51 protein-coding genes and 1 pseudogene (1 of these 52 only partly in view) are annotated in these 55,620 nt (G+C 73.4%); 28 read left to right on the top strand and 24 right to left on the bottom strand.

What is annotated here, in order from left to right; translation table 11 throughout:
* Positions 1–834: the 5' portion of a glutamate--cysteine ligase gene (locus ACIQUR_RS33525; RefSeq protein WP_403672840.1), read on the bottom strand. Its footprint begins 321 nt before the window's first position; only the first 834 of its 1,155 coding nucleotides appear in the window; its start codon is at positions 832–834; its stop codon lies off the left edge, out of view.
* Positions 835–1,034: 200 nt separating this feature from the next.
* Between ACIQUR_RS33525 and ACIQUR_RS33520 the strand changes: the two genes are divergently transcribed.
* The 3 genes from ACIQUR_RS33520 to ACIQUR_RS33510 all read left to right on the top strand — a co-directional run bounded on the left by ACIQUR_RS33520 (position 1,035) and on the right by ACIQUR_RS33510 (position 3,209).
* The gene (locus ACIQUR_RS33520) at positions 1,035–2,312 is read left to right on the top strand and encodes an MFS transporter (RefSeq protein ID WP_403672837.1); all 1,278 of its coding nucleotides are present in this window, start codon (positions 1,035–1,037) and stop codon (positions 2,310–2,312) included.
* Between the two features lie 118 nt (positions 2,313–2,430).
* Positions 2,431–2,775 carry a hypothetical protein gene (locus tag ACIQUR_RS33515; protein ID WP_403672888.1) on the top strand — a complete coding sequence of 115 codons (345 nt, stop codon included), beginning with the start codon at positions 2,431–2,433 and terminating at the stop codon, positions 2,773–2,775.
* The gene (locus tag ACIQUR_RS33510; protein ID WP_403672885.1) at positions 2,691–3,209 is read left to right on the top strand and encodes an esterase-like activity of phytase family protein; all 519 of its coding nucleotides are present in this window, start codon (positions 2,691–2,693) and stop codon (positions 3,207–3,209) included. Before ACIQUR_RS33515 ends, ACIQUR_RS33510 begins: the two co-directional genes overlap by 85 nt.
* On the opposite strand, the gene ACIQUR_RS33505 is transcribed toward ACIQUR_RS33510, so the two are convergent.
* From ACIQUR_RS33505 to ACIQUR_RS33495, 3 genes and pseudogenes are all read right to left on the bottom strand, one after another.
* Entirely contained in the window at positions 3,206–4,579 is a 1,374-nt protein-coding gene (locus ACIQUR_RS33505; protein WP_403672882.1) for a carboxyl transferase domain-containing protein, read from the bottom strand. The genes ACIQUR_RS33510 and ACIQUR_RS33505 overlap by 4 nt on opposite strands.
* Positions 4,565–6,016 (bottom strand): annotated as a pseudogene (locus ACIQUR_RS33500) (acyl-CoA synthetase); the annotation flags it as partial. The pseudogene ACIQUR_RS33500 and the gene ACIQUR_RS33505, both read right to left, overlap by 15 nt.
* Positions 6,017–6,033: 17 nt before the next feature.
* Positions 6,034–6,855, bottom strand: a complete 822-nt coding sequence (locus ACIQUR_RS33495; protein WP_403672835.1) for a LysE family transporter — start codon at positions 6,853–6,855, stop codon at positions 6,034–6,036.
* A 70-nt stretch (positions 6,856–6,925) separates the two neighbouring features.
* On the opposite strand from ACIQUR_RS33495, the gene ACIQUR_RS33490 reads away from it, so the two are divergent.
* The gene (locus ACIQUR_RS33490; RefSeq protein ID WP_403672832.1) at positions 6,926–7,369 is read left to right on the top strand and encodes an Lrp/AsnC family transcriptional regulator; all 444 of its coding nucleotides are present in this window, start codon (positions 6,926–6,928) and stop codon (positions 7,367–7,369) included.
* A 100-nt stretch (positions 7,370–7,469) separates the two neighbouring features.
* Positions 7,470–9,206 (top strand): FG-GAP repeat domain-containing protein, encoded by a 1,737-nt coding sequence (locus ACIQUR_RS33485; RefSeq protein WP_403672829.1) that lies wholly within the window; start codon positions 7,470–7,472, stop codon positions 9,204–9,206.
* A gap of 43 nt (positions 9,207–9,249) precedes the next feature.
* Here ACIQUR_RS33485 and ACIQUR_RS33480 read toward each other — a convergent pair whose 3' ends face one another.
* Together ACIQUR_RS33480 and ACIQUR_RS33475 are read right to left on the bottom strand one after the other, a co-directional pair.
* Complete coding sequence (locus ACIQUR_RS33480) at positions 9,250–10,866, bottom strand: GAF domain-containing protein (RefSeq protein WP_403672826.1); 1,617 nt, start codon at positions 10,864–10,866, stop codon at positions 9,250–9,252.
* Positions 10,863–11,900, bottom strand: coding sequence for a rod shape-determining protein (locus tag ACIQUR_RS33475; protein WP_399951493.1), 1,038 nt, complete (start codon positions 11,898–11,900; stop codon positions 10,863–10,865). The genes ACIQUR_RS33480 and ACIQUR_RS33475 overlap by 4 nt, the downstream gene beginning before the upstream one ends.
* A gap of 193 nt (positions 11,901–12,093) precedes the next feature.
* Between ACIQUR_RS33475 and ACIQUR_RS33470 the strand changes: the two genes are divergently transcribed.
* Positions 12,094–12,780: an esterase/lipase family protein gene (locus ACIQUR_RS33470; protein ID WP_403672823.1), complete on the top strand. Its 687-nt coding sequence runs from the start codon at positions 12,094–12,096 to the stop codon at positions 12,778–12,780.
* A 95-nt stretch (positions 12,781–12,875) separates the two neighbouring features.
* Here the strand turns inward: ACIQUR_RS33470 and ACIQUR_RS33465 are convergent, their stop codons facing one another.
* Positions 12,876–13,451 carry a hypothetical protein gene (locus tag ACIQUR_RS33465; protein ID WP_403672820.1) on the bottom strand — a complete coding sequence of 192 codons (576 nt, stop codon included), beginning with the start codon at positions 13,449–13,451 and terminating at the stop codon, positions 12,876–12,878.
* 101 nt (positions 13,452–13,552) lie between these two features.
* On the opposite strand from ACIQUR_RS33465, the gene ACIQUR_RS33460 reads away from it, so the two are divergent.
* Positions 13,553–14,524 (top strand): hypothetical protein, encoded by a 972-nt coding sequence (locus ACIQUR_RS33460; protein WP_403672818.1) that lies wholly within the window; start codon positions 13,553–13,555, stop codon positions 14,522–14,524.
* A 255-nt stretch (positions 14,525–14,779) separates the two neighbouring features.
* On the opposite strand, the gene ACIQUR_RS33455 is transcribed toward ACIQUR_RS33460, so the two are convergent.
* A complete protein-coding gene (locus ACIQUR_RS33455; RefSeq protein WP_403672815.1) occupies positions 14,780–15,199 on the bottom strand; it encodes a MarR family winged helix-turn-helix transcriptional regulator in 420 nt (139 codons plus the stop codon).
* 91 nt (positions 15,200–15,290) lie between these two features.
* On the opposite strand from ACIQUR_RS33455, the gene ACIQUR_RS33450 reads away from it, so the two are divergent.
* From ACIQUR_RS33450 to ACIQUR_RS33440, 3 genes are all read left to right on the top strand, one after another.
* The gene (locus ACIQUR_RS33450; protein ID WP_403672812.1) at positions 15,291–16,322 is read left to right on the top strand and encodes an NADP-dependent oxidoreductase; all 1,032 of its coding nucleotides are present in this window, start codon (positions 15,291–15,293) and stop codon (positions 16,320–16,322) included.
* A 65-nt stretch (positions 16,323–16,387) separates the two neighbouring features.
* On the top strand, positions 16,388–16,810 hold the full coding sequence (locus tag ACIQUR_RS33445; protein WP_403672809.1) for an organic hydroperoxide resistance protein: 423 nt from the start codon (positions 16,388–16,390) through the stop codon (positions 16,808–16,810).
* Positions 16,811–16,948: 138 nt separating this feature from the next.
* A complete protein-coding gene (locus tag ACIQUR_RS33440) occupies positions 16,949–17,866 on the top strand; it encodes an EI24 domain-containing protein (RefSeq protein ID WP_403672807.1) in 918 nt (305 codons plus the stop codon).
* 1 nt (position 17,867) lies between these two features.
* Here the strand turns inward: ACIQUR_RS33440 and ACIQUR_RS33435 are convergent, their stop codons facing one another.
* Positions 17,868–18,770: a LysR family transcriptional regulator gene (locus tag ACIQUR_RS33435; protein ID WP_403672803.1), complete on the bottom strand. Its 903-nt coding sequence runs from the start codon at positions 18,768–18,770 to the stop codon at positions 17,868–17,870.
* 58 nt (positions 18,771–18,828) lie between these two features.
* On the opposite strand from ACIQUR_RS33435, the gene ACIQUR_RS33430 reads away from it, so the two are divergent.
* Positions 18,829–19,617, top strand: coding sequence for an NAD(P)-dependent oxidoreductase (locus tag ACIQUR_RS33430; RefSeq protein ID WP_403672800.1), 789 nt, complete (start codon positions 18,829–18,831; stop codon positions 19,615–19,617).
* Positions 19,618–19,768: 151 nt separating this feature from the next.
* Here ACIQUR_RS33430 and ACIQUR_RS33425 read toward each other — a convergent pair whose 3' ends face one another.
* Positions 19,769–20,347: a TetR/AcrR family transcriptional regulator gene (locus ACIQUR_RS33425; RefSeq protein ID WP_403672797.1), complete on the bottom strand. Its 579-nt coding sequence runs from the start codon at positions 20,345–20,347 to the stop codon at positions 19,769–19,771.
* A 141-nt stretch (positions 20,348–20,488) separates the two neighbouring features.
* Here ACIQUR_RS33425 and ACIQUR_RS33420 point away from each other — a divergent pair, with 141 nt between their 5' ends.
* Positions 20,489–22,936, top strand: a complete 2,448-nt coding sequence (locus tag ACIQUR_RS33420; protein ID WP_403672795.1) for a beta-glucosidase — start codon at positions 20,489–20,491, stop codon at positions 22,934–22,936.
* 104 nt (positions 22,937–23,040) lie between these two features.
* Here ACIQUR_RS33420 and ACIQUR_RS33415 read toward each other — a convergent pair whose 3' ends face one another.
* Positions 23,041–23,964, bottom strand: a complete 924-nt coding sequence (locus ACIQUR_RS33415; protein ID WP_403672792.1) for an SGNH/GDSL hydrolase family protein — start codon at positions 23,962–23,964, stop codon at positions 23,041–23,043.
* A 317-nt stretch (positions 23,965–24,281) separates the two neighbouring features.
* Here ACIQUR_RS33415 and ACIQUR_RS33410 point away from each other — a divergent pair, with 317 nt between their 5' ends.
* On the top strand, positions 24,282–24,776 hold the full coding sequence (locus ACIQUR_RS33410) for a DUF3145 domain-containing protein (protein WP_403672789.1): 495 nt from the start codon (positions 24,282–24,284) through the stop codon (positions 24,774–24,776).
* A gap of 91 nt (positions 24,777–24,867) precedes the next feature.
* Here ACIQUR_RS33410 and fabF read toward each other — a convergent pair whose 3' ends face one another.
* From fabF to ACIQUR_RS33385, 5 genes are all read right to left on the bottom strand, one after another.
* Positions 24,868–26,130: a beta-ketoacyl-ACP synthase II gene (gene fabF, locus ACIQUR_RS33405; RefSeq protein ID WP_403672785.1), complete on the bottom strand. Its 1,263-nt coding sequence runs from the start codon at positions 26,128–26,130 to the stop codon at positions 24,868–24,870.
* A gap of 76 nt (positions 26,131–26,206) precedes the next feature.
* On the bottom strand, positions 26,207–26,455 hold the full coding sequence (locus ACIQUR_RS33400) for an acyl carrier protein (RefSeq protein ID WP_399951541.1): 249 nt from the start codon (positions 26,453–26,455) through the stop codon (positions 26,207–26,209).
* A gap of 65 nt (positions 26,456–26,520) precedes the next feature.
* Positions 26,521–27,516 (bottom strand): ketoacyl-ACP synthase III, encoded by a 996-nt coding sequence (locus tag ACIQUR_RS33395; RefSeq protein ID WP_403672782.1) that lies wholly within the window; start codon positions 27,514–27,516, stop codon positions 26,521–26,523.
* A 19-nt stretch (positions 27,517–27,535) separates the two neighbouring features.
* A complete protein-coding gene (locus ACIQUR_RS33390; protein ID WP_403672779.1) occupies positions 27,536–28,453 on the bottom strand; it encodes an ACP S-malonyltransferase in 918 nt (305 codons plus the stop codon).
* An 89-nt stretch (positions 28,454–28,542) separates the two neighbouring features.
* A complete protein-coding gene (locus ACIQUR_RS33385) occupies positions 28,543–29,742 on the bottom strand; it encodes a PucR family transcriptional regulator (protein ID WP_403672776.1) in 1,200 nt (399 codons plus the stop codon).
* A gap of 59 nt (positions 29,743–29,801) precedes the next feature.
* Between ACIQUR_RS33385 and ACIQUR_RS33380 the strand changes: the two genes are divergently transcribed.
* On the top strand, positions 29,802–30,455 hold the full coding sequence (locus ACIQUR_RS33380; protein WP_403672773.1) for a pirin family protein: 654 nt from the start codon (positions 29,802–29,804) through the stop codon (positions 30,453–30,455).
* 27 nt (positions 30,456–30,482) lie between these two features.
* Here ACIQUR_RS33380 and ACIQUR_RS33375 read toward each other — a convergent pair whose 3' ends face one another.
* The gene (locus ACIQUR_RS33375; RefSeq protein ID WP_403672771.1) at positions 30,483–32,741 is read right to left on the bottom strand and encodes an N-acetylmuramoyl-L-alanine amidase; all 2,259 of its coding nucleotides are present in this window, start codon (positions 32,739–32,741) and stop codon (positions 30,483–30,485) included.
* 135 nt (positions 32,742–32,876) lie between these two features.
* On the bottom strand, positions 32,877–33,695 hold the full coding sequence (locus ACIQUR_RS33370) for a serine hydrolase domain-containing protein (protein WP_403672769.1): 819 nt from the start codon (positions 33,693–33,695) through the stop codon (positions 32,877–32,879).
* Positions 33,696–33,747: 52 nt separating this feature from the next.
* Here ACIQUR_RS33370 and ACIQUR_RS33365 point away from each other — a divergent pair, with 52 nt between their 5' ends.
* A complete protein-coding gene (locus ACIQUR_RS33365) occupies positions 33,748–34,125 on the top strand; it encodes a MerR family transcriptional regulator (RefSeq protein ID WP_403672766.1) in 378 nt (125 codons plus the stop codon).
* Positions 34,125–35,144: an aldo/keto reductase gene (locus ACIQUR_RS33360; RefSeq protein WP_403672763.1), complete on the top strand. Its 1,020-nt coding sequence runs from the start codon at positions 34,125–34,127 to the stop codon at positions 35,142–35,144. Before ACIQUR_RS33365 ends, ACIQUR_RS33360 begins: the two co-directional genes overlap by 1 nt.
* 83 nt (positions 35,145–35,227) lie before the next feature.
* On the opposite strand, the gene ACIQUR_RS33355 is transcribed toward ACIQUR_RS33360, so the two are convergent.
* From ACIQUR_RS33355 to ACIQUR_RS33345, 3 genes are all read right to left on the bottom strand, one after another.
* A complete protein-coding gene (locus ACIQUR_RS33355; protein WP_403672761.1) occupies positions 35,228–36,100 on the bottom strand; it encodes a DUF4429 domain-containing protein in 873 nt (290 codons plus the stop codon).
* A gap of 56 nt (positions 36,101–36,156) precedes the next feature.
* On the bottom strand, positions 36,157–37,407 hold the full coding sequence (locus tag ACIQUR_RS33350; RefSeq protein ID WP_403672758.1) for an alpha/beta hydrolase: 1,251 nt from the start codon (positions 37,405–37,407) through the stop codon (positions 36,157–36,159).
* A gap of 76 nt (positions 37,408–37,483) precedes the next feature.
* Entirely contained in the window at positions 37,484–38,167 is a 684-nt protein-coding gene (locus ACIQUR_RS33345; RefSeq protein WP_403672755.1) for a TetR family transcriptional regulator, read from the bottom strand.
* 117 nt (positions 38,168–38,284) lie between these two features.
* Between ACIQUR_RS33345 and ACIQUR_RS33340 the strand changes: the two genes are divergently transcribed.
* Together ACIQUR_RS33340 and ACIQUR_RS33335 are read left to right on the top strand one after the other, a co-directional pair.
* Positions 38,285–39,892, top strand: a complete 1,608-nt coding sequence (locus tag ACIQUR_RS33340; protein ID WP_403672752.1) for an MFS transporter — start codon at positions 38,285–38,287, stop codon at positions 39,890–39,892.
* 219 nt (positions 39,893–40,111) lie between these two features.
* A complete protein-coding gene (locus tag ACIQUR_RS33335) occupies positions 40,112–40,576 on the top strand; it encodes a peptidase inhibitor family I36 protein (RefSeq protein ID WP_403672749.1) in 465 nt (154 codons plus the stop codon).
* On the opposite strand, the gene ACIQUR_RS33330 is transcribed toward ACIQUR_RS33335, so the two are convergent.
* Positions 40,557–41,384 (bottom strand): potassium channel family protein, encoded by an 828-nt coding sequence (locus ACIQUR_RS33330; protein WP_403672747.1) that lies wholly within the window; start codon positions 41,382–41,384, stop codon positions 40,557–40,559. The two genes, ACIQUR_RS33335 and ACIQUR_RS33330, sit on opposite strands and share 20 nt — an antisense overlap.
* An 87-nt stretch (positions 41,385–41,471) precedes the next feature.
* Entirely contained in the window at positions 41,472–44,219 is a 2,748-nt protein-coding gene (gene aceE, locus ACIQUR_RS33325) for a pyruvate dehydrogenase (acetyl-transferring), homodimeric type (RefSeq protein ID WP_403672744.1), read from the bottom strand.
* Between the two features lie 441 nt (positions 44,220–44,660).
* On the opposite strand from aceE, the gene ACIQUR_RS33320 reads away from it, so the two are divergent.
* From ACIQUR_RS33320 to ACIQUR_RS33295, 6 genes are all read left to right on the top strand, one after another.
* The gene (locus ACIQUR_RS33320; RefSeq protein ID WP_399951580.1) at positions 44,661–45,089 is read left to right on the top strand and encodes a DUF3052 domain-containing protein; all 429 of its coding nucleotides are present in this window, start codon (positions 44,661–44,663) and stop codon (positions 45,087–45,089) included.
* A 130-nt stretch (positions 45,090–45,219) separates the two neighbouring features.
* Complete coding sequence (locus ACIQUR_RS33315) at positions 45,220–45,678, top strand: peroxiredoxin (RefSeq protein ID WP_403672740.1); 459 nt, start codon at positions 45,220–45,222, stop codon at positions 45,676–45,678.
* Positions 45,679–45,819: 141 nt separating this feature from the next.
* Positions 45,820–46,395 carry a TerD family protein gene (locus tag ACIQUR_RS33310; RefSeq protein WP_403672737.1) on the top strand — a complete coding sequence of 192 codons (576 nt, stop codon included), beginning with the start codon at positions 45,820–45,822 and terminating at the stop codon, positions 46,393–46,395.
* A 99-nt stretch (positions 46,396–46,494) separates the two neighbouring features.
* Positions 46,495–47,070 carry a TerD family protein gene (locus ACIQUR_RS33305; RefSeq protein WP_399951589.1) on the top strand — a complete coding sequence of 192 codons (576 nt, stop codon included), beginning with the start codon at positions 46,495–46,497 and terminating at the stop codon, positions 47,068–47,070.
* A gap of 23 nt (positions 47,071–47,093) precedes the next feature.
* The gene (locus tag ACIQUR_RS33300) at positions 47,094–48,215 is read left to right on the top strand and encodes a DUF475 domain-containing protein (protein ID WP_403672733.1); all 1,122 of its coding nucleotides are present in this window, start codon (positions 47,094–47,096) and stop codon (positions 48,213–48,215) included.
* Positions 48,216–48,325: 110 nt separating this feature from the next.
* Positions 48,326–49,066, top strand: a complete 741-nt coding sequence (locus ACIQUR_RS33295; protein WP_403672730.1) for a Tellurium resistance — start codon at positions 48,326–48,328, stop codon at positions 49,064–49,066.
* Positions 49,067–49,092: 26 nt separating this feature from the next.
* On the opposite strand, the gene ACIQUR_RS33290 is transcribed toward ACIQUR_RS33295, so the two are convergent.
* Positions 49,093–49,875 (bottom strand): TerD family protein, encoded by a 783-nt coding sequence (locus tag ACIQUR_RS33290; RefSeq protein ID WP_403672728.1) that lies wholly within the window; start codon positions 49,873–49,875, stop codon positions 49,093–49,095.
* Between the two features lie 186 nt (positions 49,876–50,061).
* On the opposite strand from ACIQUR_RS33290, the gene ACIQUR_RS33285 reads away from it, so the two are divergent.
* The 4 genes from ACIQUR_RS33285 to ACIQUR_RS33270 are packed head-to-tail and all read left to right on the top strand — an operon-like array spanning position 50,062 to position 55,385.
* Entirely contained in the window at positions 50,062–51,225 is a 1,164-nt protein-coding gene (locus tag ACIQUR_RS33285) for an HpcH/HpaI aldolase/citrate lyase family protein (RefSeq protein ID WP_403672725.1), read from the top strand.
* A 4-nt stretch (positions 51,226–51,229) separates the two neighbouring features.
* A complete protein-coding gene (locus tag ACIQUR_RS33280; RefSeq protein ID WP_403672722.1) occupies positions 51,230–53,899 on the top strand; it encodes a phosphoribosyltransferase in 2,670 nt (889 codons plus the stop codon).
* Positions 53,896–54,720, top strand: coding sequence for an HAD family hydrolase (locus tag ACIQUR_RS33275; RefSeq protein WP_403672720.1), 825 nt, complete (start codon positions 53,896–53,898; stop codon positions 54,718–54,720). Before ACIQUR_RS33280 ends, ACIQUR_RS33275 begins: the two co-directional genes overlap by 4 nt.
* 5 nt (positions 54,721–54,725) lie before the next feature.
* Positions 54,726–55,385, top strand: coding sequence for an O-methyltransferase (locus ACIQUR_RS33270; protein ID WP_403672717.1), 660 nt, complete (start codon positions 54,726–54,728; stop codon positions 55,383–55,385).
* Positions 55,386–55,620 lie beyond the last annotated feature (235 nt).

Here is a 55,620-nt window from a genome sequence, read left to right as displayed (position 1 = left end):
GAGGGACTTCAGCGCCGCGGCCACCAGGGCCCGCCCCAGCGCGGCCTGCAACACGGCCACGTCCAGCCCGGGGGACATGTCGGGCGCCCGGATCTCGAGCGTCGGCCAGGTCCCGGAGGGCCGCATGTCCCAATAGACCATCTTCGTGTCGAGCGCGGCGCCCGAGGTCAGCAGCAGTTCCACCGAGCGCCGGTAGTGCGCGGTGGAGCTGAAGTGCGGCGGCAGACCGGCCGAGGGCCAGGTGGACCAGGCCATCGCCCGCCAGCTGGCGTGGCCGGTGTCGCGGCCGCCCCAGAACGGCGAGTTGGCGCCCAGCGCGATCAGCGTGGGCAGCCAGGGCCGTACGCGGTTGGCCACGGCCACCGCGGTGTCGGTGTCGAGCGTGCCGACGTGGATGTGCCGGCCGCACCCGACCAGGTTGTCGGTCAGCGCCCCGAACCGCTGGAACTGCGCGCGCTGGCGCGGTTCGTCGTCGTTGAGGTGCGGGGGCGTGCGCACCGTGAGGACGGGCGAGGGGCTGGCCAGCAGCCGGCAGCCGTGCTCCCTGGCCGTCTTGGCCAGGACGCGGCGGAGCGCGGTCAGCTCGTCGCGCAGCTGGTCGGCGGTGTCGGCGACGGGGGTGGCTATCTCCACCTGGTAGCGGGTGCCCTCGGAGTGGATCTGGGGCACTTCGCCGACGTCGGAGAGGACTTCGGGGGCGACGGGCGCCACCCGCCAGGTCTGGGCGTCCACGAGGAGGAACTCCTCCTCGACGCCGAGGGTCAGCGAGGGCGCCGGAACCGTGTCCGGCGCCCAGGACCACGTACGTGATGTGCTCTTGCCAGGTTCGATCACTACGCCTCCCTGGACATACGAGTCGGTTTCATGATGAGCCGACCGGCGGGTGCGGAGCGAACGTCTATTCAGTCAATCGCGGGTGAACGCACGGCGCGTGGCGGGTACTCGCCCCCGTCCCCGCGCCGCTCACGGGGCGCCCGCCGTCCCGAGGGGAGGGCGGGGCGGATGGTTCAAGTGCGAACGATTTACCATCCCGTGTGACCGCTACGACCTCGACACCGCCCAAGCGGCGGATCCTCGCCGACCTGACCCCGCTGCGCAGCTCCGCCGACTACCGGCGGCTCTGGCTCGGCAACACCGTCTCCTGGATGGGCCAGGCCATGACGGCCCTCGCCGTCTCGCTCCAGGTGTACGAGATCACCCGGTCCAGCTTCTCCGTGGGCCTCGTGGGGCTCTTCTCGCTCGTTCCCCTGGTCGCCTTCGGCCTGTACGGGGGCGCCATCGCCGACACCGTCGACCGCCGCAAGCTCGGCCTGTACAGCGCGCTCGGCGCCGCCGTGCTGTCCGTCGCCCTGGCCGGTGCCGCCTTCGCCGGGTACCACCGGGTCTGGTTCCTGTACGCGGTCGTGGGGCTCCAGGCGGTCTGCTTCGCGCTCAACTCGCCCGCCCGATCGGCCATGATCCCCCGGCTGCTGCCGCCGGAGCAGCTGCCGGCCGCCAACGCTCTCCAGTCGCTGACCACCACTTCCGGCATGATGATCGGCCCGATGCTCGGCGGCTTCATCGTCGGCCTGTGGGGCTACCAGGCGGCGTACCTGATCGACGCGGTCGCCTTCTCCGCCGCCCTCTACGCGATGTGGCGGCTGCCCGCGATGCGCCCGGACCGGTCCGAAGGCTCCGAGGGGTCCGACGGCAAGCGGGGCCGGGCCTCCGTCGTCGACGGGCTGCGCTTCCTCGCCACCCGCCCCAACATCCGGATGACCTTCTTCTCCGACATGTGCGCGATGGTCCTGGCCCAGCCCCGTGCGCTGTTCCCGGCCATCGCCGGGCTCTGGTACGGCGGCGACGCCAAGACCGTGGGCCTGCTCGTGGCCGCCCCGGCGGTCGGGGCGCTGCTCGGCGGCCTCTTCTCGGGCTGGCTCGGCCGGATCCGCCGGCACGGCCTGGCCATCCTGCTGTCCGTGGCCGCCTGGGGTGCCGCCGTCGCCGTCTTCGGGCTGACCCGCAACCTCTGGCTCGGCCTGCTCTTCCTCGCCCTCGCCGGCTGCGCGGACACCATCTCGATGGTGTTCCGCACCACCATGCTCCAGGCCGCCACCCCCGACGACCTGCGCGGCCGCCTCCAGGGCGTGTTCATCGTCGTGGTGGCCGGCGGCCCGCGGCTCGGGGACTTCCTCGCCGGGACCGCGGCCGACCTCACCTCGCCGGCCGTGGCCGTCACGGGCGGCGGCCTCGCCTGCGTGGCGGCCCTGGCCCTGCTCGCCGCCGTCTGGCGGGGCTTCGCCCGCTACGACGCCCGGACGCCGGAAGCCTGACCCGGGGCGGGATCCGGAAGCCTTGGTTCGGTGCCGCGGGGGGCCGCCCGCCGGGCGTACGGGGCCTCGCCCCGCCCGCACCCCGCAGCAGGACCGCGCCTGCTCCCCGTACGTCTCCGTGGCCGGGTACTCCGACGCGCTCGACAAGACCACCGTGGACGGACAGCTGGTCGGCGGGATCTCCGGTCTGGCCGTCCGCCACGACGGACTGCTCGCCGCGGTCTCCGACCGCTCCGTCCTCTTCACCCCGGACGCCGCCCGCGGCGACGTCCAGGCCGCCCGCGCGCCCGCGCGGCTCCCGCTGACCGACGGCGCCGGCGGGCCCGTGATCACCGACGAGTTCGCCCCCGCCGTCCGCCGGTACGCGCCCGACGGGGGCTGCTGGGCACCCTGCCCGTCCCGCCGGCGCTCCGGCTGCCGCCCGCGGGCCGCGCCAGGCCCCACCAGACCTTCGAGAGCCTGACGCTGCTGCCCGGCGGCCACACCCTGGTCGCCGGGGTCGAAGGCCCCCTCGACGGAGACGGCACCGACGCCTCCGGCCGTACGCTCCAGCGCGTCCAGACCTGGCAGCGGCGCGGCGGCGGGTTCGTGCCGGCCCGCCAGTACGCGTACGCCGTCGACCCCGGGCACGGGCTGGTCGAGCCGGCGCCCACCCGCGACGGGCGGCTGCTGGTGCTGGAGCGCGGCTTCACCCGGGAGCTCAAGATCACGGCCCGGCTGTACGTGGCCGACCCCCGCGGTGCCACCGACACCCGCGGCACCGCCGTCCTCGCCGAGGGGTTCACCGGGCAGGCCGGGGCGCAGCGGTTGCGGTTGACGCTGGTCAGCGACGACAACGAGCTGCCGCAGCAGATCACCCGCCTGTACCGGCTGGACGTGCGCCTGCCCCGGTCCTAGTCCGCCGGCGTCACGATGCCGCGGGCGACGCCCAGGTCCACCAGGTCCTGGGGGCGCAGGCGCAGCTGGTCGGCGGTGGCCGGGGCCTCCTCTTGCGGGCGCTTCAGGATCGCCGCGGCCAGCTCCGGGGCGATGACGGAGAAGTAGCTGTCCGGCGTCACCCAGGTGTTGCCGGGGGCCGCCAGGGCCAGCGCGCCCCCGGAGCCGCCCTCGCCGATCAGCAGGGTGGTCACCGGGACCCGCGCCCCGGCCACCGCGGCGAAGGTGTCGGCGATGGCCGCGCCCGCTCCGGCGCGTTCCGCCGCGGCGTCGTTGGCGGCGCCCGGGGTGTCGACCAGGGTGAGCACCGGGATCCCGAGCCGGTCCGCCAGGCGGATCACCCGGGCGGCGGTGCGGTAGCCCGCCGCGAGGGTCGCGGTGCCGCACTGGGCGGCGTACGCCACCGTGCGCCCGCCGCGCAGCCCGAACCCGCAGAGCATCCCCGGGTCGGTGCCGCCGGCGCGGTCGCCGGACAGCGGCAGGCGCAGGTCGAAGTACGCGTCGAGGTACGCCTCGGCCCGCGGCCGCCGCGGGTCGCGCGCCCGCAGTACGGCCTCCCACCCGGTCGCGGCGGGCTCGGCGGCGGCGAGCGCTGCCGGCGGCTCCACGGGCCCGCCGGCAGCCCCGCCCGGCACCGCCGCCCCGGCGAGCAGGCGCAGCCACCCGCCCAGCACACCCGGCAGCTCCGCCCGCGGCACCACGGCGTCCACGTGCCCGGCCGCGTACTGCCCGTCGGCGGTGTACGCGGCCGGATCGGCGTCCGCCGGACGCACCCGCGACCCCGCGAAGCCGACCTGGGCACCGGGCAGCGCCAGCACCACGTCCGCGCCGGCCCCCAGCGTGGCCCAGCCGCCGCCGGTGGTCGGGTCGCGCAGCACCGCGATCTGCGGCAGCCCCGCGGCCCGCGTCAGGACCGACTGGCGCGCCACCCGCTGGAGCTGGGTGAGTGCGAGCATCCCCTCCTGCATGCGCGAGCCGCCGGTCGCGATCAGCGACACCAGGGGCAGCCGGTGCTCGCGCGCATGCGCGTACGCGGCCTCCAGCCGGTCGCCGGTCCGCTCGCCCAGGGAACCGCCCAGGAAGCCGAACTCGAAGGAGACCAGCACCGCTTCCCGGCCGCCCACCCGGGCCGTGCCGCAGACCACGGACTCGTCCTCGCCGGTGCGTCCGGCGGCGCGGGCGCGGGAGGCGTCGTACCCCGCCCAGCCGAGCGGGCCGTCGGGCCGGGACGTGCGGGCGGGGGCGGGCAGTTCGGTGAACGAGCCGGGGTCGGTGAGGGCGTCCAGCGTCTCGCGGGCGGTGAGCCGCTCCGCGGCCAGCGCACGCTTCATGATCTTGCCCAGGTCGTTGCGGGGGAGGGACGCGCGGAAGCGGACCGTACGGGGGCGCTTGTGCGGGGCGAGCAGCCCGGCGACGTGCGCGGTCAGTTCGCCGGGGGAGGGCGGGTCCGCCGGGTCGGCCGGGACCACCCAGGCCACGATCCGCTCGCCGAGATCGGCGTCGGGCTCGCCGGTCACGGCCGCCTCGCGCACGCCCGGGTGGTCGAGGAGGGCGTTCTCGATCTCCCCGGCCCCGATCTTGTAACCGCCGCTCTTGATCAGGTCGGTGGCCTTGCGGCCGACGATCCTCAGGTACCCGGCCGCGTCGCGGGTGGCCATGTCGCCGGTGCGGAACCAGCCGTCGGCGGTCAGGGCGCCGGCCGTGGCGTCAGGCCGGTTCAGGTACTCCGTGAAGAGGTTCGGGCCGCGCACCTGGATCTCGCCGATGGTCTCGCCGTCGTACGCGTCGAGCACCGCGCCCGCGTCGTCGGCCAGCCGCAGCTCCACGCCCCGCACCGGGACGCCGACCGTGCCGGGGGCGGAGGCGGTGTCGTCGGCGCGGACGCTGGTGTTCATCAGGGTCTCGGTCATGCCGTACCGCTCGATCACCCGGCGCCCGGTCGCCGCCGCGATCCGCCGGTGGTCGTGCAGGGGCAGCCCGGCGGAGCCGGAGACCAGCAGCCGGGCGTCCGCCAGGGCCTTGGCGAGGGCCTGGTCGGTGCCGACCGCGTCGGCGAGCCGGTGGTACATGGTCGGTACGCCGAAGAGCATCGTGCCGCCCTCGTTCAGGGCGCGCGTGACGCCCTCGGCGGAGAACCGGCCCAGGTGGTGGACGGTGCCGCCGCGGCGCAGCGGGCCCAGGGTGCCGAGGACCAGGCCGTGCACGTGGAAGAGCGGGAGCGCGTGGACCACGGTGTCGGCCGCGGTCCAGTCCCACGCGTCTTCCAGGGCGTCCAGGGTGGCGGCGACGGCCCGGCGGGGGAGCACCGCGCCCTTGGGGGGTCCGGTGGTACCGGAGGTGTAGATCACGAAGGCCGGGGCGTCGTCGCCGACCGCGTCCCGGGCCGGGGTGACGGGGGGACCGTCCGGGGTGCCGCCCTCGGCCGGGATGTCCAGGCGCGGCAGGCCGGCCAGCTCCGGCGGGAGTCGAGCGTCCGTGGCCGCGAGCACGAGGGAGGGTGCACTGTCGTGCAGGACGTGTACGAGTTCCCGCGCGCCGGTCTTCGGGTTCAGCGGTACGACCGGCACCCCGGCCAGCAGCCCCGCGACCACCCCGACCGCGGTCTCCAGGGTCGGGGTGGCCCACAGCGCGACCCGGCCGGCACCGGCCAGGCGGTCGGCCAGCCGGCCTGCGGAGTGCGCCAGTTGACGGTAGGTCAGCGTCCGCCCGTCGAAGCGGAGGGCGATGCGGTCGGAGGGCGCGTCCAGCGCCGGGAGGAGGGCGGTCACGCCGGTACCCTACGGCGTCACGGCAGCGGGAGGGCGATCTTCACGGCGTACACGGCGACCAGCCCGTAGCCGATCCGGAACGTCCAGGCGCGGGCGGTGTCGGAGATCCGGGAGCCGGCGAACGAACCGGCGAGGACGAGGAGTTGCTGCCAGAGGAGGCTGGCGCCGAAGACCGCCGCGACGAACACGGCCCCGGCGGTGCCGCGGGCCAGCTCGTCGCCCTGGGCGGTGGTGAGCGCCGCGAAGTACAGGGCGGTGGTGGGGTTGATGGCGGTCAGCGCGGCGAACCGGAGGAAGGTGCGGGCGGGGCTCGGCCCGGCTGCCGAGGGACCGGGGGCGGGGGCGGAGGCTGCGGCCGGCTGCGCTGCCGCCGCCGGCCCGGAGTCCGGCCCCCTGGCCGCCGCGCCCCCGGGCTCGGAGCCCGGCCCCCCTGCCGCCGCCGGCCCGGAGCCCGGCACGCCTACCGCCGCGCCCGCCGGCCCGGAGTCCGGCACGCCCGCTGCCCCGCCCGCCGGCCCGGAGTCCGTCGCCCCGCCCCCGGCCGTCGCGTTCCGCGATGTCCACAGCCCGTGTGCGGCGATGGTCAGCAGGACGGCCGCCGAGAGCAGGCGTACCCAGGCCTCCACGTCCGACAGCGCGGCCGAGACCAGCGGGCCGAGTGCGGTGGCGAGGGCCGCGTACGCCAGGTCGACCACGGCCACGGCCGCCGCCGCGGCCACCGCACCGCGCCGCCCGCGCATGCTCTCCTGGAGCAGCAGCACGCCCATCGCCCCCACGGGCATCGCCACGCCCAGGCCCGCCGCCGCCCCCGCCACCGCTGTCGTCCACAGTCCGCTCATGGGCCCGAGACTGGACCGCACGGTTCCGGCCGCGGCGGCGATTAACGGCCCGCACCGCGATAATCGCGGTATGGACCGGCTCGACAGGGAGATCCTCGGGATCCTGCAACAGGATGCGCGGATCTCGTACCGCGACCTCGGCGTACGGGTCGGCCTCAGCGCCAACGCCGCCGCCGACCGGGTCCGGCGGATGCGCCGCGACGGCGTGATCCGCGCCTTCACCGTGCTGGTGGACCCGGCGGCCGACACCGGCGGCGGGCTGGTGGTGTTCATCGACGTGACCCTGCGCGAGGACACCACGAACGAGCAGTTCGAGGCCCGGGCCGCCACCCTGCCCGGCATCACCGAGGTGGTCCACGTCACCGGAGCCCACGACTACCTGGTCCGGGCCCGGGCCGCGGACCCCGCCGCGCTCGACGCCCTGCTGCGCCGGCTCAAGCGGGAGGCGGGAGTGGCGCAGTCCAACACCCGGATCGCCCTGCGCGCGGCTTCCCGGCCACCCCAGCTGCCCTGAATGTCAGAGGTGTCGGGTAAGTTCCCGTCCGGCGCCGCAGGGAGACCCCCGGCGCCGGCAACAGCGGCTCGACCGGCCGCCTTCCTGGGGGAACACACACATGCGCATGCGCGTCCTGGCCGCGCTGGGGGGCGCGGTGGCTCTGGTCGCCACCGGCACCCTGACCGGAACCGCCGCCGCCGAGCCCCGCTTCGGCTTCGAGCAGGTGGTCGACCACGTGATCAGGCCCGGCGACCGGGCCTGGATCAACCCGCAGCTCGCGACCGACGGCAGCGGGCAGCCCGAGGGCACCTTCGTCTACGCGGTCAGCGGCAGGCCCCTGACCGACCCGGCCTGGCGGGCCGGCGGGGCACCCGCCGGCATGAGGGTGGACCTGGCCTCCTTCGAGACCTGCACGGCGAAGCCCGGGGTCGCCGGCGTCTTCCTGTGCCCCGCCAAGGGGCTGGGCCACTTCCCCTCACCGCTGGTGGGCGCCGGGGCGAAGGCGGCCGACGGGGCCACCGCGTACTACGGAGTGGTGTACGTGCGCTCCGGCGGCGACCTGGAGCAGGGCGTCAAGGAGGCCCAGACCGCCGGCCTGCTGCCGGAGGACGGCACCCACGCCGCCCGCCGGGTGACCGTGCGGACGCCCGCGGAAGTGGCCCGCAACACGATCACCCTCACCACGCCGCGGCTGAAGGCCGGCGCCGCGGTGACGCACACCGTCGCGCTCAAGGCCGTCCACACCGGCCGCCTCTCGGTGTCCCTGGCCCAGTCGGCCGCGCCCGCCACCGAGCGGCGGATGGCCTACGACGACCACCGCTTCACCATCGACTCGGTCTCGGCCGGGCCGGACACCACGTGCGCGCCGGACTGGCACGACGGCCCCGCCGTCGAGTGCGACGTCCGGAAGCCGGGCGACGTGCACCTCACCTACCGGGTCACGTCCGAGGAGCGGCTCCAGGCCTGGCACCTGGACGTCCGTGCCCGGTACGAGGTCTGGACCTTCGACGACGCCAACCCGGCCCGCACCGCCTCCTTCCAGGTGGACAGCCCCTACCGGGTCCGCGACCGCCACCGGCTCTTCGGCCGCACCCCGGACGGCCGCCTCCAGCAGCACGCCGGCACCGGCCGGGCCGACGGCCTCGTCGAGCGGGCGGACCTGGTCGGGCCCGGCTGGAACGCGTACGACCAGCTGACGAAGACCGCCCCGGTGACCGGCCGTGGCACCGGCGGCCGGATCCTGGGCCGGGACTCCGCGGGCGTGCTGTGGAGCTACGCGCCGACGGACACCTTCGCCGTGCTGGGGCCCCGCACCAGGGTGGGCCCGGGCTGGAAGGCGTACCGGGAGATCGCCGGCGCCGGTGACCTGACCGGCGACCGGCGCGCGGACCTGCTGGCCCGGGACACGGCCGGGGTGCTGTGGCTGTACGCGGGGACCAAGGACGCCAAGGCCCCGTTCGCGGCCCGCACCAAGGTCGGCGGCGGCTGGAACCAGTACGTCAGGCTGGTCGGTGCCGGGGACCTGACCAAGGACGGCAGGGCCGACCTGCTGGCCGTGGACGGCACGGGCGCGCTGTGGCTGTACGCGGGGACCGGCGACGCCAGGGCCCCCTTCGGCGGCCGGGCGCGGATCGCGGACGGCGCGGACTGGGGCCGGTACCGCGCCGTCGCGGCGACGGGCGACCTCACCGACGACGGCCGCCCGGACCTGCTCGCCCAGGAGCAGGACGGGGTGGTGTACCTGTACCGCGGGACGGGGCGCGCGGACGCGCCCTTCGCCGCCCGCGAGCGGGCCGAGCTGTTCCGGTTCGGGGGCGACGACGGGGCGGTACGGGCGTACACGGCCCTGTTCTGAGCCGCCGGGCCCCCGGGCCGCCGGGCCCGGCCGGCTGCAGCGGCTACAGCGACGACTCCCACGTGACGGTCGTGCCCCGGGTGCCTTCCGGGGTGCGGCCGTCGTCCGTCACCGTCAGGCGCACCCCCTCCGGCCGGGCGTCGACCTCGACGTCGACCGCGCCGACCTCCGGGCGCCGGTGCGCCGCGGCCAGCGCCCCGCGCAGCGCCCCGATCAGTTCCGCCGCCACGTCGTCCGGCAGCAGCGCGTCCACCGCCCCGGCGAACGTCACCGACGGCTGGAAGCCGAGCAGCACCCCGGCGCCGCTGGTCTCCCGGAGCACCCGGCCGCGGACGGTGGTCGGCGCGTCGCCCGGCGGCTGCTGGAGCGCGAAGATCGCCGTACGCACCTCCTGGATGGTGGAGTCGAGTTCGTCCACGGCGAGGCTCAGCTGGTCGCCCACCGTGGGCGTGTCCTCCACCCCGGCCGCGGCGGACCGCCGCCGGGTGGCGTCCAGCATCATCTCCGTGGCGAAGAGCCGCTGGACCACCAGGTCGTGCAGGTCCCTGGCGATCCGGTCGCGGTCCTCGTACACGGCGAGCTGCTCGCGGTCGTGCTGTGCGTCGGCCAGGACGAGCGCCAGCGCGGCCTGCGAGGCGAACTGGCTGGCCAGCAGCCGGTCCACCGCGTCGTACGGCTCACCGCCGCGGTGCCGGGGCAGGGCGAGGGTGCCGATCAGCTGGCCGCCGCTCTGCAGCGGCAGCATCATGCTGGGCCCGAAGCGCTTGCGGACGTGCGTGGTCATCCGCGGATCGGTGGCCGAGTCGTCGATGAAGACCGGCTCGCCGCCGAGGAGCTGTTCCAGCACCGGGCTGCCGGGCGCGATGGTCGTGCCGACCAGGTCGCCGGGGTCGTCGTGCGTGGAGGCGGCGACGATCTCCATGCCGCCCTCCGGGGTGGGCTGGAGCACCACCCCGGCCGCCGCGTCCGCGAGCACCCGGGCCCGGTCGGCCACGCACATCAGGGCGTCGGCCGCCGGCCGGCCGGCGAGCAGGGTCGTGGTGACCGCGGCGGCGCCCTCGATCCAGCGCTCCCGGCGGCGCGCGGTCTCGTACAGCCGGGCGTTGCCGATGGCGATGCCGGCCTGCGAGGCCAGGACGCGCACCAGGGCGAGGTCGTCCTCGGTGAAGGGACCGCCGCCGCGCTTCTCGGCGAGGTAGAGGTTGCCGAAGATCTCGGTGTGGACGCGGATCGGCACCCCGAGGAAGGTCCGCATCGGCGGGTGCCCGGGCGGCAGGCCGGCGGACCGGGGGTCGGTGGTCAGGTCGTCGAGCAGCAGCGGCCGGGGGTCGTGGATGAGCGCGCCGAGCAGGCCCGTACGGCCGTCGGGACGCTTCGGGATGCGGGCGGCCTGTTCCTCGGTGAGGCCCGAGGTGAAGAGGTCGGTCAGCTTGCTGCCGCGGGTGCGGTCCGGGTCGACGACGCCGAGCGCGCCGTACCGCGCACCGCACACCTCGGTGGCGGAGTCCACGATGTGCTGGAGCGTCGAGCGCAGCTCCAGGTCGGTGCCCACGCTGAGCACCGCCTCCAGCAGCACCGGCAGCCGGGGCGCCTCGGGGGAGGCGTCCCGGCTGCCGCCGGAGTCGTGGGTGGGGGTGGGGTCGGGCTCGTGCTGCGTCATTCGGCCAGGGGGTTGAGAACCATCGGGGCGATCTTCCCTTCCAGCATCGCGCCGAGGCCCATCACGGCGCACACGTCGGGCCGTTCCGCGATGGCGACGGGCATGCCGGTGGCGTCCCGCAGCATCTGGTCGAGGCCGGGCAGCAGGGCGCTGCCTCCCACCATCATGATCCCCCGGTCCGTCAGGTCGGCGACGAGGTCCGGCGGGCAGTCCCGGAGGACCTTGCCGATGCCGTCGAGCACGGCGGTCAGGGGGGTGTGGATGGCGTTGCGCACGGCCGCGGTGTCGACCCGTACGGAACGGGCGAGGCCGGTGGCCACGTCGCGGCCGTGGATCTCGGTCACGGCGGGACCGTGAGGGGTGATGCCGTTGCCGTGGAGGGCCAGCTGGAGGGGGCGTACGGCCTGGCTGGGCAGCATCAGCTCGTGCTGGTGGCGCAGGTGCTGGACGATGGCGTGGTCGACGGCGTCGCCGCCCACGCCCACCCGCTCGGCGGTGACGATCGAGCCCAGCGACAGCACCGCGATCTGGGTCGCCGCGGCCCCGCACACCATGATCATCGTCGCGGTCGGCTGCTCGACGGGGAGTCCGCAGCCGACGGCCGCGGCGATCAGGGTGTCGACCAGCTCCACGCGCCGGGCACCGAGTCCGACCAGGGTCTCCACGGCCGCCCGCTGGGCCAGCGGGTCGGCGTCGTGCGGGGTGCAGGCGGCGGCGCGCAGCCGCGGCTTGCGGCGCAGGGCGCGGCGCAGCTTCTCGCCGAGCAGGTGGCGCAGCATCCGCTGGGCCATCTCGATGTCGACGACGGTGCCGCCGGAGACCGGCCGGGCCACCCGGATGTAGTCGGGCGTGCGGCCGGTCATCCGTTCGGCGAAGGTGCCGACGGCGATCAGGGCGCCCGTCCGGGTGTTCACCGCGGCCACGCTGGGCTCGTCGACGACCAGTCCCTGGCCCTTCACGTAGACGCGGGTCCTGGCGGCACCCAGGTCGACGGCGACGTGGCAGCGGCGCAACTGCTCAAGACTGACGGTCACGGCGGATCCTCCCGAGAGCGCTGACGCAAGGCGACCGGCCGAGCGCCGATCACAATTCATACCTTCTCGGGCATTTCGGACATTCGCCATGTTGGGCTGAGCCGCACGGGGGTGCTGCACAAGGGTGGTCTTCTGCCGTGTCGGGCCCCACCATGCCCTCACTACTCGCGCGTAACAAGGTATGGAGGCACGCATGCTGACGGCCCGCCAGAGACTGGCAGCCCTCCTCGTCCTGCTCGCCGCCCTCCTCGCCCCGCTGCCGGCCCACGCGGCTGACCAGGTGGTATCGAGGAACCCGGTGGTGTTCGTGCACGGTTACAACGCCGACCCCGGGGTGTGGGGCTCGCTCCGCGGCAAGCTCAGGGCGGCCGGCTACTCGGACGCCGAGCTGTTCTCCTGGGGCTACGACACCCACCAGTCCGTCAACGAGGTCCTCTCCGGGCGCCTTTCCTCGTACGTCGACCAGGTCAGGGCGCAGACCGGCGCCGAGCGCGTCGACCTGGTCGCGCACTCGTTCGGTTCGCTCGTGACCCGCTGGTACGTGAAGTTCGGCGGCGGGACCGCCACCGTCGGCCGCTGGGCCTCCCTCGCGGGCCCGAACCACGGCACCTCGACCGCGTGGGCCTGCGCGCTGTGGGACCAGGCCTGCCGTGACATGACCCCGGGCTCGTGGGTGGTCAGCCGGCTGGGGGAGGGCGACGAGACGCCGGGCTCCGTCGCGTACGCCACCTTCTGGTCGAACTGCGACGAGGTCATCAACCCCGACAGCAGCGTGGCCCTTTCGGGCGCCGCCAACCACGCGGTCGGCTGCCTCAAGCACAACGACCTGCTGGGCGACGACGGAGTGGCGCAGGGGGTACGGGCGTTCCTGAGCTCCTGAGCTCCTGACCTTCTGGGCTCCTGAGCTCCTGACGTCCTGAGCCGCCCTCAGACCGGGGCGGGGGCCGCGCCCGGGCCTCGGCCCCGGCGCGGCCGTCAGGCCCCGTCGTCCAGGGAGAGGCGCTGCAGCAGCCCGTACGTGAACTCGGCCGTGCAGCGCCGCTCCGCCCCCGCCGTGTCCTTCCCGCGGAACTCCAGCCGCCAGCGCGTGGGGGCGGTGCCCTCCCTCGGCCGTACGGGCGCGAAGGCGCGCGCCACCTCGTCGACCACGCAGGACCAGGGCGCCAGGTCGTCCAGGGTCTCCAGTACGGGACCCCGCTCGCCCGGCGCCCTGACCAGCCACTCGTTCCACACCGCGCCGTCCGGCCCGGCCAGCACCTCGAAGCGGAGCGTGGGCCACAGCGGCACCGGCCACAGCAGCGCCTCGCACTCCAGGTCCCCGATGCGGCGCCGGCCGACGGACTCGGCCGGGCCGAGCACCGAGCGGTAGCGGGCCAGGGCGCCGCGGGAGCGGGGCGAGCGGACCATCGCCTGCCAGCGCTTGTTGGCCTCGCGCTGGTCGGCGAGCGTCGCGCCGAGCGAGCGGCGGGCGTCCTCGGCGAGGTCCGGCTGGAAGTCGGCCATCCGGCGCAGCAGGACGAGCTGGAAGGCGGCCGGGCCGAAGGCGTTCATGGGGTACAGGCTGCCATTCCGCCTGGCGGCGGAATTCCACACAGGATCCTTACAGTCCCGGGACTCCGATGTTGCCGGGCGCCACGTAGCCTGCGGGCGCCATGGACTACTGCAACGCGTGTCGGCGGCACCTCAACGGCGCACTCGCGTGTGCCGGATGCGGCACGCCGGCCGAGTACCTGACCACCCGCCCCGCCGCGCCCGCGGGAGGCGCGCCCGAGCCGTACGCCGCGCCGGAGCCGTACGCCGCGCCGGAGCCGTACGCCGCGCCGGGGTCGTACGAGGAGCCCGGAGGCTACGCCGGGGCGGGGCCACACGCCCAGCACCCGGGCCCGGGGCCGTACCCGGCCCCCGGCTCGTACCCCGCGCCCCAGGCGTACGCCGTCCCGGAATCCGACGCGTACGACGCCCCGGCGACCGGCGGCGCCGAGCCCCGCGACCCGGCCGCCTCCGGCGACCTGGGGGTCGTCGGCGCGCCCGGGAACGGGGAGCGCGGCGGTGCCAGGCGGCGGCGCTCGGCGCACCGGCGCCGGCGGCGCACGGCCCTCACGGCGGGTTCGGCCCTGGTCTTCGCGGTGGCCGGCTCGCTGGCGCTGGCGCACCTGGTGGCCGACGACCCGGCGAAGGACCGCGCGTCGACGGTGGTCCGGCAGCAGGACCTGGGCATGGAGCAGCCCGAGGCGGAGGAGACGGAGGGCGCGGCCGACCCCTCGCCGCTCGCGAGCGAGGGCGGGGCGGCGCCGGTGGCGGGCACCGGCCCGGCCACCACCGCCGCGGGTACCCCTTCGGCGGTCCGGGAGACGACCGCGGCGCCCACCACGACCGCGCCGTCGCCGGAGGCGTCGCCCTCCCGGAACGGCTCGGCCAGGACGAACAAGCCGAAGAAGGACTCGGGCAAGCCGCGCGCGACGGACGATGCCAAGCCGGGGAACACGTCGTCCCCGGACGCCGATGGCAACGGCAACGGCGGCGGCCAGGGCGGCGGCCAGGACGACGACGGCACGAGCCCGTCCCCCACCCCCACGCCGCAGCCGACGGAGGACTGCGAGTGGTTCCTCTGGTGGTGCGTCTAGCCCCCGGCGGCCTCGGACCCCACCCCGGCACCACCACCGGCCCGGCCACGGCACCCGCCGGCGCGCCGAGTGCCGGTCCCACCACCGTGCCGCCGGCCCCCGCGCCCGGTGGCGCACTGCACGGGGCGGCGTGACCACACCCGCGCCGGGCCGCACCGCGCCGATGCCGTACGCGCTCCCGCGCCGGGCTGCGGCGACGGGGGCCGTGAGGGCGAGGAGGCCGTAACCGGGAGGGGCGGCGGTGTGGCCCCGGGATCAGCCCAGCATGCGCTTCAGGAGGTCCCGCAGCGTCGTGCGCTCCGCTTCCGAGAGGGCGGCCAGCGGCTCGCGGGCGAAGTCCAGCGAGTCGCGCAGCTGGGCGGCGGTGTCGCCGCCCGCCTCCGTCGCGACGGCGAGCTTCACACGGCGGTCCGCCGGGTCCGGGCGGCGCTCGACCAGCCCCCGGCCCTCAAGGCGGTCGATGATGCCGGTGACGTTCGACGGCTCGCACTTCAGCGTCTGCGCGATGTGCCGCATCGGCATCGCTTCCGTGGCGAGCAGGCCGAGGACTTTGGCCTGCGCGCCGGTGAGCTGGTGACGCGCGGCCGCGTGCTCGTACTCCTCGTGGTACCGGGACACCACGGCGGCGATGAGCTCGACGACCTCACAGGTCAGGGGGTCTCTCTGGCTGGGCATGCATCCAGGGTACCCATTTACTTGACAACATGAAATATCCCGGCGCATGGTTGTTTCAGTCCGGAAATCATTCAGGGAGTGAAGTAACGCCATGACCGAGACCCCCGTCATCCCCTCCGTCAGCCGCGAATGGCACCTGGTGCGCCGCCCCCAGGGCTGGCCCGTCGCCGAGGACTTCGCCCTCCGCGAGGTGCCCGTGGTGGTCCCCACGGAGCCCGGCCGGATCCTGGTCCGCAACCTCCACATGTCCGTGGACCCCTACATGCGCGGCCGGATGAACGACGTGAAGTCCTACATCCCGCCCTTCCAGCTGGACCGCCCGATGGACGGCGGCGCCGTCGGCGAGGTCGTCGCCTCCACCGACGAGGGCTTCCAGGTCGGCGACCACGTCCTGCACGGTCTCGGCTGGCGCGAGTACGCCGAGGGTGACGCGAAGCTCGCCACCAAGGTCGACGGCACCCTCGCCCCGCTCTCCGCGTACCTCGGCGTCCTCGGCATGCCGGGTCTGACCGCCTACGCGGGCCTCTTCGAGACGGCCTCCTTCAAGGAGGGCGACGCGGTCTTCGTCTCCGGCGCGGCCGGCGCGGTCGGCAGCCTGGTCGGCCAGTTCGCCAAGATCAAGGGCGCCTCGCGCGTCATCGGCTCCGCCGGCTCCGACGACAAGGTGAAGCTGCTCACCGAGAAGTACGGCTTCGACGCCGCCTTCAACTACAAGAACGGCCCCGTCGCCGGCCAGCTGAAGGACGCCGCCCCCGAGGGCATCGACGTCTACTTCGACAACGTCGGCGGCGACCACCTCGAAGCCGCCATCGGCTCCCTGAAGGTCCACGGCCGCGCCACCCTCTGCGGCGCGATCGCCCAGTACAACGCCACCGAGCCGACCCCCGGCCCGGCCAACCTGGCCCTGGTCATCGGCAAGCGCCTGCGCCTCCAGGGCGTGCTGGTCGGCGACCACTACGGCATCCAGCAGCAGTTCGTCACGGACGTGGCCGGCTGGATCCGCTCGGGCGAGCTGACCTACGACGAGACGGTGGTCGAGGGCATCGAGAACTCGGTCGACGCCTTCCTCGGAATGCTGCGCGGCGAGAACACCGGAAAGATGATCGTTTCTTTCACCCGCTAGGCTCACTCCAGACCACCGCGATCGTGGGCGCGAGTCGTGGTGCTGACCAGGAGGATCTTCCTTACATGTCCATCCAGCAGTCCGACGTGCTCTACACCGCTGTCGCCACCGCGGAGAACGGCCGTGACGGCCGCGTCGCCACCGACGACGGCCAGCTCGACGTCGTCGTGAACCCGCCGAAGGCCATGGGCGGCAGCGGCGCCGGCACCAACCCGGAGCAGCTGTTCGCCGCCGGCTACAGCGCCTGCTTCCAGGGCGCCCTCGGTGTCGTCGCCCGCAACGAGAACGCCGACATCTCCGGCTCGACGGTCACCGCCGAGGTCGGCATCGGCAAGAACGACGACGGCTTCGGCCTGATCGTCAAGATCTCCGCCACGATCCCGAACGTGGACGAGGCCAAGGCCAAGGAGCTCATCGAGAAGGCCCACCAGGTCTGCCCGTACTCCAAGGCCACCCGCGGCAACATCACGGTCGAGCTCGCCGTCTGAGACTCCGGGCCGCTGAGCTGCTGAAGCGCTGAGCCCCGCAGCCGTCCAGGCATCCGGGGCGCACGCCTCCGCCGAGGGCCGCACCCGCGTCGACATCCCGTCGACGGGGGTGCGGCCCTCGGTCGTTAGGCTGGTCCCATGCGAGATCTTGCGGGGGGCTTCCGCTATCTGGTGTCGGGGCAGCGGTGGGTCGTCGGCCACGGCCGGTGGCTGGGCTTCGGGCTGCTGCCCGGGCTCGTCTCGCTCCTGCTCTACGCGGGGGCGCTGATCGCCCTCGGCTACGGCTCCGACGACCTGACGGCGTGGGCCACGCCCTTCGCCGACGACTGGTCCTCGCCCTGGATCGGGCTGTTCCGGGGCTTCCTGACCTTCCTGGTCTTCTCCCTGGGCCTGTTCCTCGCCGTGATCACCTTCACCGCGGTGACCCTGCTGATCGGCCAGCCCTTCTACGAGTCGCTGTCCGAGCAGGTCGACCGCTCCGAGGGCGGCGAGGTGCCGGAGTCCGGCCTGCCGCTCTGGAAGGAACTGCTGATCTCGGCCCGGGACAGCCTGCGGATCCTGGCGCGCGTGGCGCTCTACGGCATCCTGCTCTTCGCCCTCGGGTTCGTGCCGGTCATCGGGCAGACGGTGGTCCCGGCCCTCGGCTTCTGCGTCTCCGGCTTCTTCCTCACCCAGGAGCTGACCTCGGTGGCGCTCCAGCGGCGCGGGGTCGGCCTCACCGACCAGCTGGCGCTGCTGCGCGGCCGGCGGATGCTGGCCCTCGGCTTCGGCGTGCCGCTGGTGCTGTCCTTCCTGGTCCCGCTGGTCGCGGTGTTCCTGATGCCGGGCGCGGTGGCGGGCGCCACCCTGATGGTCCGCGACCTCACGGGCGCGGCGGACGGGGCGGGCGACGCGGACGACGAGTCCGACGGCCGGGACGGAGCCGCCACGGCGGCCCCCGGCGCGGCCCCCGGCACCGCTCCGGCCGAGGCCCCCGTCACCGGCTTCGGCCCGCCGCCGGTCATGGGCGGCCCCGACACCGGCAAGGGCCGCAACCCGTACTCCACCCCGGCCTGAGTCAGTCCCGGCCCAGCCCCTCCGCGACCGCCGTCAGCACCCCGAGGAAGGCCGTGACGGCGGGGGAGCGGGTCAGGCCGCGCGGGGTGGCCGCGTACACCTCCCGGTGCGGCAGGTCCCGCGGCGAGACGGGAACGAGTGCCACGTCGGCCCGCGCCGCCCCGGCGGCCAACGCGGGCAGCACCGTGATGCCGAGCCCGGCCGCGACGAAGCCCTGCTTGGCCGTCCAGTCGTTCACCCGGAAGGCCACCCGGGGCTCGAAGCCGGACCGCAGCGCCGGGAACATCAGCGTCCGCTCGGGCCGGACGTCGCCCTCGATCCATTCCTCCCCGGCCAGCTCCGCCAGCCGCAGGGAGCGCCGCCCGGCGAACCGGTGGCCGCGGGGCAGCGCCACGTACATCGGCTCCGTCAGCAGCGGGTGCAGCTCGGGACCCGGCAACGGGTGCCCGGCCGGGGTGCTCACCACGGCCAGGTCCAGTTCCCCCGCCTCCAGCAGCGCCACGTGCTTGGCCGTCGGGCCCTCGGTGTGCACCACCGTGACGTCCGGGTGCCGCTCGCGGAACTCCGCCATGGCCCGCGGTACGAGCGTCACGTCGGCGGCCGCGAACGCCCCGAGCCGCAGCATCCCGCCGCCCAGCGAGCGCACCGCGTCCAGCTCGGCCCGCGCCGCCCGCAGCCGGTCGCGCATCCCCTGCGCGTGCGGCAGCAACACGCGCCCCGCCTCGGTCAGCCGGACCCCGCGCGGCAGCCGGTCGAAGAGCACCGTGCCCCACTCGTCCTCCAGAGCCTGGATCTGACGGGAGACCGCGGACTGGGTGTACCCGAGCACGCGCGCGGCGGCGGTGAAGGAGCCCTCCCGGGCCACTCGCAGGAAGACCTCGTACAAGCCATGCGGATCAGACATGGTCATCATGCTAGACATTCGCTTGTGGCATGTGTGAGGGCGGCCTAGCGTCGGGGGCATGGAGAAGATCGCATTCATCGGACTCGGCGGCATGGGCGCACCGATGGCCCGTCACCTGATGTCCTGCGGACACCGGTTGACGGTGTGGAACCGCACCGCGGACAAGGCGGCGCCGCTCGTCGCCGAGGGCGCCGTGGCGGCCGCGACCGTGGCGGAGGCGGTCCGCGGGGCAGACGTCGTCATCACGATGCTCGCCGACCCGGCGGCGGTCCTGGCCGTCGCCCAGGACCTGGTGCCCGCGCTGCGGCCGGGCGCGCACTGGATCGACACCTCGACCGTCGGACCGGAGCCCGTACGGGAGTTGGCGGCCGGGCTGCCGGCCGGGGTCACGCTCACGGACGCGCCCGTGATGGGCAGCGTCGACCGCGCCGCCACGGGCGACCTCTGGGTGCTCGCCGGCGGGCCGCTGCCCGGCCCCGTGGAGCGGGTGCTGGAGCGGCTGGGCGCGGTGACGCGCTGCGGCGGGCCCGGCGCGGGGGCGGCCCTGAAGCTGGTGCTGATCAACGCCGTGATCGGCGGAGTGGCCGTGGTGGCCGAGGCCCTGAGGCTGGGCCGGGCGCTGGGGCTGCCGGAGGAGCTGGTGCGTACGGAGCTCGCCAGGGGGCCGCTCGCCGGCGCCGTGGGCCGGACCTTCGCCGAGGGCGTGCACTTCCCGGTCTCGCTCGCGGCCAAGGACCTGGGCCTGGCCACGGCGCTGGCGGACCTGCCGGTGCTGGAGGCCGTGCGCGCGGGCCTCGTCGCCCGGCCGGAGCTGGCCGGGCAGGACCTGGCACTCATCCGCTCCTGAGCCCGCCGGCACGCTCTCCGGCGGCGAACCGGGGCATCGCGCCGGGGCGGCCGGCCCGTGCGGGGGACGGGCCGGCCGCCCCGGCGGGGTACGGCGCTTCAGCCGGCGCGCGGGGTACGGCACTTCGGGCCGTCCCAGGGGCGTACGGCACTCAGGAGGCCTCCGGGCCCGTCCCCAGCAGCGTCACGAACGACCGGAAGGCGGCCGGCATGTCCACGGACGCGGGGTCCAGCAGCCACTGGAACTGGAGCCCGTCCATCACCGCCGTCAGCAGCGGGGCGGCCTGCTCCGGAGTGAGCCCCGACGGCAGCCGCGGCCCGAACTCGGCGCGCAGCATCGCCGCCATGTCCTCGCGCACCTGGACGTACCGTCGGGTGAAGAACTCCCGCGCCGGGTGCTCGTCCGTGACGCTCTCGCCCAGCAGGGCCGAGAAGGTCTGCACGATCCCCGGCCGCATCGCGTTGTAGTCCACCAGCGAGGCCAGCAGGTCCAGCCGCCAGGCGTCCGCCGACCGCGGCCCGCCCCCGGTGTCCCAGCGGTCCCGCTCCTCCAGCACCGCGACGAGCAGCGCCTCCTTGGTCGGGAAGTAGTGCAGCACGCCCTGCTGCGTCAGGCCCACCCGCTCGGCCACCGCACCCAGCGACGCGCCCCGGTAGCCGCGCTCGGCGATCACCTCGACGGCGGCGCGCAGGATCTCCGCCCGCCGCTCCTCGCTCCTGGCCCTGGCCATCGCCGGCACCCCTTCCTTCGGTCCCCCACGAGGACCGTACGGCATCCGATAGTCACGAAACAATAACGTCACCTACCGGTCTACAGGGAACGGCTGCACGATGGGGGCACCCCACCGGCACTGCAACGAGGAGGTGCGGCCGTGGCGGAGACGCCCGACACCCAGGCCGACCGGACCCGCGACGAGGCCGTCGAAGCGGCACTCGGCAAGCTCGATCTCGACACGAAGGCCCGGCTGCTGTCGGGCCAGGACATGTGGACGCTGCCCGCCCTCCCCGAGATCGGGCTGGCGTCCCTGGTGATGTCCGACGGCCCCATCGGGGTCCGCGGCGTGCGCTGGACCGCCGACGACCCGTCCGTCGCCCTCCCGTCCCCGACGGCCCTGGCCGCCGCCTGGGACCCCGAGCTGGCCCGCCGCGCCGGCCGGCTGCTCGCCCAGGAGGCCCGCCGCAAGGGCGTCCACGTGCTCCTCGCGCCCACCGTGAACCTGCACCGCTCGCCGCTGGGCGGCCGCCACTTCGAGTGCTACTCCGAGGACCCGTACCTCACCGGCCGGATCGGCACCGGCTACGTGAAGGGCGTGCAGGAGGGCGGGGTCGGCACCACCGTCAAGCACTTCGTGGGCAACGACGCGGAGACCGACCGATTCACCGTCGACAACCGCATCGCGCCCCGCCCCCTGCGCGAGCTGTACCTGGCCCCCTTCGAGGCCATCGTCGAGAACGCCCACCCCTGGGGCATCATGACCGCCTACAACCAGGTCAACGGCACGACGATGACCGAGCACCGCCACCTGGTGAACGAGGTGCTCCGCGGCGAGTGGGGCTTCGACGGCTTCAACGTCTCCGACTGGATGGCCGCCCGCTCCACCACCGGCGACATCGCCGGCGGCCTCGACGTGGCCATGCCCGGCCCGCAGACCGTCTACGGCGAGCCGCTGGCCGCCGCCGTCCGCGCCGGCCGGGCCGACGAGGCGGACGTCGACGCCGCCGTGCGCAACGTCCTCCGCCTCGCCGCCCGCGTCGGCCTCCTCGAAGGCGCCCCGCCCGTGGTCGCCGAGCCGCCCGCGGCCGTCGACGGCCAGGCCCTGGCCGCCGAGATCGCCCGCCGCTCCTTCGTCCTGGTGCGGAACGAGAACGGCGCCCTCCCGCTCCCCGCCGGCCGCACCGTCGCCCTCGTCGGCGCCGCGGCCCGCGACGCCCGCGTCCTCGGCGGCGGCTCCGCCACCGTCTTCCCCGAGCGCGTCGTCTCCCCGCTGGACGGACTGACCGCCGCCCTGCCCGAAGGCGCCCTGACCTTCAGCGTGGGCGCCGACCCCAGCGACGAACTCACCCCCGCCGACAAGGGCTTCACCCTCCGCGCCGTCTGCCGCGACGCCGAGGGCACCGTCCTGGGCGAGGGCACCCTGCCCAGCGGCCAGGTCCAGTGGATCGGCGACGACCTGCCCGCCGGCGTCTCGTACGACACCCTCGGCACCATCGAGGTCACCGGCACCTTCGTCCCCCGCGAGAGCGGCGAGCACGCCTTCGGCACCCGGGGGCTCGGCGCCTTCACGCTCACCGTCGGCGGGACCCCGCTCTGGACCGGCGTCCAGGAGATGGGCGACGAGGCGGACCCCTTCGAGGCCTTCTTCGGCGCCCCCAGCGAGCGCGGCCGCGTCACCCTCACCGAGGGCGAGCCCGTCGAGGTCTCCCTGCTGTACCAGGTGCCGGACCTGACCGCGGCCCCCCTCAAGGCCGTCATGTTCTCCCTCCTCCACCTCGGCCCGCAGCGCGACGGCGACGAGCTGATCGCCGAGGCCGCGGCGGCCGCCCGCGCCGCCGACACCGCCGTCGTGGTCGTGGCCACCACCGAGCGCGTCGAGTCCGAGGGCTTCGACCGCAAGGACCTGCGGCTGCCCGGCCGCCAGGACGAGCTGGTCCGGGCCGTGGCCGCCGCCAACCCCCGCACCGTGGTCGTCGTCAACGCCGGCTCCCCGGTCGAGCTGCCCTGGCGCGACGAGGTCGCGGCCGTGCTGCTCGGCTGGTTCCCCGGCCAGGAGGGCGGGGCCGCGCTGGCCGACGTACTCCTCGGCGCCGCGGAGCCCGGCGGGCGGCTGCCCACCACCTGGCCGGCGGCCCTCGGGGACGCCCCGGTCACCGACGTCACGCCGGTGGACGGCCGCCTGGAGTACGGGGAAGGCCTGTTCATCGGCTACCGGGCCTGGGAGAAGGCCGGCGCCGTCCCCGCGTACTGGTTCGGCCACGGCCTCGGGTACACGGACTGGGCGTACGAGTCACTGGAAGTCACCGGATCCACCGCCCGGGTCCGGATCCGCAACACCGGCACCAGGCCCGGCCGCGAGGTGGTCCAGCTGTACGTCGCCCCGCTCGCGGACAAGGCGGAGCGCCCGGCGCGCTGGCTGGCCGCCTTCGCCGGCGTCGAGGCGGGCCCCGGCGAGACCGCCGAAGCCGTGGTCGCGCTGCCCGCGCGGGCCTTCGAGATCTGGGACGAGGAGGCCGGCGCCTGGGCGCACGTGCCCGGCGTGTACGAGATCCAGGCCGGGCGCTCGGTCGGCGACCTGCGCCTGACCGCGACCATCGTGCACTGACCCGCACCCCCCGACCGGAGCCGGGGCGGGCCCTGACACCCGCCCCGGCTCCACCGGCCCCCCGCGGCACCGGCCGTGCGGCACCGGCCCTGCGGCGCCGGCCCCTACGCCACCGGCGCCCGGGCGGCCGTCACCTGGCGGTGCGCCAGCTCCGCCAGCCGCGCCTGCCCGTCCTTGCCGGGGTGGAACCAGTCCCACCGGCTCAACTGCCCGACGGTGAAGGGGTACTGGAAGACCGCTCCGCCGTCGTACCGGCACAGCGGGTCCTTCCCGCACACCTCGCGCAGCGCGTCGTTGTACGCGACCACCCGGGCCCGTACCGACTTGCGCCGCGTCACCGCCGGCGCGTCCACGGCCAGCGGGTCCGCCAGCATCGAGGGGCACACGCCCAGGTTCCAGATCTTCCGGCCCAGCGGGCTGCCCCGGCCCTGCTCCCACAGCCGCATCAGGTCCGGCACACTCGACACGTACACCTGCGTCTTCGGCAGCCTGGCCCGCAGCGTCTTCAGCGCCCGCTCGAAATCGGCGCGGAACTCGGCCACCGGCGTCATCGCGCCGGCCGTCGCCCGGCACGCGTCGTTGGAGCCGGTCATCACCGTGACCAGTTCCGGGCGCTGCGCCGCCGCCTCCTCCAGCTGCGCCGGCAGGTCGGACATCCGGGCGCCCGTGCGGGCGAAGTTCCAGCTGCTGCCCGCGGCCTTCGCGTCCCCGAGCAGCCGGGTGGCCAGACTGCGCACCGCGGGGTCGCTCCCGGTCGCCCACGAGGCCTCGGGACAGTCCGCCAGAACCGAACAGGCATCGAAACCACGGGTGATGGAGTCACCCACAGCGGCGATGGAGGAAGGATTCGCCTTCCACTCCGGAGTGGGTTTCGCCGAAGGCCGCGCGGCGGACTTCCCACTGCGTCCACCCTGGCCCCCCGCGTCACCCGCGGAACAGCCCGAAACCGCTCCGACCAGCACGAGCACGGCCGTGGCCGCTCCCGCGACGGCGGTCCCGGCGCGGTGGCGCCCCGTCGTGCTCCCCATGCCCGTGGTCCCCTCCCTCGTCGCCGGGCGGTGTTCCGGCGGCGTCCTGCTGAGTGAAAGCTCGGTGTTTCCGGCCCTTGGGACCGACCGTACGTCACACCTGGGACCCCGGCGCACGGTAGCTTTTCCCCGTGGCGATTCAGCCGCACAACCCCAGTGGCGCAATGTCAGATCGGTTCCGGTAAATTACAACACGTCACATACTGTCCGTTTTCAGGAGATTCACTCCCGATGTTGTTTACTATCAGTGATCTCGGGAGCGGCACCGGAACGAGGCCGCTGGGGAAGGCGAACCTCGTCCCACACTGGAGGTCCCGGTGACGACACGTGGAGTTCTGTACGTGCACTCCGCACCGCGCGCGCTCTGCCCGCACGTGGAATGGGCGGTGGCGGGCGTGCTCGGAGTGCGGGTGAGTCTCGACTGGATCAGACAGCCCGCGTCGCCGGGCACCTGGCGGGCCGAGTTCTCCTGGGAGGCCGAGGCGGGTACGGCGTCCAAGCTCGCCTCCGCCCTGCGCGGCTGGCACCTGCTGCGCTTCGAGGTGACGGCCGAGCCCTGCCCCACCGCCGAGGGCGAGCGCTACAGCTCCACGCCCGAACTGGGCATCTTCCACGCCGTCACCGGAATGCACGGCGACATCCTGGTCCCCGAGGACCGGCTGCGCGCCGCCCTGGCCCGCGCCGCCGGCGGCGAGACGGACCTGGAGGCGGAGATCGCCAGACTGCTGGGCAAGCCCTGGGACGACGAGCTGGAGCCCTTCCGCTACGCGGGCGAGGGCGCCCCCGTCCGCTGGCTCCACCAGGTGGTCTGACGCGGCGCGGGCCGCGTGGCCCTGACATGACGGAGGGCCCCGCCCGGCAAGCGCCGGGCGGGGCCCTCCACATCGGTGGGAACTCCGCGGATCAGACCGTCCGGAAGGCGAGGACCACGTTGTGGCCGCCGAATCCGAAGGAGTTGTTGATCGCGACGATCTGGCCCTCGGGCAGCTTCCGCGGCTCGCCGACGACCACGTCGGCGTCGATGTCCTCGTCCATGGCGTCGACGTTGATGGTCGGCGGCGCGACGCGGTGGTGCAGCGCCAGCACGGTCGCGACGGTCTCGATGCCGCCGGCGCCGCCCAGCAGGTGGCCGGTCATCGACTTGGTCGCGGAGATCGCGACGTGGTCGAGGTCGTCGCCCAGCACCTTGCGCAGGGCCTTGATCTCGGCGATGTCGCCCTGCGGGGTGGACGTGGCGTGCGCGTTGAGGTGGACCACCTCGGACGGCTTCAGGCCGGTGTTGTCCAGCAGGTTCTGCACCGCCGCCGCGACGCCGCGGCCGGTGGGCTCGGGCTGCGCGATGTGGTGGGAGTCGGCCGACAGGCCCTGGCCGAGCACCTCGCAGTAGACGCGGGCGCCACGGCGGGCGGCGTGCTCGGCGGACTCCAGGACGACGACGCCCGCACCCTCGCCGAGGACGAAGCCGTCGCGCTCCTTGTCATAGGGACGCGAGGCGACCGTGGGGTTCTCGTTGTTCTTGGACATCGCCATCATGTTGGCGAAGGCCGCGATGGGCAGCGGGTGGATCGCCGCCTCGGTGCCGCCGGCGACGACCACGTCGGCACGGCCGGTACGGATCATCTCGACGGCGTAGCCGATGGCCTCGGCGCCGGAGGCGCAGGCGCTGACCGGGGTGTGCACGCCCGCCTGGGCGTTGACCTCCAGGCCGACGTTGGCCGACGGGCCGTTCGGCATGAGCATGGGGACGGTGTGCGGGGAGACCCGGCGCACACCCTTTTCCTTCAGTACGTCGTACTGGTCGAGCAGGGTCGTCACGCCGCCGATGCCGGAGGCGATGACGGTGCCGAGGCGGTCCGGGTCGATCGAGGCGTCCTCGCCCGCGGGGCCGGTGTAACCGGCGTCCTGCCAGGCCTCCTTGGCCGCGATCAGCGCGAACTGCGCCGAGCGGTCCAGCTTGCGGGCCACCGGGCGGGGCAGCACGTCCAGCGGGTCCACGGCGGCCTGAGCGGCGATGCGGACCGGCAGGTCGGCGAACCGCTCGCCCTCCAGGGGCTTGACCCCGGAACGGCCGGCGAGCAGCCCTTCCCAGGTCGACGCGCTGTCGCCACCCAGCGGAGTGGTGGCGCCGATACCGGTGACGACCACGGTGCGATTGGTCGGGCTCACAGGAATTCTTTCTCCACGTGTAAGAGGGTGCTGAATTGTCACGGCGCCACCGCCGGGTGGCGACAAGCGCGCTCGATCAGGCCTGGTGCTTCAGGATGTAGTCGGCAGCGTCGCCGACCGTCTTGAGGTTCTTGACGTCCTCGTCCGGGATCTTGACGTCGAAGCGCTCTTCGGCGGCGACGACGACCTCGACCATGGACAGGGAGTCGACGTCCAGGTCGTCGGTGAAGGACTTGTCGAGCTGGACGTCCTCGGTCGGGATGCCCGCGATCTCGTTGACGATGTCGGCGAGACCCTCGACGATCTCGTCCTGGGTGAAGGCCATCTGGCGCTCCTTCGATAGCTGTCGTGAAAGGTGGTGCTCGGCGGGTGACCGGAGGATCCGGACGCCTAGGGGAGAGTAACGACCGTCGCGGCGTAGACGAGACCCGCCCCGAAGCCGATGACGAGCGCGGTGTCCCCGCTCTTCGCCTGTCCGGTCGCCAGGAGCCGCTCCATCGCGAGCGGGATCGAGGCGGCCGAGGTGTTGCCGGTGGTTTCCACGTCACGGGCGACCGTGACGTGCTCCGGCAGCTTCAAAGTCTTCACCATCGAGTCGATGATCCGCATGTTCGCCTGGTGCGGGATGAAGACGTCCAGGTCGTCCGGGGTGATCCCGGCCGCGTCCAGCGCCTGCTGGGCGACCTTCGCCATCTCGAAGACGGCCCAGCGGAACACCGCCTGGCCCTCCTGCGTGATGGCCGGGAACTTGTCCCCGGTCTGGTACTTATCCCACGGCACGGTCTGCTTGATGGTCTCCGACTTGTCGCCCTCGGAGCCCCAGACGGTCGGGCCGATGGCCGGCTCGTCCGACGGACCGACGATCACGGCACCGGCGCCGTCACCGAACAGGAAGGCCGTGGCACGGTCCTCCAGGTCGGTCAGGTCCGAGAGCCGCTCGACGCCGATGACCAGCACGTACTCGGCGGAACCCTCGACGACCAGACCCTTCGCCAGGGTCAGGCCGTAGCCGAAGCCGGCACAGCCCGCGGAGATGTCGAACGCGGCGGGCTTGCCCGCGCCGATGCGGTCGGCGATCTCCGTGGCGACCGCGGGGGTCTGCCTGAAGTGCGAGACCGTCGAGACGATCACGGCACCGATCTGCTCCGCCGAGATGCCGGCGTCGGCCAGGGCCTTGCCGGAGGCCTCGACGGACATCGAGGCGACGGTCTCGTCCTCGCCGGCCCAGTGACGGGTGGCGATGCCGGAGCGGGAACGGATCCACTCGTCGGACGAGTCGATCGTCTCCAGGATGACCTCGTTGGGCACCACGCGGGTCGGGCGGTAGCCGCCGACACCGAGGATGCGGGCGTACGGGGAGCCCTTGGCAGGCTTGATCTTCGACATGCTGTGGGGGCTCCTTCTCTCAGGCCGCGTGCTCGGCGATGAGCGCGGCGGCCTTTTCGAGGTCGTCCGGGGTCTTGAGGGCCACCGAGGGAACACCCTTGAGCGCGCGCTTGGCAAGACCCGTGAGGGTCCCGCCCGGGCACAGCTCGACGATCCCGGTGACCTTCAGCTCCGCGAAGGTCTCCATGCACAGGTCCCAGCGCACCGGGTTGGCCACCTGGCCCACCAGGCGGGCGACGACCTCGGCGCCCGAAGCCACGACCTGGCCGTCCTTGTTCGAGACGTAGCTCAGCGACGGGTCCGCCGGGGAGAGGGCCTTGGCGGCCACCTCCAGGGTGGCCACGGCCGGAGCCATGTGGTGCGTGTGGAAGGCCCCCGCGACCTTGAGGGTGACGACCTTCATGGCGCCCTCGGGCTTGTCCTCGCCCAGGGCGGCCAGCTGCTCCATCGTGCCGGCGGCCACGATCTGGCCCGCGCCGTTGATGTTGGCCGGGGTCAGCCCCAGCTTCTCCAGGTGCGCGACCACGGTGTCGCGGTCGCCGCCGAGCACGGCGGACATACCGGTCGGGGTGACCGCGGCGGCCTCGGCCATCGCCAGGCCGCGGGTGCGGACGAGCTTGAGCGCGTCCGTCTCGGACAGCACGCCCGCGTAGCCGGCGGCGGTGATCTCACCGACGCTGTGGCCGGCGACGGCGCCGAAGGCGGAGCCCGCGTCCAGGGCGGCGGCGGACAGCAGACCCGCGGCGACGAGCAGCGGCTGGGCCACCGCCGTGTCACGGATCGCGTCGGCGTCGGCCTGGGTGCCGTAGTGGGCGAGGTCGAGACCGATGGCGTCGGACCAGGCGGCGAGCTTGTCGGCGGCGCCGGGAAGGTCGAGCCAGGGGGTCAGGAAGCCGGGCGTCTGAGCGCCTTGGCCGGGAGCGACGAGTACGAGCACCCTCACACTCTCTCTTGTCGATGGTCCCCGCCGCCCGTGGGGACAGGGACGAAGAACCGATGGGGTAATTGTTGATGTCCTACAAAAGTCTAGGACCCAGTATCACCGTCGGCCAGACGCCCCAGAATCAGCGCGATCCTCAGGGTGAACGCTGAACGTACATCGGACGGGGACCATCCGGTGACGTCCGTCACACGTCGCAGCCGGTAGCGCACGGTGTTCGGGTGCACGAACAGCATCCGTGCAGCCCCCTCCAGACTGCTCGCCTGCTCCAGATAGACGCTCAAGGTTTCCAGGAGCGCCGATCCGGCCTCCTCCAGTGGTCTGTAGATCTCCTCCACCAGCTGTTCGCGGGCCGAGGGGTCTCCCGCGATGGCGCGCTCCGGCAGGAGATCGTCCGCCAGCACCGGGCGCGGCGCGTCCTGCCAGGCCGCACAGGCCTTCAGGCCCGCGGCCGCGGCCTGCGCGGACTTCGTCGCGGTGAGCAGGTCGGGTACGACGGGCCCCGCCACCACCGGGCCCGCGGCGAACGGGCCGATCAGCGCCTTGGCCACGCCCAGCGGGTTGTCGCTGCCGCCCGCGATGACCACCAGCCGGTCGCCCAGCACCCCGGTGAGCACCTGGACCTTCGCGTGCCGGGAGGCGCGCCGGATGGCCTCCACCGTCAGTTCGCTGTCGCCGTCGGGGGCCGTGCCCAGCACCACGCAGACGTGCTCGGGCGAGTTCCAGCCGAGGGCGGCCGCCCGGGAGAGCGCGCCCTCGTCCGCCTCGCCGGACAGCACCGCGTTGACCACCAGGGACTCCAGCCGGGCGTCCCAGGCGCCGCGGGCCTCGGCGGCCTGCGCGTACACCTGGGCCGTGGCGAAGGCGATCTCCCGGGCGTACACCAGCAGCGCCTCGCGCAGGATCGACTCGTCACCGGGCGCGGCGACCTCCTCGATCGCCGCTTCCATGACCTCGATCGTGGTGCGCACCATCTCGACGGTCTGGCGCAGCGTGATCGCCCGGGTCAGCTCGCGCGGAGCCGTGCCGAAGACGTCGGTCGAGATGGCCTGGGGGGTCTCGGGGTGCCGGAACCATTCGGTGAAGGCCGCGATGCCGGCCTGGGCGACCAGACCGATCCACGACCGGTTCTCCGGGGGCATCGCCCGGTACCACGGCAGCATCTCGTCCATGCGGGCGATCGCGTTCGCGGCCAGGCGGCCCGACGACTTCTCGAGCCGTCGCAGCGTCGCGGCGTGCGGGTGGGCGGGATGCGCGGGGGAAAGCTCACGATCGGGTTCTGGCACGGGACAAGACTGCCTTATCCGGACGCCCGGGCGGAGCCCCGGGGTCTACGGTGGCTCCCATGACGGATGTGCGGCGCGGTGCTGACCGGTATGCGGGCGGGGACGGGGAGGCCGGCATCACGACCCGGCACGCCTTCTCCTTCGGGAGCTTCTACGACCCCGAGAACATCCGGTTCGGACCGGTCCTGGCGTGCAACGAGGAGCTGCTGGCGCCCGGCGCGGGCTTCGAGGAGCACCCCCACAGCCACACGGAGATCGTCACCTGGGTCGTGGAGGGCGAGCTGACCCACCGCGACACGGCGGGCCACGCGACCGTGGTGCGGCCCGGGGACGTGCAGCGCCTCAGCTCCGCCGCGGGTGTCCGGCACGTCGAGCGGAACGACGGCGAGGTTCCGCTGCGGTTCGTGCAGATGTGGCTCGCGCCTCTGGAGGCCGGGGGCGATCCCTCGTACGAGGTGGTCCGCGGGATCGCCGACGGCACCCCGTACCGCCTGCCGGCCGCCGGCGCGGTGCTGCACGTGCGCCGGCCGGCCGCCGGCGAGCGGACGGCCGTACCGGACGCGGCCCGCGTGTACGTGCACGTGGTGCGCGGTGAGCACGGCCTTGACGGCGAGCTGCTCGGCCCCGGGGACTCGGCGCGGATCACCGGCGCGGAGGGCCTGGAGATCGTGGCCAAGTCCCCGGGGGAGCTGCTGCTGTGGGAGCTGCCGTGACGGCGGCTGCCGTGACGGCGGCTCCGGTCACTTGAGGTGGACGATGCCGTCCGTCGTGACCGTCGGGCGGCCGGCGGTGCCGGCGTTGACGACCTTCAGGGTGTGGGTGCCGCTGGTGGGCCAGGACTTGGTGAAGATCGCGTCCCGGTACTTCACGGTGTCCGACCTCAGGTCCACCGTGGCGACCTTGGTCCCGTCGAGGTAGACGTACGCCTGTCCGGAACCGCTCGCCCGGGACACCACCCACGCCACCGAGCGGCCGGTGAAGGTCCAGCTGAGCGAGGCGTTCGGCGCGGAGGTCGAGAGCGAGCCGCCGCCCAGGTAGCTGCTGCTCGAACGGGCCGCCCAGGTGCCCGACTTGACGGCCGCGGTCTCCTGGACGACGGCCGGCGCGGCCGTGCCCGAGGCGGCGGCGGTGTTGCCCGCCTGGTCGTACGCGGTCATCGGGAAGGCCGTGGTGACGCCGGGGGCGGCGGTCTTCGCGGAGCTCAACGTGGTCGGCAGGTAGGTGACCTGGACCGGGGCGGTGAGCCTGACGTTCTTCAGCGCCGCGGTGTCGGCCGCCCGCCAGGAGAGCGTGACCGGCACGGCCGTGGGCTCCACCGTGCCGGTGCGCAGGACCAGTGAGGGCGGGACCGGGAAGGTGGGCGGGGTGGTCTCCGCGACCACGGTGACGGCCGCCGAGTCCGAGGTGCGCCCGGACTGGTGGGTGGCGCGGACCCGGACCTGGTGGCTGCCGGGGGCCAGGGTCGCCGACGCCGAGCCGGCGGTGCCGCCGGTGCTCGCCACGGCCGTGCCGTCCACCAGCAGCTCGTACTTCGCGATGAACGCGGCGGGGGTGGTGGCGGTCCAGCGGACCGTGACCGCGCCCTTCGTGTAGTGGGTGCTGCCCGACTTCCCCGCGCCCGAGACGGAGCTGACGGCCAGTCCGGCGACCGGTCCGGCGGCCCAGGTGCGCAGGGCGGGCAGCTGTTCGTACAGCGCGGTGCCGGGGCACTCGGTGGCGAAGCCGTCGCGGTGGCCGGAGATGCGCTGGAAGGTCACGTCCGTACCGGCCGTGTACCTGCCGTTGTTGATGACGGCCTTGACGGTGGTGCTGCCGGCCGGGTCGTACGCGTACTGGCCGAGCTTCCAGGCGGCGACGCGGGCGACCGCGGTCTTGGCGGCGGCCGGTGCGTCGACGTCTGTGTGGCTGCCGATCACGGCGATGCCGGTGGTGTCGGTGTTGAACCCGTACGTCTGGGCGCCGACGACGGGGAGGTCGACGCCGCCCTTGCGGCCCTCGAAGACCGTGCCGCACTTGTCGACGACGAAGTTGTAGCCGAGGTCCTTCCAGCCGTTCGTCTTCACGTGCAGCGTGTGCAGGCCGCGCATGATCGCGGCCGAGTCGGCGCAGCTGTAGTCGTTGTTCTGCGCGGTGTGGTGGACGAACGCGACCTTGACCTCGGTGCCGTACGTGGGCGCCTCGTCGTTCATCGTCTCGTCGGCGCCCCACTCGGCGCGGGTGACGATCGGCGGCCGGGGCACGGTGGAGACCGGCGCCGTCGGCGGCGGAGTGGTGGAGACGGCGGGGGACGGCGTCGCCGGGGCGGGCTCCGAGGTGGTGGCCGACGGCTCGGGGGAGGTGGTGCCCGCCGAGGGCGCGGGTCCGTCGGCGGTGGGGGTGCCGGCGGGCGTGGGCTCGGGGGCGGTGGGGCTCCCGGACGGTTCCGGGACCGGCGCCGCGGGGGTCGCCGTCTCCTCCTCCGTGCTGCCGACGGCGTACGCGGCCGGCTCGGCCCGTACGACGCGGGAGCTGCCCGGGTCGACCAGGTCCACCCGCAGGCCCTCGGGCAGGGCGGTGGAGCCGCGGCCCTCGACCCGGACCTCGACGCCGTCGGACGGGCCGGTCCAGGCGGGCTCGGAGACCCCGCGCAGGCCGGGGCGGGCGGCCCCGTCGGAGGCGGCCTCGCCCTCGGAGCCGAGGGTCAGCCAGCGGCCCCACTCGCCGGTCTTCCGGGAGTGGGCGCGGACCTTGATCACGCCGTCGACCGTGCGGGTGGGGTCGGCCCAGGAGACGGCCAGCATGCTGAACGGGCCGGTGTCCTCGTCCCGGTACGCGGCCCCGGTGCCCGACACCTCAAGGGCCGGGGTGCGCACGGTGGAGACGACGGGTCCGGAGGATCTGCCGCCGTTCTCCGGCTCCGGATCGAGACCGTCCGTGCCGGCCACACCCTGGAGGGTGAGGACGCCGGCGATTCCTGCGGTGACGGCGACGGCCGTCAGCCAGATTCTGCGCGTGCGCACCGGTTCTCTTTCTCTCCGACCAGTGGGGGGTGGCGGGGGGAGAACCGGAATCTATCCGTCCGAAGGCGGTCGACCACGGGCGCTTTTCAGCCGCAACCGGGCAGACCGTCAGGAGGCGGGTGCGTGATCTGCGTCTCAAAGGGAACGCAGTTCGGCCAGCACCGCGTCCGTGAAGGGCGGCCACGCCTCGACGGCCCAGGGACCGAAGGGGCGGTCCGTCAGCGCGACGCACGCGGCGCGCGCGTCCGGGTCCACCCACAGGAAGGTGCCGGCCTGGCCGAAGTGGCCGAAGGTGCGGGGCGAGGAGCCGGCGCCGGTCCAGTGCGGGGACTTGCCGTCGCGGATCTCCACGCCCAGGCCCCAGTCGTTGGGGGACTGGCTCCCGTAGCCGGGCAGCACGCCCTTGAGGCCCGGGTGGACCACGGCGGTTGCCTCGGCCACGGTGCGGGGGTCGAGCAGGCGGGGCGCCTGGAGCTCCGCCGCGAAGCGGACCAGGTCCTCGACGGTCGAGACCGCGTCCTTGGCCGGCGAGCCGTCCAGGGTCGTCGAGCTCATGCCCAGCGGCTCCAGCACCGCCTGGTGCAGGTACTCGGCGAAGGGGATGTCGGTGGCCTTGGCGATGTGGTCGCCGAGCACCTCGAAGCCCGCGTTGGAGTAGAGCCGCCGCCGGCCGGGCGGGGCCATCACGCGGTGCTCGTCGAAGGCCAGCCCGCTGGTGTGCGCGAGCAGGTGGCGTACGGTCGCGCCCTCGGGCCCGGCCGGCTCGTCCAGCTCGATCGCCCCCTCCTCGTACGCCACCAGCGCGGCGTACGCGGCGAGCGGCTTGGTGACGGAGGCCAGCGCGAAGCGGTGTGCGACCGGTCCGTGCGTTCCGGCGACGGTGCCGTCGGCCCGGACCACCGCGGCGGCGGCGGTCGGCACGGGCCAGGTCTCGATGATGCGCAGGCTCTCCATGCCGCCGAGCCTACTTGCTTGGAGTGCACTCCAAGTCTCTAGCGTGGGGGCCATGAGCCTGACGGAGACCCGGTACACCATCGGCGAGGTGGCGGAGCGCACCGGACTGAGCGCGCACACCCTGCGCTGGTACGAGCGGATCGGCCTGATGCCGCACGTGGACCGGTCGCACTCCGGGCAGCGGCGGTTCAGCGACCGGGACCTCGACTGGCTGGCCTTCGTCGGCAAGCTGCGGGCGACCGGCATGGCGGTCGCCGACATGGTCCGGTACGCGGAGCTGGTCCGCGCGGGCGACCACACCTTCGGCGAGCGGCGCGAGCTGCTGGAGCGGACCCGGCGCGAGGTCCTCGCGCGGATCGACGAGCTCACCGGGACCCTCGCGGTCCTCGACCGCAAGATCGGCATCTACACGGGGAAGGCACGTTCCTGATGGAGCACGGCAAGATCGCACAGGTGGCCCTCGGTACCGGCGGCCCGCTGGTGGGCGTGCAGGGCCTCGGCTGCATGGGCATGAGCGAGTACTACGGCGCGACGGACGAGCCGGCGGCGCGCGACACCCTGGACGCGGCCCTGGAGGCAGGCGTCACCCTCTTCGACACCGCGGACGTCTACGGCCTCGGCAGGAACGAGGAGTTCCTCGCCCCCTTCGTGGCGGCCCACCGGGACGAGATCGTCCTGGCCACCAAGTTCGCCCTGGTACGCAGGCCCGACGACCCCTCCTACCGGGGCATCCGCAACGACCGCGACCACATCCGCTCCTCCGTCGAGGGCAGCCTCAAGCGCCTGGGCGTGGAGACCGTCGACCTCTACTACATGCACCGCCGCGACCCCGCCGTGCCGCTCGCCGAGTCGGTCGGTGCCATGGCCGAGCTGGTGGCCGAGGGCAAGGTGCGCCACCTCGGGCTGAGCGAGGTCACCGGGGCGGAGCTGCGCGAGGCGCACGCCGTGCACCCGATCGCCGCGGTGCAGTCGGAGTGGTCCCTGTTCAGCCGGGACGTGGAACTGAGCGCGGTGGGCGCCGCCGCCGAGCTGGGCGTGGCCTTCGTGCCGTACTCGCCGCTCGGCCGTGGCTTCCTGACCGGGGCCTTCGCGGACGCCGGCAAGGAGCTGACCGCCGGCGACTTCCGGCAGGTCCAGCCCCGGTTCAGCGGTGAGAACGCGCGGGCCAACGGCGTGCTGCTGGAGCCGGTACGGGCGGTGGCCGCGGCGCGCGGCGTCAGCCCGGCGCAGATCGCGCTGGCCTGGGTGCACCAGCGGGCCGAGGTACACGGGCTGGCGGTCGTACCGATCCCGGGCACCCGGAAGCGGTCCCGGCTGCTGGAGAACACCGCCGCGAGCCGGATCACCCTGACCGCGGAGGAGCTGGCGCTGCTGGAGCCCATCGCGGGCCGGGTCGCGGGCGACCGGTACCCGGACATGACCTTCACCTCGCTGGCCCGGGAGGCGTAGGGGGGCCGGCCGGAGTCCGGGCCGGCCGGGTTCGGGCCGCCGGGGTCCGGAGTCCGGGCCGGCCGGGTTCGGAGGCGGCCCGCTCACAGCTGGGCGAGCAGCTCGGCCTTCTTCGAGGTGAACTCGTCGTCCGTGAGCAGCCCGGCACTGTGCAGCTCGCCCAGGTGCCTGATCCGGTCGGCGATGTCGGCCGGGTCGCTGCGCGGGCGGACCGCCGCGACCGGCAGGGCCGGCCCCCGGCTCCGTACCGCCCGCAGCACGGCCGCGGCGAACGGCAGCGACTCGTGCACCGCGCCGCTGCCCGTGCCGAACAGCACGGTGGCCGGGTCCTGGTCGGGCTCGGCGGTACGGGCCCCCGCGCCCGGCCCCTCGCGGCGCAGCAGCCGCAGGTGGCCGCCGGGCGCCTCCGGGGTGCGCCACTCCACGCCGCCCAGCTCCGCCACCGGCAGGTACTGGTCGCCCGCCCGCCACTTCGTGGTGGAGGCGCCCGTGCGCGACCAGCGCAGCGTCACGGCCGTGCCGTCGAAGGAGGCCTTGGCGTCGTACCCCTTGAACTGCACCGGAGCCTCGGGCACGGCCACCAGGAAACGATTCACCGGCTCGTCCGGCACGGGTCCCAGCGCGTCCCGCAGCTGCCGCGCCAGCTCGCCCGCGAGCGCGGCCCGGTCGGCCGGCAGCACCAGCCGGTACGGGTCGCAGGACTCCTTGAGCTGCCCCGCGGCAGCCTCGACCAGCGGATCGGCGCCCGGCCGCGGCTCGGCCCGCAGCACCACCGTGTCCCGCTTCCCCGGGGTGACCGTGGCGCCGGCCAACGCCTCGTAGGGCACGCGCCGTTGACCCAGCGCGGCCCACAGGCGTGGCGTCCTGATCCCCCGTTCGAAGCGGATGAGCACCGAATCCGAATGGAACTCCCAGACGGCGTGATTTCCGGCCAGTACGTCACCCATGCGGCTCATCGTAAGCGGGCGTGCGCCCCGGCGTCCCCTCGCGGCCCTGGGCGGATTTCCCGTCCCTAGACCCCCGCAGGACCGTCTGTCCCGGAAATCCCGCGCGTACAGGAGGTTTCACCCGGTGCACAGGTCACCGACGTGTACGAACCGACGCCGATCCGGGCGAAGTTGCCGAGGGATGCCGAGCCTGGCGTGAAATAGCCGGTGTGCCCCTTCGCGCCGGCGGAGGACAGCACCCGCGCCCCGAACGCCGGGTCCACCGGGTCCGCGCCGTGCCCGATGCCCCCGACCTCCAGGTACGGCACGTCGCCGATCCAGTCTTCGGGGTCCCGGGTGGCCCAGACCCGCGCGGCCGTGCCGAGTCCGGCCGCCGACCGGGCGCGCATCCCGGGGCTGCCGGCGACGGCGATGTCGGTGACCCGAGCCGGCAGGTGCCGCGCGGCCACCCCGCACACCACGGAGCCGTAGCTGTGGCAGAACAGGGCCACCGAGGAGTGCCCGGGCAGCGCGGCGGTGAGGGCGGCCAGCCGTGCGGCGCCCTGGGCGGCGAGGTGCCCGGTGGCGGCGTCCACCCCGACGCCGGCCGGCGTGGTGTACCCGGCCCAGGCGATCACGGCGGTGTCGCCGGCCGGTGCGGCCGCACGCTCGGCGTCGTACAAGGCCTCGGCCATGCCGACGGGGGCGGAGTAGCGGCGCTGGGTGCGCTCGAAGGTCAGCACGTCGGTGTCCACGCCCGGGACGACCACGGAGACCCGGCGGGCGGTGTCCAGGTCGCCGAAGACCTCCGCGACCAGGCCGCCGCCGGTGGGGTCGAAGAAGAGGATCCGGCGGCCGGGCTCCAGGAGCGAGCCGAACCGGTGCGCGCGGCGGGCGGACTCGTCGCGGGCCGCCGGAGCCAGCCCGTTGTCCCGGGCCCGGGCCCGTTCGGCGGTGCGGGCGAGGGCCAGGGCCCGGCGGTTGGCCCGGTACCGCAGCGTGACCGGCGCGCCGTCGAGGCCGCCGACGACGAGCGGGAAGCGGTCGGCGAGCCGGGCGCGCTGGGCGCCGTCCAGGCTCGCGAAGAAGCTCCGCAGGCGCGGGGCAGGCGCGTCGGCGGGCGGCAGCCGGCGGCCGTCGATGGTCGCGCGGGCCCACACGGCCAGGGCCGCGGCGCGCGGCGACGGCTCCTCGGCCGACCGGTGCAGGGCGGTCCAGCCGGTGGTGAGGAGCATGACGAGGACCACCGCGAGGGCGGACAGCGCGCGCCCGGCGGTCGGGCCGCTGGCGGTGGGGGTGCCCCCGGCGGTAGCCGGGGAAGGGTCGTTGGAAGTCACTGCGGACCACAGTAGGAGACCCGTACGGACGAGTCCCCACAGGGTGACCGGCGTCACCCTGCGTACCGCGCCGGCGTCACCCTCCGTACGCCGCCGGTGTCCGCCAGTCGGCGGCGAGGGCCGGGGTGAGGTGGTCGAGGTACTCCTCCGTCATCCGGCGGATCGCCTCGACGGAGGCGTCGGAGCCCAGTCCCCACAGCCGTCCGGTCACCCGCATCACACCGGAGAAGGCGGCGACCGCGACGCGGGGGCGGGGGTCGGCGTTCACGTCCAGGCCCTCGCGGTCGGCCACCAGCCGGGCGATCTGCTCCTCCAGCTCCACGGACCGGCGCAGGTGCACGGCGAGCAGCGCCGGGGTCGACTCGATCATCTGGTAGGTGCGCATGTGGAGTTCGACCGGTACGACCTCCCCGATGGCCTCCTCGATCGTCTCCCAGGCGCCGAGCACCGCGCCGCGCAGGGCGGTGAAGGGGTTCTCCTCCGCGGGGCGGGCGCGCAGGGCCGCGAGGAAGTGGGACTCGACCAGGTCCTGGGCGGTGAAGGCCACCTCCTCCTTGTTCGCGAAGTAGCGGAAGAACGTGCGCTGGGAGACGTCGACGGCCTCGGTGATCTCGTCGACGGTGGTCTGCTCGTAGCCCTTGGTCGTGAACAGCACGAGGGCGGCGCGCAGCAGCGCGTCCCGGGTGCGCTGCTTCTTGCGCTCGCGCAGCCCGGTCGGGGCTCCGGTCGGGGCGGCCGGCGCGATTCGATGTTCCGTCATCACCGGATTTGTCCTCTCTCCGCCTGGGCGGCTCACCCTAGCCTGTGAGCCAAATGACAGTCGCTGTCTCGTTAACCCGTTGGAGAAATGTCAGCGGCTGACACTAGCCTTCCTGCCATGACTTCTCAGCTCACCGTCGCCGACGGGGCGACTTCCGAGACCCCCGGCGACGAGCCGGGCAAGGGGCTGCGCGGCCACCCGTGGCTCACGCTCTTCGCTGTCGCGATCGGCGTCATGGTGGTCACGCTCGACGGCACGATCGTCGCGATAGCCAACCCGACGATCAAGGAAGACCTCGGTGCCACGCTCGCCGAGGTCCAGTGGATCACCAACGGCTACCTGCTCGCGCTGGCCGTCTCCCTGATCACCGCGGGCAAGCTCGGCGACCGCTTCGGCCACCGCCAGACCTTCCTCATCGGCATCGCCGGCTTCGCCTCCGCCTCCGCCGCCATCGGCCTCTCCGACAGCGTCGAACTGGTCATCGCCTTCCGCGTGCTCCAGGGCCTCTTCGGCGCGCTGCTCATGCCCGCCGCCCTCGGCCTGCTGCGCGCGACCTTCCCCGCCGAGCGGCTCAACATGGCCATCGGCATCTGGGGCATGGTCATCGGTGCCTCCACCGCCGGCGGCCCGATCGTCGGCGGCCTGCTCGTCGAGCACGTCAGCTGGCAGTCCTGCTTCTTCATCAACGTGCCGGTGGGCCTGATCGCGCTCGTCTTCGGCCTGGTCATACTCAAGGACCACCGCGCCGAGAACGCGCCCAAGTCCTTCGACCTGCTCGGCGTCCTGCTGCTCTCCGCAGCCATGTTCGGGCTCGTCTGGTCCATCATCAAGGCCCCGGAGTGGGGCTGGGGCGACGCCCGCACCCTCGGCTTCCTCGCCGGGACCGTGATCTCCTTCGTGCTCTTCGCCTTCTGGGAGAGCAAGGTCCGCGAACCGCTCATCCCGCTGGGCATCTTCCGCTCCGTACCGCTCTCCGCCGGCACGGTGCTCATGGTCCTGATGGCCTTCGCCTTCATGGGCGGCCTCTTCTTCGTGACCTTCTACCTCCAGAACGTGCACGGCCTGAGCCCGGTCGACAGCGGCCTCTACCTGCTGCCGCTCACCGGCATGATGATCATCGGCTCCCCGGCCGCCGGCGCGGCCATCACCAAGCTCGGCCCCCGCATCCCGCTGGTCGCCGGCATGGTCGCCACCGCCGCCGCCTGCTTCGGCCTCGCCGGACTCGACGCCGGCACCGGCACCCTCGCCATGTCCCTCTGGTTCGCCCTGCTCGGCCTCGGCCTCGCGCCGGTCATGGTCGGTGCGACCGAGGTCATCGTCGGCAACGCCCCGCTGGAGCTGTCCGGCGTCGCGGGCGGCCTCCAGCAGGCCGCCATGCAGGTCGGCGGCAGCCTCGGCACGGCCGTCCTCGGCGCCGTCATGGCCGCCAAGGTCGACGGCGAGTTCGAGGACAACTGGGCCCGTGCCCAGCTCCCGCCGCTCCAGCCGGAGCAGCTGGAGCTGATGAAGAAGGGCGTCGAGGTGGGCTACGTCCCGCCGTCCCCGAAGGGCACGCCGGAGGCCGTCACGCAGACGATCTCCACCGTCGTCCACGACACGTTCGTGTCGGGCATGAGCCTCGCCTTCCTGGTGGCCGGTGTCGTCGGCGTGCTCGCCGCGGCCGTCGCGCTCCTCACCAAGCGCGGCGAGAACGCCGAGGCGGGCGCCGGAGTCGGCCACATCTGACCCGTCGCCCGGACCGCACCCGGGCGTCAACCCGGTACGTACGAGAGCCCCGCCGGCCACCGCCGGCGGGGCTCTCGCCTATCCGGGTGGACCCGGGCCTGCCCCCTTCCGCCCGGGCATCGGCGCAGGTCAGCGTGGGGTCACGGCGATCCGTACGGGCCCCCGGTCCGCCAGGACCACCCGTACGGGCCATCGCCGCACCACGAGACGGGACGAACCATGCGCACGTACCCCAGCACCCTCGCCGCGGCCGCGTTCCTGGCCGCCACGGCCCTGCTGCCCAGCACGACCCCGCAGGCCCAGGCGGCCCCGGCCGCGCACACCACCCCCCTGACGGCCCCCCGGACCCAGACCGCCCCCGCCGCCCCCGGCACCCGGGGCGCCGCCCCGCCGCCGCTCGCGCTCGGCACCTGCGAGCGCGGCCAGCTCTGCCTCTGGGCCAAACCCGGCTTCCAGAGCACCCGGCGCGTCCACGAGCTGAGCACCACCGACGTGGACAGCTGCGTACCGCTGCCGCCCGGCAAGACGGCGCAGGCCCTGGCCAACCGCACCGGCCGCCCGGTCACCACCTACCAGAGCGCGGAGTGCGCCGAGACCGGCGAGTTCCAGACCTACCCCGGTGACGGCGTCTGGCTCCCCGAATCGCCGTACCAGATCCGCGCGTTCAAGGTGTGGGAGAACTAGGCGGCGCCACGGCCGCACCGGCCTCGGGGAGCGCCGCCGACGGCACCGCGGCCGTCACGGACGCGGCCGGCACCGCCGACGGCCCGCTCCCCGAGAGCCGGGCCACCTCCGCCCGGAGGGCCCTGACCTCGTCGGTCAGGGCGGCGATCGCGGCGGTCTGGCGGCGCTCCTCCAGGTCGTCGCGCTCGAAGCGGGAGATGAACCAGGCCGCGATGTTGGCGGTCACCACACCGAGCAGGGCGATGCCCGAGAGCATCAGGCCCACCGCCAGCACCCGGCCGAGCCCGGTGGTGGGGGAGTGGTCGCCGTACCCGACGGTGGTCATGGTCGTGAAGGACCACCAGACCGCGTCCCCCAGGTTCCTGATGTTGCCGTCCGGAGCGTCCCGCTCCACGCTCAGCACCGCCAGGGAGCCGAACATCAGCAGGCCCACCACCGCGCCCGCCACGTAGGTGGTCAGCCGGATCTGCGGCGCCATCCGGGCCCGCCGCCCGACCAGCAGCAGCGTCGAGACCAGCCGCAGCAGCCGCAGCGGCTGGAACATCGGCAGCAGCACCGCCAGCAGGTCCAGCCAGTGCGTACGGACGAACCTGCGGCGGTCCGCCGAGAGCGCCATCCGTACCAGGTAGTCCAGGGCGAAGGCGCCCCACACGCACCACTCCACCAGCAGGCACGCCTCGTGCACCCGGGCGCTCGCGTCCGGCGCCACGATCGGCACGGCGTAGGCCACACCGAACGCGACGGCACAGACGAAGAGCGGGATCTGGGTGCGGCGCTCCCAGCGGAGCTGGTGGGACGGTTCCTTCATGCCCCGCATCGTAGAGAAGGCGCCGGAGGGGCCGGGACCACGGCTGACCGCGGTCCCGGCCCCTCCCGGCGCTCCGGCGCCGTACGGCTACGCGTCGCCGCCGGCGGCACCCGGGTCGGCCGCGGACACGTCCAGCAGCTGGTACCGGTCGATCGCCTGCTTCAGCACCGAGCGGTCGATCACCCCGTCCTTGGCCAGCTCCGTCAGTACCGCCAGCACGATCGACTGCGCGTCGATGTGGAAGAACCGGCGGGCCGCGCCGCGGGTGTCCGCGAAGCCGAAGCCGTCCGCGCCCAGCGAGGTGTACCGGCCCGGCACCCAGCGCGCGATCTGGTCCGGCACGGACCGCATCCAGTCCGAGACCGCCACGAACGGCCCCTGCGCGCCGGACAGCTTGCGGGTGACGTACGGGACGCGCTGCTCCTCCTCCGGGTGGAGCAGGTTGTGCTCCTCCGCCTCGACGGCGTCGCGGCGCAGCTCGTTCCAGGAGGTCGCGGACCACACGTCGGCCCGGACGTTCCACTCCTGGGCCAGGATCCGCTGCGCCTCCAGGGCCCACGGCACCGCCACGCCCGAGGCGAGGATCTGCGCCGGTACGGCGCCCGCCTCGCCCGCGCTGACGCGGTGGACGCCCTTGAGGATGCCCTCCACGTCCACGTCCGCCGGCTCGGCCGGGTGCTGGATCGGCTCGTTGTAGACGGTCAGGTAGTAGAAGACGTCCTCGCCGGGCAGGCCGTCCTCGGTCGCGCCGTACATCCGGCGCAGGCCGTCCTGGACGATGTGCGCGATCTCGTACCCGTACGCCGGGTCGTACGCGACGCAGCCGGGGTTGGTCGAGGCGAGCAGCTGGGAGTGGCCGTCCGCGTGCTGGAGGCCTTCACCGGTCAGCGTCGTACGGCCGGCGGTCGCGCCCAGTACGAAACCGCGCGAGAGCTGGTCGGCCATCTGCCAGAACTGGTCACCCGTGCGCTGGAAACCGAACATCGAGTAGAAGACGTACACCGGGATCAGCGGCTCGCCGTGCGTCGCGTACGCCGAACCGGCCGCGATCAGCGAGGCCGTGCAGCCCGCCTCCGAGATGCCGTCGTGCAGCATCTGGCCGGTCGGCGACTCCTTGTACGCGAGCAGCAGGTCGCGGTCGACCGCCTCGTACTGCTGGCCCAGCGGGTTGTAGATCTTGGCGCTCGGGAAGAACGCGTCCATGCCGAAGGTCCGGTACTCGTCCGGAGCGATCAGCACGAACCGCTTGCCGATCTCCTTGTCCCGCATCAGGTCCTTGAGGATGCGGACGAAGGCCATGGTCGTGGCGATGGACTGCTGGCCGGAGCCCTTCTTGGCCGCCGCGTACGTCTTGTCCTCCGGCAGCGGCAGCGGCTTGGCCCGCACGACCCGGGTCGGCACGTACCCGCCCAGCGCCTGGCGCCGGTCGTGCATGTACTGGATCTCCTCGGAGTTCCGGCCCGGGTGGTAGTACGGCGGCGCGCCGTTCTCCAGCTGCGCGTCCGTGACGGGGATGTGCAGGCGGTCGCGGAAGCGCTTGAGGTCGTCGACCGTCAGCTTCTTCATCTGGTGCGTGGCGTTGCGGCCCTCGAAGTTCGGGCCCAGCGTCCAGCCCTTCACCGTCTGCGCGAGGATCACCGTCGGCTGGCCCTTGTGCGCCTTGGCCGCCGCGTAGGCCGCGTAGATCTTCTTGTGGTCGTGGCCGCCGCGGCCCAGGTGGAGCAGCTGTTGGTCGCTCATGTTCTCGACCATCTGGCGCAGCCGGTGGTCGTCGCCGAAGAAGTGCTCGCGGATGTACGCGCCGGTCTCGGTGGCGTACGTCTGGAACTGCCCGTCCGGCGTGGAGTTCATCTTGTTGACCAGGATGCCGTCGCGGTCCTGGGCCAGCAGCGGGTCCCAGGAGCGGTCCCAGATCAGCTTGATGACGTTCCAGCCGGCGCCCCGGAACTGGGACTCCAGCTCCTGGATGATCTTGCCGTTGCCGCGGACCGGGCCGTCGAGGCGCTGGAGGTTGCAGTTGACCACGAAGGTCAGGTTGTCCAGGCCCTCCCGGGCGGCGATCGAGAGCTGGCCGAGCGACTCGGGCTCGTCCATCTCGCCGTCACCGAGATACGCCCAAACGTGGGACTTGGAGGTGTCCGCGATTCCGCGCGCCTCCATGTACCTGTTCATCCGGGCCTGGTAGATCGCCCCGAGCGGGCCGAGGCCCATCGAGACGGTCGGGAACTCCCAGAAGTCGGGCATCAGACGCGGGTGCGGGTAGCTCGAAAGGCCGTACGGGGCCTTCGACTTCTCCTGGCGGAACGCGTCGAGCTGCTGCTCGGAGAGGCGGTCCAGCAGGTAGGCGCGGGCGTAGATGCCCGGCGAGGCGTGGCCCTGGAAGAAGATCTGGTCGCCGCCGTCGCCCTCGTCCTTGCCCCGGAAGAAGTGGTTGAAGCCCACGTCGTAGAGGGAGGCGGAGGAGGCGAAGGTGGCGATGTGGCCGCCGACCCCGATGCCGGGGCGCTGGGCGCGGGAGACCATGACGGCCGCGTTCCACCGGGTGGCGTTGAGGACCCGGCGCTCGATCTCCTCGTTGCCCGGGAAGAACGGCTCGTCCTTGGTGGCGATGGTGTTGACGTAGTCCGTGCTGCGCATCTCGGGCACGGCCACGCGCTTCTCGCGGGCCCGCTCGATCAGCCGCAGCATCAGGTAGCGGGCACGCTCACGGCCCCGCTCGTCGACGGCGGCGTCCAGGGAGTCGAGCCATTCCCGGGTCTCCTCCGGATCGAAGTCCGGTACCTGACTCGGCAGGCCGCCAATGATGATCGGGTTGCGATCGGATGCGGAAGCCACGCTGTTCCTTCGCTGTCGGGGGAGTCTTGCCTTGGGTTTTCAGGCCGCCTCCCATCGTCTACCGCCGCGTCCGGGACGTCATCTTTACCGCTAGGTAACCCAGGGATCTTCCGGCGATTGCCGAGTTTCCAATGGGATGGTCCGGACATCTCGCAACCTTACGCCCAAGAGGTTTACGAGGTTCGTAAGGCCGTTCGTCCCTCAAAGGGGTAGGAAAGTCATCAAGGGATTCCGAATACCCTTGGACGATGTGGCGCGGATCACGGAAGGACCGGTGCCGAGGTGCCCTGAGTTGCGGCGAGACGACCCTGATCGTCACCGTTTCGACGGTCTCGACGGCCGGGTACTTGCGCGATCCGCCGGTCCCGTGTGGACTACGCCCAATGCTGCGCGTACGCGCGCGGCCGAAGACATTCACCGAACATGAGCAGGAGGCAACCCGTGAGCGCGACCGCGGACCACGCGGAGAACCAGGCCGTCAGGCTGGGTTTCCAGTCCGAGCAGGTGGTCCAGGAGATCGGCTACGACGATGATGTCGATCACGACTTCCGCGAGATCGTCGAGGGAGTCGTGGGTGAGCTCGTCGACGAGGACTACGACGACGTCGCCGACGCCGTGCTTCTCTGGTTCCGCGACGAGGACGGCGACCTGACCGACACGCTGGTGGACGCCACCGAGCTGGTCGAGGACGGCGCGCTGATCCTGCTGCTGACGCCCAAGACCGGACGCGACGGTTACGTGGAGCCCAGCGACATCAGCGAGGCCGCGACCACCGCGGGTCTGTCGCAGACCAAGAGCGTCAGCGTCGGCAAGGAGTGGATCGCCAGCCGCCTGATGACCCCGAAGGCCGCCAAGTCCGGCAAGCGCTGATCCGGCGCCGCACGTGCGGACGGGACCCCCGCCGACCACCCGGTCGGCGGGGGTCCCGCGTTTTTTCCGCACCCGGCCGCCGGGCATAGGCTGTGCCGCACCCGTACAGCACCACCGAAGGGAAGCGACGATGGCCATCGAGGCCGGCGACAAGGCCCCTGACTTCGAGCTCAAGGACAACCACGGCGTCACCGTCCGGCTCTCCGACTTCCGCGGCGAGAAGAACGTCGTCCTGCTCTTCTACCCGTTCGCCTTCACGGGCGTCTGCACCACCGAGCTGTGCGAGCTGCGCGACCAGCTGCCGCGCTTCGTGAACGAGGACACCCAGCTGCTGGCCGTCTCCAACGACTCCGTCCCCACGCTGCGCGTCTTCGGCGAGCAGGAGGGCCTGGAGTACCCGCTGCTGTCCGACTTCTGGCCGCACGGCGAGACCTCCCGGGCGTACGGCGTCTTCGCCGAGGACAAGGGCTGCGCCGTCCGCGGCACCTTCATCATCGACAAGGACGGCGTCGTCCGCTGGACCGTGGTCAACGGCCTGGCCGACGCCCGCGACCTGAACGAGTACGTCAAGGCCCTCGACAGCCTCTGATCCAACGCGGCAGCCTGGGGAAAGACGGTGCGGCAGCCCGGGAAAATCCGGTGCGGACGGGAACCCGTCACTAGGATCGAACCGTTGATCCGGTAGCAACGCACGACGGGGCACCGCCCCACACAAACCAATGGAGGACCCGTGGGAGTCAGCCTCAGCAAGGGCGGCAACGTCTCGCTGACCAAGGCCGCCCCCAACCTGACGGCGGTCATCGTCGGCCTGGGCTGGGACGCTCGCACCACCACCGGGGTTGACTTCGACCTCGACGCCAGTGCCCTGCTGACGAACGACCAGGGCAAGGTCACCAACGACGCGAACTTCGTCTTCTTCAACAACCTCAAGAGCCCCGACGGCTCCGTGGAGCACACCGGTGACAACCTCACCGGTGAGGGCGAGGGCGACGACGAGCAGATCAAGGTGAACCTGGCCGGCGTGCCGGCCGATGTGCACCGCATCGTCTTCCCGGTCTCGATCTACGAGGCCGAGAGCCGCCAGCAGAGCTTCGGCCAGGTGCGCAACGCCTTCATCCGCGTCGTCAACCAGGCGGACAACGTGGAGCTCGCCCGTTACGACCTCAGCGAGGACGCCTCCACCGAGACCGCCATGGTCTTCGGCGAGCTGTACCGCAACGGCGCCGAGTGGAAGTTCCGCGCCATCGGCCAGGGCTACGCCTCCGGTCTCCGGGGCATCGCGCAGGACTTCGGCGTCAACGTCTGAGCCGCCGAGCAGCAGCAGTAACCGGTCCGGCGCCGCGCACCCCGTGTGTGCGGCGCCGGACCGGCTTTGCCACCACACCGTCCGGGGAGGACCACGAACATGGGCGTCACACTCGCCAAGGGGGGCAACGTCTCCCTCTCCAAGGCCGCACCGAACCTCACCCGCGTGATGATCGGGCTCGGCTGGGACGCGCGCTCCACCACGGGGGCCGACTTCGACCTCGACGCCAGCGCCCTGATGTGCCAGAACGGCCGGGTGCTCGGGGACCCGTACTTCGTCTTCTACAACAACCTCAGGAGCCCCGAGGGGTCCGTCGAACACACCGGCGACAACCTCACCGGCGAGGGTGACGGCGACGACGAGTCGATCCTCATCGACCTCACGCTCGTGCCGGCCGAGGTCGACAAGATCGTCTTCCCGGTCTCGATCCACGACGCCGACGCCCGCCGGCAGACCTTCGGCCAGGTCACGAACGCCTTCATCCGCGTCGTGAACGTCGCCGACGGTGCCGAACTCGCCCGCTACGACCTGAGCGAGGACGCCTCCTCGGAGACCGCGATGATCTTCGGCGAGGTGTACCGGTACGGCGGCGAGTGGAAGTTCAGGGCCGTGGGCCAGGGGTACGCGTCGGGCCTGAGGGGCATCGCTCTAGACTTCGGGGTCAATGTTTCGTAAAGCCGCGCCTGGATGAGGTACCTGTGGTTCTGAAAACCTTCGGCTGGTCGTTCGCCGTCACGGCGCTCGGTCTGGCCTTTGCCGCGTGGCAGTGGGGGTGGGAGGCGTTCGGGATCGTCCTGATCCTGTCGATCCTCGAGATCTCGCTGTCCTTCGACAACGCGGTCGTCAACGCCGGAATCCTGAAGAAGATGAACGCCTTCTGGCAGAAGATCTTCCTCACGATCGGTGTGCTGATCGCCGTGTTCGGCATGCGCCTGGTCTTCCCGGTGGCCATCGTGGCCATCAGTGCGAAGGTCGGTCCGATCGAGGCCGTGAACCTCGCCCTGGACCAGCCCGAGCAGTACGAAGCGCTCGTCACCGACGCCCACCCGGCGATCGCCGCCTTCGGCGGGATGTTCCTGCTGATGATCTTCCTCGACTTCATCTTCGAGGACCGGGACATCAAGTGGCTCGCCTGGCTGGAGCGTCCCCTCGCCAAGCTCGGCAAGGTCGACATGCTGTCGGTCTGCGTCGCCCTGATCGCCCTGCTGGTCACGGCGATGACCTTCGCGACGAACGCGCACACCAGCACCGGCCACGCGGACAAGTCGGCGACCGTGCTGCTGTCCGGTGTGGCGGGCCTGATCACGTACCTCATCGTCGGCGGCCTCTCCTCCTACTTCGAGGACAAGCTCGAAGAGGAAGAGGAGCGCGAGCACGAGGAGGAGGAGAAGGCCAAGGCCGCGGGCAAGGAGGTCTCCGCGGTCGGCCTGGCCGGCAAGGCGGCGTTCTTCCTCTTCCTGTACCTGGAGGTCCTCGACGCCTCCTTCTCCTTCGACGGCGTGATCGGCGCCTTCGCCATCACCAACCACATCTTCTGGATGGCGCTCGGCCTCGGCATCGGCGCCATGTACGTCCGGTCGCTCACGGTCTACCTGGTCCGCCAGGGCACCCTGGACGACTACGTCTACCTGGAGCACGGCGCCCACTACGCCATCGGCGCGCTGGCCGTCATCCTGCTCATCACCATCGAGCACGAGATCAGCGAGATCATCACCGGCCTCATCGGCGTGGTGCTGATCGCCGCCTCCTTCTGGTCCTCCGTCGTCCGCAACAAGCGGCTGGGGTCCGACGACAAGGCGGAGGTCGCCTCCGGGGTGTGACCCGGCGGTGATTGCGGAACGCTCTACGCGGGGCGGCCGGGAGGGTACGGACCCTTCGGCCGCCCCGCGGTCTTGCCCGAGCACGGACGACCTGGGGAGTTGTGGGGGAGATGGGGTTCTTCGACGGGCTGAGGGGCGGCCGGGCGGCGCAGTTCCAGTCCGGCAGCGCATCGTCGAACGCGATCGAGCTGACCAGGCGACATCCGACGGTGTCGCTCACCAAGCAGGGCGCCGTCAACGGCAACCTGCGGGTCAACCTCTCCTGGCGGATGCGGACCTCCGACATCGGCGGCCGGTCCGGCCAGAGCGGCCAGCTCCTGCGCCACCCCTTCAAGCTCTTCAAGCCCGAGATCGTGCAGGCCCACACGCAGGGCATGGTCAACGTCGACCTCGACATCGGCTGCCTGTACGAGCTCACCGACGGCAGCCGGGGCGTCGTACAGCCCCTGGGGAACTTCCTCGGCGACATCAACAGCCCGCCGTACGTGAAGCTCAGCGGCGACGACCGGTTCGGCGCCCCCTCGGGCGAGACCCTCTTCGTCAACCTCGACCACTGGGAGTCGATCAAGCGCCTGCTGGTCTTCGTCTACATCTACGACCAGACGCCGGCCTTCGACCGCACCCACGCCCTGGTCACCCTCTACCCGGTCACCGGACCCCGGATCGAGATCGCCCTCGACGAGCGGCACCCCCAGGCGCGGTCCTGCGCCGTGGTGTCCCTGGAGAACGTCAAGGGCGAGCTGATCGTGCGCCGTGAGGTGAAGTTCGTGTACGGCTTCCAGGCCGAGCTCGACCGGCTCTACGGATGGGGACTGCAATGGGGGCGCGGCTACAAGACGAGCAAGACCTGAGCCGCACCCCGGAGGCTCCCCGGCGCTCAGCGCCGCAGGAACTGCGGGCCCTGCGGCGGCAGCCGGAAGTCCGGGTCGCCGCCCGGGCCCGGCACCGGCACGGGCACCGGCGGGGCAGAGACCGGCTGCGGATAGCCGTACGCGGGCGGGGTGGCCGGCGGGGCCTGGGTCTCCGGGGCCGGGGCGGGCGTGGCGGTGGCGGGCGTCGGGCGCATGGCCTGCGTCGCCTGCTCCACGGCGGCCTCGGCACCGGGCATCTCGGCGTTCTCGTCGACCGAGATGCCGTGGTCGGTGGCCAGGCCCTCCAGACCGTTCGAGTACCCCTCGCCCAGCGCGCGGAACTTCCACGCGTCCCCGCGCCGGTACAGCTCGCCGCAGATCATGGCCGTCTCGGTGCCGGTCTCCGGGCGGACGTCGAAGTAGGCCAGCGGGTCGCCGCCGGCGCTCGGCGCGGCGTCGTACAGCAGGATCCGCAGGTCCGGGACCCGTTCGAAGGGCACGTCCTCCGCCGAGGCGACGACGAGCACGCGGTCGACCGCGGCGGTCAGCGCGGCCAGGTCGGCCTGGACCGCGTCCGTCACGGCCTCCCCGAGGCGCTTCTTGCCCAGCCGCCAGACGGCCCCCGACGGGTGCCGCGGCTGGTTGTAGAAGACGAAGTCCTCGTCCGAGCGCACACGGCCGTCAGGGCCCAGTACCAGGGCCGAGGCGTCGACGTCCGGAACCTCCGGACCGCTGGTCCAGCGCAGCACCGCCCGGACCGCAGTGGCGGCCACGGGGATGTTCGAACCCTTCTGCATCGCGTGCGTCATGCCCGTCATCCTGCCCTCTGGGAGCGGAGCGGGACAATGCGGCCCCCCTTGTGGGCACGGGGGCGGGTGGGCATGGTGCAAGGGGGTTACCTGAATTTCATGAGCTTGAGGAACTCTTGACACTCATTCGTACGTACTATTACCGGCCACGCCAGAGGGGCCGCCGAGGCAGTACGGGGGAAGCACATGCGTCATTTCGGGCACGTTTCGCCTGCTGTCCGTAAGGACCTCTTCCACCAGGAACCCGTCGAATTCGACGCCGGGTCGCCGGCCCGCACCCTCGCCGCGGCCCTCGGAGCGACGCTCTACAGCCCCGCCACCCGCCCCCGGCTCGCCGACGACGTACGCAAGCAGGCCGCCCGCGGAGTGGTCTCCATGGTGCTCTGCCTGGAGGATTCCATCAGCGACGGCGAGGTCGTCGGTGCGGAGGAGAACCTCGTCCGCCAGTTCGCCGACCTCGACGCGGCCGGCGGCGAGGTGCCGCTGCTCTTCATCCGGGTCCGCGTACCCGAGCAGATCCCGGACCTCACCGCCCGGCTCGGACCGGCCGTCCGGCACTTGGCCGGATTCGTACTCCCGAAGTTCACGGAGGAGCGCGGCGAGGCCTTCCTGGAGGCCCTCACCCGTGCGGAGGCCGTATGCGATCGCCGGCTGTACGCCATGCCGGTGCTCGAATCGCCCGAGCTGCTCCACCTGGAGACCCGGGCCGCGGCGCTCGCCGGGATCTTCCGCACGGTCGACCGGCACCGCGACCGCGTCCTCGCACTGCGCCTGGGCGTCACCGACTTCTGCTCCGCCTACGGGCTGCGCCGCACCCCCGACATGACCGCGTACGACGTCCAGATCGTCGCCGGCGTCATCGCCGACGTGGTCAACGTCCTCTCCCGGGCGGACGGCACCGGCTTCACGGTCACCGGCCCGGTCTGGGAGTACTTCCGCCACCAGGAGCGGAAGTTCAAGCCCCAGCTGCGCCGCAGCCCCTTCCTCGACGGACAGGCGGAGGAACTGCGCACCGCCCTGATCGAGCACGACCTCGACGGGCTGCTGCGCGAGATCGAACTCGACCGGGCCAACGGCCTGCTCGGCAAGACCTGCATCCACCCCGCGCACACCACCCCCGTGCACGCGCTCTCGGTGGTCTCGCACGAGGAGTTCAGCGACGCCCAGGACATCCTGCGGCCCGAGCGGGGCGGCGGCGGGGTGCTGCGCTCCGCCTACACGAACAAGATGAACGAGGTGAAGCCCCACCGGGCCTGGGCGGAGCGCACGATGCTGCGCGCCGAGGTCTTCGGCGTGGCCCGCGAGGAGGTCGGCTTCGTCGACCTGCTCACCGCCGGGCTGTCGGGCTGAGCCGGTGGAGACGACGGAAGGGCGAGTCGACGACGTGGTGTGGTCGGGATCCTGGGTGGCCGAACGGCTGGGCGTGGACCTGCGGGAAGCGGGTGCCGGAGCCGGCGCCGCCGGTGGCAGTGCCGCGGGTGCCGGTGCCGGCGGTGCTGCGGGTGCCGCTGCGGCCGGTGGTGCCGGGGCCGGTGGCGCGGCCGGCGACGCCGCCGGTGCGGCCGGTGCGGGTCTCCGCGACCTGCTGGGCCTCGCCCTGCGCCGCAACCCGAAGCGGGCCCACCTGCTGGTCTCCAACGTGCTGGGCAAGCACGTGCCCCAGTCGCCCGCGACGGTCCACCGGGCCGGCTACCGGCTCGGCCTGCGGGTGCGCGAGCTGCTGGGCCCCGACGGGGCCGCCCGCGCGGTCGTGCTCGGGTACGCGGAGACCGCCACCGGCCTCGGGCACTCCGTGGCCGACGGGCTCGCCGACGCCCCGTACCTGCACTCGACCCGGCGGCCGGTGCCGGGCGTGGCCACCGCGGGAGGGTTCGAGGAGTCCCACTCCCACGCCACCTCGCACCTGCTCCTGCCCGAGGACCCCGAGCTGCTGGCCGGCACCGGGCCGCTGGTGCTGGTGGACGACGAGTTCTCCACCGGCAACACCGTGCTGAACACCATCCGCGACCTCCACGACCGCCACCCGCGCGACCGGTACGTCGTCGTGGCGCTGGTCGACATGCGCTCGCCGGAGGACCGCGACCGCCTCGACGCCTTCGCGGACTCCCTGGGCGCGCGGGTGGACCTGGTCGCCCTCGCCTCCGGCACGGTCCACCTCCCGCCGGGAGTCCTGGAGAAGGGCCAGGCCCTGGTGGCGGCCCACGAGGCCGCCGCCGCCCCCGCCCCTCCCGCTTCCCCCGCGTCCCCTCCGGCCGCTCCGGCCGCTCCGGCGTCCGAGGAGCGGGGTACGGGGCGGCGCCCCGGGTCCTCCGGCGTACCGCCGCTCCGCGTCGACCTCGGCTGGCCCGCCGGCGTACCCGACGGCGGCCGCCACGGGTTCACCCCGGCGCACCGCGCGGCCCTGGCCGACGCACTCCCCGGCATGGCCGCCCGGATCGCCGCCGCGCTCGGCCCGGAGCCCGGCCGCGTGCTCGTCCTCGGCAACGAGGAGCTGATGTACGCGCCGCTGGCCCTCGCCCGGGAGCTGGAACGTTCCGGCAGTGCCGCCGAGGTCCGCTTCTCCACCACCACGCGCTCCCCGGTGCTGGCCGTCGACGACCCCGGCTACGCCATCCGCACCCGCCTGGTCTTCCCGGCCCACGACGAGCCGGCCGACGGCCCCGGCGACCGGTACGCGTACAACGTCGCCGGAGCCGGCTTCGACGCCGTCGTCGTCGTGGTCGACTCCGCGGGCGACACCCCCGCCCTGCACGCCCCGGACGGGCTGCCCGCCGTACTCGCCCCGCACACGGGCCGGGTGCTGCTGGCCGTCGTCCCCTCGTACGTACCGCCGTACGCGACCGCATCCGACCGGCAGGAGCCGATCATGCCCGAGCCTCTCCGAGGCCCAGACTTCTCCTCCTACGCCGCCGAGGACGTCGGCTGGCTGCTCCAGGACCTCTCCGGAGTCCGGCTGGAGGCGCCCACCGAGGAGCGCGAGGAGGCCATCCAGGCGGGCGGCGCGCACTACGCCGAGTCCCTGCCGGTCGAGTACCAGCCGAGCGAGCGCTACCAGGAGCTGTACCAGCAGGCCCTGACCGCCTCCGCCGCCCGGGTCGCCCGCGCCGTCGGCACGGTCACCGAGACCGTGCTCGCCGAGCGCTCCCCGCGCCCCGTCCTCGTCTCGCTGGCCCGCGCCGGCACCCCCGTCGGCGTCCTGATGCGCCGCTGGGCCCGGCACCGGCACGGCCTGGACCTGCCCCACTACGCGGTCTCCATCGTCCGCGGCCGGGGCATCGACGCCAACGCCCTGCGCTGGCTCGCCGCCCACCACGACCCCGCGGACGTGGTCTTCGTGGACGGCTGGACCGGCAAGGGCGCCATCACCCGCGAACTCACCGCCGCCCTGGAGGCCCACCGGCAGGAGGAAGGGGGCCCCGGCTTCAACCCGGACGTCGTGGTGCTCGCCGACCCGGGCGGCTGCGTCGCCACCTACGGCACCCGCGAGGACTTCCTCATCCCCTCGGCCTGCCTGAACTCCACCGTTTCCGGACTCATATCCCGTACCGTGCTGCGCGCGGACCTCGTCGGCCCCCACGACTTCCACGGCGCGAAGTTCTACCGGGAGCTGGCCGGGGCCGACGTCTCGGCCGACTTCGTCGACACCGTGGCCGCCCGCTTCGACGAGGTGGCCGACGCGGTCGACGCCGAGGTCAAGGAGCTGCTGGCGGCGGACCGGGCCCCCACCTGGGAGGGCTGGGCGGCCGTCGAACGGATCAGTGAGGAGTACGGCATCCACGACGTGAACCTGGTCAAGCCCGGCGTCGGCGAGACGACGCGGGTCCTGCTGCGGCGGGTCCCCTGGAAGATCCTGGCGCGCCGCGGCGCGGGCGCCGACCTCGGCCACGTACGGCTGCTCGCCGAACAGCGCGGGGTGCCCGTCGAGGAGGTCGACGACCTGCCGTACAGCTGCGTCGGCCTGATCCACCCGCGGTACACGCGCGGCGCGACCGGCGCCGACGGCAAGGCGGTGGCGGCCCAGTGACCGTCCTCGTCGCGAGCGACCTCGACCGCACGCTCATCTACTCGACCGCGGCCCTCGGGCTGACCATGCCCGACGCGCTGGCGCCCCGGCTGCTCTGCGTCGAGGTGCACGAGAGCAAGCCGCTCTCCTTCATGACGGAGACCGCGGCGGCGCTGCTCGCCGAGCTCACCGCCGACCCGTCGGTGGTCTTCGTCCCCACCACCACCCGCACCCGCAAGCAGTACCAGCGGATCCGCTTCCCCGGCCGCCCCGCGCCCTACGCGATCTGCGCCAACGGCGGGCAGCTGCTGGTCGACGGCGTACCGGACCGGGACTGGCGGCGGCAGGTCGCGCGGCGGCTGGCGGAGGAGTGCGCCCCGCTGGAGGAGGTGCGCAACCACCTGATCGCCACCTCGCACCCGTCCTGGCTGCGCAAGGAGCGGGTGGCGGAGGACCTCTTCGCGTACCTCGTCGTCGAGCGGCAGCTGCTGCCCGAGGAGTGGCTGAAGGCCCTCACGGAGTGGGCCGGGGCGCGCGGCTGGACCGTGTCCCTCCAGGGGCGGAAGGTGTACGCCGTACCGCGCCCGCTCACCAAGAGCGCGGCGATGCGCGAGGTGGTCCGGCGCACCGGTGCCACCCGCACCCTGGCCGCCGGCGACTCGCTGCTGGACGCCGACCTGCTGCTGGCCGCGGACGCCGGCTGGCGGCCGGGCCACGGCGAGCTGGCCGACGCGGGATGGACGGCGCCGGGCGTGACGGCGCTGGATCTGGCCGGTGTCGTGGCGGGCGAGGAAATCGTCCGCCGGTTCAGCCGTATCGCGGGTGTTCGCCGGGAAGACTGACCGGCATGACCAAGGGCAACACGACCAAGATCACCGAAGAGCTGTACGCCTACGTGCTCGACCACAACCCCCCGCTGGACGCGGTGCAGCGGGGGCTGGTCGAGACGACGTACGAGCGCTTCCCGGGCGTCGCGGGCATGCAGTCCGCGGAGGAGCAGGGGCCGCTGCTGGCCTTCCTGGTGCGGCTGGTGGGCGCCAGACACGTGGTCGAGGTCGGTACGTTCACCGGCTTCTCGGCGCTGTCGATGGCCCAGGCCCTGCCCCCGGACGGCCGGCTGATCGCCTGCGACATCTCCGAGGAGTGGACCTCCGTGGGCCACGCGGCCTGGGCGGAGGCGGGCGTCGCCGACCGCATCGACCTGCGCATAGCGCCGGCCCTGGAGACGCTGCGGGCGATGCCGGAGGAGCCGCACGTGGACCTGGCGTACCTGGACGCGGACAAGGAGAGTTACGTCGCGTACTGGGAGGAGCTGGTTCCGCGGATGCGGCCGGGCGGCCTGATCGTCGCGGACAACACCCTCTTCCACGGCCGGGTGGTCGACCCGGCGGCGACGGGGGCTCCGGCGGCCATCCGGCAGTTCAACGACCACGTGGCGAAGGACGGGCGGATGGACAGCGTGCTGACCATCATCTCGGACGGGCTGACGCTGTCGCGGAAGAAGTGACCCGGCGCGGGACCGTTCCTCCCGGCGGGGGCCATTCGTGCGGGCCCCGCGAGCTGCGGCGGGGCCGTCCCCCCGAGCGGCGGCGGGGCCGTCCCCCGAGGGGACGGCCCGGCACAGCCGGAAGGGGCGCGGTCTAGGCCCTGTCTTTCGGATCAGGCCGGGCTCGCGGGGCCTGGCACGCGCGCTCGCCGCGTTGTCGTCGGTCGCCAACGTCCCCCAGCTACCGCTGGGGGTA

Source organism: Streptomyces sp. NPDC101132 (genome assembly GCF_044759225.1).
Taxonomy (GTDB): domain Bacteria; phylum Actinomycetota; class Actinomycetes; order Streptomycetales; family Streptomycetaceae; genus Streptomyces.
Note: the sequence above shows the minus strand (reverse complement) of the source record. Positions and strands in the feature narration are given on the sequence as shown.

Excerpts from the sequence above, each read along its gene's own strand:
- ACIQUR_RS33485 (WP_403672829.1), top strand. The coding sequence starts at position 7,470 with ATGCGCATGCGCGTCCTGGCCGCGCTGGGGGGCGCGGTGGCTCTGGTC.
- ACIQUR_RS33440 (WP_403672807.1), top strand. The coding sequence starts at position 16,949 with ATGCGAGATCTTGCGGGGGGCTTCCGCTATCTGGTGTCGGGGCAGCGG.
- ACIQUR_RS33480 (WP_403672826.1), bottom strand. The coding sequence starts at position 10,866 with ATGACGCAGCACGAGCCCGACCCCACCCCCACCCACGACTCCGGCGGC.
- ACIQUR_RS33445 (WP_403672809.1), top strand. The coding sequence starts at position 16,388 with ATGTCCATCCAGCAGTCCGACGTGCTCTACACCGCTGTCGCCACCGCG.
- ACIQUR_RS33495 (WP_403672835.1), bottom strand. The coding sequence starts at position 6,855 with ATGAGCGGACTGTGGACGACAGCGGTGGCGGGGGCGGCGGCGGGCCTG.
- ACIQUR_RS33380 (WP_403672773.1), top strand. The coding sequence starts at position 29,802 with ATGACGGATGTGCGGCGCGGTGCTGACCGGTATGCGGGCGGGGACGGG.
- ACIQUR_RS33270 (WP_403672717.1), top strand. The coding sequence starts at position 54,726 with ATGACCAAGGGCAACACGACCAAGATCACCGAAGAGCTGTACGCCTAC.
- ACIQUR_RS33425 (WP_403672797.1), bottom strand. The coding sequence starts at position 20,347 with ATGGCCAGGGCCAGGAGCGAGGAGCGGCGGGCGGAGATCCTGCGCGCC.
- ACIQUR_RS33400 (WP_399951541.1), bottom strand. The coding sequence starts at position 26,455 with ATGGCCTTCACCCAGGACGAGATCGTCGAGGGTCTCGCCGACATCGTC.
- ACIQUR_RS33415 (WP_403672792.1), bottom strand. The coding sequence starts at position 23,964 with ATGGGGAGCACGACGGGGCGCCACCGCGCCGGGACCGCCGTCGCGGGA.
- ACIQUR_RS33345 (WP_403672755.1), bottom strand. The coding sequence starts at position 38,167 with ATGACGGAACATCGAATCGCGCCGGCCGCCCCGACCGGAGCCCCGACC.
- ACIQUR_RS33505 (WP_403672882.1), bottom strand. The coding sequence starts at position 4,579 with ATGAAGCGTGCGCTGGCCGCGGAGCGGCTCACCGCCCGCGAGACGCTG.
- ACIQUR_RS33370 (WP_403672769.1), bottom strand. The coding sequence starts at position 33,695 with ATGGAGAGCCTGCGCATCATCGAGACCTGGCCCGTGCCGACCGCCGCC.
- ACIQUR_RS33490 (WP_403672832.1), top strand. The coding sequence starts at position 6,926 with ATGGACCGGCTCGACAGGGAGATCCTCGGGATCCTGCAACAGGATGCG.
- ACIQUR_RS33450 (WP_403672812.1), top strand. The coding sequence starts at position 15,291 with ATGACCGAGACCCCCGTCATCCCCTCCGTCAGCCGCGAATGGCACCTG.
- ACIQUR_RS33355 (WP_403672761.1), bottom strand. The coding sequence starts at position 36,100 with ATGAGCCGCATGGGTGACGTACTGGCCGGAAATCACGCCGTCTGGGAG.
- ACIQUR_RS33470 (WP_403672823.1), top strand. The coding sequence starts at position 12,094 with ATGCTGACGGCCCGCCAGAGACTGGCAGCCCTCCTCGTCCTGCTCGCC.
- ACIQUR_RS33365 (WP_403672766.1), top strand. The coding sequence starts at position 33,748 with ATGAGCCTGACGGAGACCCGGTACACCATCGGCGAGGTGGCGGAGCGC.
- ACIQUR_RS33360 (WP_403672763.1), top strand. The coding sequence starts at position 34,125 with ATGGAGCACGGCAAGATCGCACAGGTGGCCCTCGGTACCGGCGGCCCG.
- ACIQUR_RS33330 (WP_403672747.1), bottom strand. The coding sequence starts at position 41,384 with ATGAAGGAACCGTCCCACCAGCTCCGCTGGGAGCGCCGCACCCAGATC.
- ACIQUR_RS33460 (WP_403672818.1), top strand. The coding sequence starts at position 13,553 with ATGGACTACTGCAACGCGTGTCGGCGGCACCTCAACGGCGCACTCGCG.
- ACIQUR_RS33435 (WP_403672803.1), bottom strand. The coding sequence starts at position 18,770 with ATGTCTGATCCGCATGGCTTGTACGAGGTCTTCCTGCGAGTGGCCCGG.
- ACIQUR_RS33335 (WP_403672749.1), top strand. The coding sequence starts at position 40,112 with ATGCGCACGTACCCCAGCACCCTCGCCGCGGCCGCGTTCCTGGCCGCC.
- ACIQUR_RS33340 (WP_403672752.1), top strand. The coding sequence starts at position 38,285 with ATGACTTCTCAGCTCACCGTCGCCGACGGGGCGACTTCCGAGACCCCC.
- ACIQUR_RS33465 (WP_403672820.1), bottom strand. The coding sequence starts at position 13,451 with ATGAACGCCTTCGGCCCGGCCGCCTTCCAGCTCGTCCTGCTGCGCCGG.
- ACIQUR_RS33395 (WP_403672782.1), bottom strand. The coding sequence starts at position 27,516 with ATGTCGAAGATCAAGCCTGCCAAGGGCTCCCCGTACGCCCGCATCCTC.
- ACIQUR_RS33430 (WP_403672800.1), top strand. The coding sequence starts at position 18,829 with ATGGAGAAGATCGCATTCATCGGACTCGGCGGCATGGGCGCACCGATG.
- ACIQUR_RS33290 (WP_403672728.1), bottom strand. The coding sequence starts at position 49,875 with ATGACGCACGCGATGCAGAAGGGTTCGAACATCCCCGTGGCCGCCACT.
- ACIQUR_RS33285 (WP_403672725.1), top strand. The coding sequence starts at position 50,062 with ATGCGTCATTTCGGGCACGTTTCGCCTGCTGTCCGTAAGGACCTCTTC.
- ACIQUR_RS33295 (WP_403672730.1), top strand. The coding sequence starts at position 48,326 with ATGGGGTTCTTCGACGGGCTGAGGGGCGGCCGGGCGGCGCAGTTCCAG.
- ACIQUR_RS33305 (WP_399951589.1), top strand. The coding sequence starts at position 46,495 with ATGGGCGTCACACTCGCCAAGGGGGGCAACGTCTCCCTCTCCAAGGCC.
- ACIQUR_RS33315 (WP_403672740.1), top strand. The coding sequence starts at position 45,220 with ATGGCCATCGAGGCCGGCGACAAGGCCCCTGACTTCGAGCTCAAGGAC.
- ACIQUR_RS33455 (WP_403672815.1), bottom strand. The coding sequence starts at position 15,199 with ATGCCCAGCCAGAGAGACCCCCTGACCTGTGAGGTCGTCGAGCTCATC.